General features: G+C 71.9%; 45 protein-coding genes and 3 pseudogenes. 33 read left to right on the forward strand and 15 right to left on the reverse strand.

All coding sequences use genetic code 11. The annotated features are described in order from the left end of the window. Positions 1-266 precede the first annotated feature (266 nt). From QSK52_RS29925 to QSK52_RS29935, 3 genes are all read left to right on the forward strand, one after another. A complete protein-coding gene (locus QSK52_RS29925) occupies positions 267-1784 on the forward strand; it encodes a transcriptional regulator (RefSeq protein ID WP_285739336.1) in 1518 nt (505 codons plus the stop codon). Then, a complete protein-coding gene (locus QSK52_RS29930) occupies positions 1781-2605 on the forward strand; it encodes a DUF721 domain-containing protein (protein WP_285739337.1) in 825 nt (274 codons plus the stop codon). Before QSK52_RS29925 ends, QSK52_RS29930 begins: the two co-directional genes overlap by 4 nt. Positions 2606-2830: 225 nt before the next feature. Further along, the gene (locus QSK52_RS29935) at positions 2831-4306 is read left to right on the forward strand and encodes an RNA-guided endonuclease InsQ/TnpB family protein (protein ID WP_285739338.1); all 1476 of its coding nucleotides are present in this window, start codon (positions 2831-2833) and stop codon (positions 4304-4306) included. Between the two features lie 1345 nt (positions 4307-5651). Here the strand turns inward: QSK52_RS29935 and QSK52_RS29940 are convergent. After that, on the reverse strand, positions 5652-5963 hold the full coding sequence (locus tag QSK52_RS29940) for a hypothetical protein (protein ID WP_285739339.1): 312 nt from the start codon (positions 5961-5963) through the stop codon (positions 5652-5654). 434 nt (positions 5964-6397) lie between these two features. Here QSK52_RS29940 and QSK52_RS29945 point away from each other — a divergent pair, with 434 nt between their 5' ends. Then, entirely contained in the window at positions 6398-7450 is a 1053-nt protein-coding gene (locus QSK52_RS29945) for a hypothetical protein (protein WP_285739340.1), read from the forward strand. Positions 7451-7528: 78 nt separating this feature from the next. Further along, a protein-coding gene (locus QSK52_RS29950; RefSeq protein ID WP_435053404.1) for an IS5 family transposase occupies positions 7529-8330 on the forward strand; the annotation gives its coding sequence in 2 pieces (ribosomal slippage) (positions 7529-7864 and positions 7866-8330; 801 coding nt in all). Positions 8331-8422: 92 nt separating this feature from the next. Here QSK52_RS29950 and QSK52_RS29955 read toward each other — a convergent pair. Then, positions 8423-8653, reverse strand: coding sequence for a prevent-host-death family protein (locus QSK52_RS29955; protein WP_285739342.1), 231 nt, complete (start codon positions 8651-8653; stop codon positions 8423-8425). A gap of 84 nt (positions 8654-8737) precedes the next feature. On the opposite strand from QSK52_RS29955, the gene QSK52_RS29960 reads away from it, so the two are divergent. The 10 genes from QSK52_RS29960 (at position 8738) to QSK52_RS30005 (ending at position 14526) form a co-directional block, all read left to right on the forward strand. Further along, on the forward strand, positions 8738-9217 hold the full coding sequence (locus tag QSK52_RS29960) for a hypothetical protein (protein ID WP_285739343.1): 480 nt from the start codon (positions 8738-8740) through the stop codon (positions 9215-9217). A 9-nt stretch (positions 9218-9226) separates the two neighbouring features. Then, a complete protein-coding gene (locus QSK52_RS29965; RefSeq protein WP_285739344.1) occupies positions 9227-9580 on the forward strand; it encodes a hypothetical protein in 354 nt (117 codons plus the stop codon). Between the two features lie 164 nt (positions 9581-9744). Then, positions 9745-9978, forward strand: a complete 234-nt coding sequence (locus QSK52_RS29970; protein ID WP_285739345.1) for a hypothetical protein — start codon at positions 9745-9747, stop codon at positions 9976-9978. A gap of 108 nt (positions 9979-10086) precedes the next feature. Beyond that, the gene (locus tag QSK52_RS29975; protein ID WP_285739346.1) at positions 10087-10770 is read left to right on the forward strand and encodes a hypothetical protein; all 684 of its coding nucleotides are present in this window, start codon (positions 10087-10089) and stop codon (positions 10768-10770) included. A gap of 263 nt (positions 10771-11033) precedes the next feature. Then, positions 11034-11417 (forward strand): hypothetical protein, encoded by a 384-nt coding sequence (locus tag QSK52_RS29980; protein WP_285739347.1) that lies wholly within the window; start codon positions 11034-11036, stop codon positions 11415-11417. Between the two features lie 31 nt (positions 11418-11448). Beyond that, complete coding sequence (locus tag QSK52_RS29985; RefSeq protein WP_285739348.1) at positions 11449-11697, forward strand: DUF6213 family protein; 249 nt, start codon at positions 11449-11451, stop codon at positions 11695-11697. Positions 11698-12040: 343 nt separating this feature from the next. After that, on the forward strand, positions 12041-12583 hold the full coding sequence (tpg, locus tag QSK52_RS29990; protein ID WP_285739349.1) for a telomere-protecting terminal protein Tpg: 543 nt from the start codon (positions 12041-12043) through the stop codon (positions 12581-12583). A 237-nt stretch (positions 12584-12820) separates the two neighbouring features. Then, positions 12821-13690 (forward strand): hypothetical protein, encoded by an 870-nt coding sequence (locus QSK52_RS29995; protein ID WP_285739350.1) that lies wholly within the window; start codon positions 12821-12823, stop codon positions 13688-13690. A 14-nt stretch (positions 13691-13704) separates the two neighbouring features. Next, complete coding sequence (locus tag QSK52_RS30000) at positions 13705-13863, forward strand: hypothetical protein (protein WP_285739351.1); 159 nt, start codon at positions 13705-13707, stop codon at positions 13861-13863. Positions 13864-14031: 168 nt separating this feature from the next. Next, a complete protein-coding gene (locus tag QSK52_RS30005) occupies positions 14032-14526 on the forward strand; it encodes a hypothetical protein (RefSeq protein WP_285739352.1) in 495 nt (164 codons plus the stop codon). Here the strand turns inward: QSK52_RS30005 and QSK52_RS30010 are convergent. The 6 genes from QSK52_RS30010 to QSK52_RS30035 all read right to left on the reverse strand — a co-directional run bounded on the left by QSK52_RS30010 (position 14492) and on the right by QSK52_RS30035 (position 21976). Then, complete coding sequence (locus tag QSK52_RS30010) at positions 14492-15274, reverse strand: IS5 family transposase (RefSeq protein ID WP_285739353.1); 783 nt, start codon at positions 15272-15274, stop codon at positions 14492-14494. The genes QSK52_RS30005 and QSK52_RS30010 overlap by 35 nt on opposite strands. Positions 15275-15566: 292 nt before the next feature. Then, positions 15567-16862 (reverse strand): IS256 family transposase, encoded by a 1296-nt coding sequence (locus QSK52_RS30015; RefSeq protein ID WP_285739354.1) that lies wholly within the window; start codon positions 16860-16862, stop codon positions 15567-15569. 339 nt (positions 16863-17201) lie between these two features. Continuing rightward, on the reverse strand, positions 17202-18179 hold the full coding sequence (locus QSK52_RS30020; RefSeq protein ID WP_285739355.1) for a hypothetical protein: 978 nt from the start codon (positions 18177-18179) through the stop codon (positions 17202-17204). A 582-nt stretch (positions 18180-18761) separates the two neighbouring features. Further along, positions 18762-20153: a tetratricopeptide repeat protein gene (locus QSK52_RS30025; protein WP_285739356.1), complete on the reverse strand. Its 1392-nt coding sequence runs from the start codon at positions 20151-20153 to the stop codon at positions 18762-18764. A gap of 258 nt (positions 20154-20411) precedes the next feature. Further along, on the reverse strand, positions 20412-21314 hold the full coding sequence (locus tag QSK52_RS30030; protein WP_285739357.1) for a hypothetical protein: 903 nt from the start codon (positions 21312-21314) through the stop codon (positions 20412-20414). 269 nt (positions 21315-21583) lie between these two features. Continuing rightward, positions 21584-21976 carry an SsgA family sporulation/cell division regulator gene (locus tag QSK52_RS30035; protein WP_285739358.1) on the reverse strand — a complete coding sequence of 131 codons (393 nt, stop codon included), beginning with the start codon at positions 21974-21976 and terminating at the stop codon, positions 21584-21586. 1641 nt (positions 21977-23617) lie between these two features. Between QSK52_RS30035 and QSK52_RS30040 the strand changes: the two genes are divergently transcribed. The 4 genes and pseudogenes from QSK52_RS30040 (at position 23618) to QSK52_RS30050 (ending at position 30861) form a co-directional block, all read left to right on the forward strand. Next, entirely contained in the window at positions 23618-28903 is a 5286-nt protein-coding gene (locus tag QSK52_RS30040; RefSeq protein ID WP_285739379.1) for a type I polyketide synthase, read from the forward strand. A gap of 29 nt (positions 28904-28932) precedes the next feature. After that, entirely contained in the window at positions 28933-29736 is an 804-nt protein-coding gene (locus QSK52_RS30045) for a class I SAM-dependent methyltransferase (protein ID WP_285739359.1), read from the forward strand. Between the two features lie 140 nt (positions 29737-29876). Further along, a pseudogene (locus QSK52_RS39730) lies at positions 29877-30068 on the forward strand (methyltransferase family protein); the annotation flags it as partial. Positions 30069-30129: 61 nt separating this feature from the next. Next, positions 30130-30861, forward strand: a complete 732-nt coding sequence (locus QSK52_RS30050) for a methyltransferase (protein ID WP_285739360.1) — start codon at positions 30130-30132, stop codon at positions 30859-30861. Positions 30862-31046: 185 nt separating this feature from the next. Here the strand turns inward: QSK52_RS30050 and QSK52_RS30055 are convergent. Beyond that, positions 31047-31406, reverse strand: a pseudogene (locus QSK52_RS30055) (NUDIX domain-containing protein); the annotation flags it as partial. Positions 31407-31571: 165 nt separating this feature from the next. Here QSK52_RS30055 and QSK52_RS30060 point away from each other — a divergent pair. Continuing rightward, the gene (locus QSK52_RS30060) at positions 31572-32066 is read left to right on the forward strand and encodes a hypothetical protein (protein ID WP_285739361.1); all 495 of its coding nucleotides are present in this window, start codon (positions 31572-31574) and stop codon (positions 32064-32066) included. Here QSK52_RS30060 and QSK52_RS30065 read toward each other — a convergent pair. After that, the gene (locus tag QSK52_RS30065) at positions 32032-32814 is read right to left on the reverse strand and encodes an IS5 family transposase (RefSeq protein ID WP_285739362.1); all 783 of its coding nucleotides are present in this window, start codon (positions 32812-32814) and stop codon (positions 32032-32034) included. The genes QSK52_RS30060 and QSK52_RS30065 overlap by 35 nt on opposite strands. A 902-nt stretch (positions 32815-33716) precedes the next feature. Between QSK52_RS30065 and QSK52_RS30070 the strand changes: the two genes are divergently transcribed. From QSK52_RS30070 to QSK52_RS30085, 4 genes are all read left to right on the forward strand, one after another. Continuing rightward, positions 33717-34310: a hypothetical protein gene (locus QSK52_RS30070; protein ID WP_285739363.1), complete on the forward strand. Its 594-nt coding sequence runs from the start codon at positions 33717-33719 to the stop codon at positions 34308-34310. Next, positions 34310-34747, forward strand: coding sequence for a replication/maintenance protein RepL (locus QSK52_RS30075; RefSeq protein ID WP_285739364.1), 438 nt, complete (start codon positions 34310-34312; stop codon positions 34745-34747). Before QSK52_RS30070 ends, QSK52_RS30075 begins: the two co-directional genes overlap by 1 nt. A gap of 386 nt (positions 34748-35133) precedes the next feature. Next, positions 35134-36480 carry a hypothetical protein gene (locus tag QSK52_RS30080; RefSeq protein ID WP_285739365.1) on the forward strand — a complete coding sequence of 449 codons (1347 nt, stop codon included), beginning with the start codon at positions 35134-35136 and terminating at the stop codon, positions 36478-36480. 609 nt (positions 36481-37089) lie between these two features. Beyond that, a protein-coding gene (locus QSK52_RS30085; RefSeq protein WP_435053405.1) for an IS5 family transposase occupies positions 37090-37897 on the forward strand; the annotation gives its coding sequence in 2 pieces (ribosomal slippage) (positions 37090-37442 and positions 37441-37897; 810 coding nt in all). Positions 37898-37937: 40 nt separating this feature from the next. On the opposite strand, the gene QSK52_RS30090 is transcribed toward QSK52_RS30085, so the two are convergent. Further along, positions 37938-38342 (reverse strand): hypothetical protein, encoded by a 405-nt coding sequence (locus QSK52_RS30090; protein WP_285739366.1) that lies wholly within the window; start codon positions 38340-38342, stop codon positions 37938-37940. A 905-nt stretch (positions 38343-39247) separates the two neighbouring features. Between QSK52_RS30090 and QSK52_RS30095 the strand changes: the two genes are divergently transcribed. Beyond that, on the forward strand, positions 39248-39967 hold the full coding sequence (locus QSK52_RS30095) for a tectonin domain-containing protein (protein ID WP_285681233.1): 720 nt from the start codon (positions 39248-39250) through the stop codon (positions 39965-39967). 425 nt (positions 39968-40392) lie between these two features. After that, positions 40393-40932, forward strand: a complete 540-nt coding sequence (locus tag QSK52_RS30100) for an EF-hand domain-containing protein (protein WP_285739367.1) — start codon at positions 40393-40395, stop codon at positions 40930-40932. Here the strand turns inward: QSK52_RS30100 and QSK52_RS30105 are convergent. Together QSK52_RS30105 and QSK52_RS30115 are read right to left on the reverse strand one after the other, a co-directional pair. Continuing rightward, entirely contained in the window at positions 40924-41169 is a 246-nt protein-coding gene (locus QSK52_RS30105; RefSeq protein WP_158715385.1) for a hypothetical protein, read from the reverse strand. The genes QSK52_RS30100 and QSK52_RS30105 overlap by 9 nt on opposite strands. Before the next feature lie 662 nt (positions 41170-41831). Next, on the reverse strand, positions 41832-42617 hold the full coding sequence (locus QSK52_RS30115; protein ID WP_285739368.1) for a maleylpyruvate isomerase family mycothiol-dependent enzyme: 786 nt from the start codon (positions 42615-42617) through the stop codon (positions 41832-41834). 1109 nt (positions 42618-43726) lie between these two features. On the opposite strand from QSK52_RS30115, the gene QSK52_RS30120 reads away from it, so the two are divergent. Next, positions 43727-44041, forward strand: a complete 315-nt coding sequence (locus QSK52_RS30120) for a hypothetical protein (RefSeq protein ID WP_285739369.1) — start codon at positions 43727-43729, stop codon at positions 44039-44041. A 68-nt stretch (positions 44042-44109) separates the two neighbouring features. Then, positions 44110-45299, forward strand: a protein-coding gene (locus QSK52_RS30125) for an IS3 family transposase (RefSeq protein WP_285739370.1) whose coding sequence is annotated in 2 segments (ribosomal slippage) — positions 44110-44374 and positions 44374-45299 — 1191 coding nt in all. Because the reading frame shifts where the segments join, the coding sequence is not laid out codon by codon here. Positions 45300-45402: 103 nt separating this feature from the next. Here the strand turns inward: QSK52_RS30125 and QSK52_RS39525 are convergent. Next, a pseudogene (locus tag QSK52_RS39525) lies at positions 45403-46968 on the reverse strand (tetratricopeptide repeat protein); the annotation flags it as partial. 243 nt (positions 46969-47211) lie between these two features. Between QSK52_RS39525 and QSK52_RS30135 the strand changes: the two are divergent. The 5 genes from QSK52_RS30135 to QSK52_RS30155 all read left to right on the forward strand — a co-directional run bounded on the left by QSK52_RS30135 (position 47212) and on the right by QSK52_RS30155 (position 50966). Further along, complete coding sequence (locus QSK52_RS30135) at positions 47212-47373, forward strand: hypothetical protein (protein ID WP_285739371.1); 162 nt, start codon at positions 47212-47214, stop codon at positions 47371-47373. A 563-nt stretch (positions 47374-47936) separates the two neighbouring features. Next, entirely contained in the window at positions 47937-48455 is a 519-nt protein-coding gene (locus tag QSK52_RS30140; RefSeq protein ID WP_285739372.1) for a hypothetical protein, read from the forward strand. Positions 48456-48553: 98 nt separating this feature from the next. Then, the gene (locus QSK52_RS30145) at positions 48554-49177 is read left to right on the forward strand and encodes a hypothetical protein (RefSeq protein WP_285739373.1); all 624 of its coding nucleotides are present in this window, start codon (positions 48554-48556) and stop codon (positions 49175-49177) included. A gap of 620 nt (positions 49178-49797) precedes the next feature. Next, entirely contained in the window at positions 49798-50139 is a 342-nt protein-coding gene (locus QSK52_RS30150; protein WP_285739374.1) for a hypothetical protein, read from the forward strand. 11 nt (positions 50140-50150) lie between these two features. After that, entirely contained in the window at positions 50151-50966 is an 816-nt protein-coding gene (locus QSK52_RS30155) for a helix-turn-helix domain-containing protein (RefSeq protein WP_285739375.1), read from the forward strand. Positions 50967-51037: 71 nt separating this feature from the next. On the opposite strand, the gene QSK52_RS30160 is transcribed toward QSK52_RS30155, so the two are convergent. Next, on the reverse strand, positions 51038-51322 hold the full coding sequence (locus QSK52_RS30160; protein WP_285739376.1) for a hypothetical protein: 285 nt from the start codon (positions 51320-51322) through the stop codon (positions 51038-51040). Positions 51323-51504 lie beyond the last annotated feature (182 nt).

Genomic DNA, 51504 nt, shown 5'->3' on the forward strand with positions numbered 1-51504 from the left:
GCCCTCCTTGCCGGGAGGGTGTTGCGGATGGCGCCGCCCGGGAGCGAGACCGGTTGCCGACGGTCGTGCTCCCAGATGTGTTCCTCGTGAGGGACCGCCCTGCCAGGGGCCTGTCGCCTCGCCTTTCTGATGAAGGAGAGCAACGTCATCATGCAGCACGCTGCTGCCGTTTTCCACTCCGGCATGCCCGCATGCCGGGGAAACCGCTTGTTTCCGGCCTCCGGGACGGGCTTTGCCGTGCCCGACACCGCCCTTCGGGGTGGCTGGTGAGTACGCTGGCGGGATCGATCGACCAGCCGGTCAACGACGCGGCTTCCCCTGGCCGCGCCTCGCGGTTCGCACCGTGCGTGCCGGTTCTGCCGCGGCTGCTGGTGCCCGCGGCGGAGCAGTGGGTGGCGACGACGCGGGGGCGGGTCGTCCTGGATCCGTACTCGTGGATGCAGGCGGTGCACTGGGTGGTGGCGTCGGGCTGCTACCGGCCGTCGCGGTCGCACGGGCCGCGGGAGATGGGTCGCACCGCGATCCGTACCGCGCAGCTGCTGATGGAGTTGTCGCCGTGCCGTCCGGGGGTGGACTACCTGGCCCGGCGGCTGGGTGTGACGGAGCGGACCGCGCAGTATCAGCTGGACATGCTGCGGGAGTCCGGTCTGCTCGTCTACGTGGCGAAGGGAACCCGGGTCCGCGGGGAGCGGGCGAAGGCGTCCGAGTTCGCCTGGGTGATCCCGGTCGAGTTCGACGTCGCCTTGGGGGTGCGGGTCGCGGGTGCGGGGAGCGGCCGGCGGGTGGTGGGGATCGCGGAGGCTGGTCGGGCGGCGATGGCGCTGCTGGGTAAGCGGGCTTCGCGCAAGGTCCGCGCTGCCCGCACGAAGGTGGCCTCGAAGGTCCCGGTGACGGCGGGTCAGGCCGCGCCTGATGACCGCGAACTCGAGGTGGTGCAGGGCGTTGACAGTGCCTCAGTAGCAGTCTGCCGTTGCACCCCAATGGGGGGTGGTTGCTGTACTTCTGCTGCTGACGGTTTGACTCGTCTTCCCTCTGAGACGGACGTCGCGAGCGGGAAGCCGATGTCCACCGCCGCGAAGAAGTCCACGAACGCTGGGCGTGGCGCCCGCACGCTCAACAAGGTCGGACGCCGGTTCCAGCTGGCCGCGGAGCTGGTGCGTCAGGTGCCGTGGCTGCGCCGCGCCGTGGTGGCGCGGGTCGCGTGGATGGTCCGGGAGGTGGCCGACGCGGGCTGGAGCGCGGAGGAGGTCGTGGCCTGGCTGGCCATGGTCGAGGCGCCCAAGCGGGGCACCTGGCAGCCGACCGGTCTGCTCGGCCACCGGCTGCGCGGCATGACGCAGATGCCCGGCTGGCGCACCCCGGCCGAGCGCGCCGTCCAGGTCGAGCAGTGGCGCGACTCCAAGGTCGCTGCCCGGGCCCGGCACGACCGCACCAGCTCGGAGTGGACCCTGACCGACTGGCAGTCCCCGGCGGCCGGCGCAGTGGGCCGTCTCGTCGATGCCGCGTTCGCCCAGGTCCGGCAGACCGGCGTCCAGGAGGTCCAGGAGCTGGAGCTCTTCACCCAAGACCAGGACGGCCTGGTCGACCTACAGCAGCTCACCCGCGAAGACGTCCGTGAGCTGCGCGCCCTCGGCCAGCAGGACCCGGAAGTGGTCCTGCTGGCGATCCGGGAGTTCGGCGAGGACTACGCCCGTCGGCTCTACACCCACGGCCTGGTCGACCAGGTCCTGCGCTTGCAGCACACCGGCCGCATGGTCATCCACCAGCCCTGGAGGTCCGCATGACCGAGCCGTCCACCGGCGGCGTCGACCTGGCCCGCGTCGCCCTCAAGGCCGCACGCGCCGCCGCCCGTACCCGAGGCGCCGGCGCCCTCGGCGGCGCCACCGCCGGGCCCGCCCGCCGCCGCACCGTGCGCACCGGCGGCCGCGACCCGATCGGCCTCGGTGCCGCCCTCGCAGGCCTCGTTGCCGACCGGGCCTGGGAGACCCCCGCCGCGGGTGGCGGCGTCATCGACCAGTGGGCCGACATCGCCCCCGAACTCGTCGGCAAAGTCCAGCCCGTGCACTACGACCCGCGCACCGGCCGCCTCGACCTCCAGCCCGTCAGCGCCGCCTACGCGACCCAGCTGCGTCTGCTGGGCCGCCAGCTCGTCGCCCGGATCAACGGCAAGGCTGGCCGGACCGTTGTGCGGGACCTGCGGGTGCTGCCGCCCCGCGCCCCCTCCGTCGGCCCGGGCCGGTCGGCTGAGCAGCAGCGCGCGGCCGTCCAGCCCGAGGTGCCGGTCCGTACCCGTGACGACGTCACCAGCGCCGGCTACCACCAGGCCCTCGCTGCGATCCGGTCCAGGAGCGCCAGCGTCGACCCGGTCGTGGCTGCCGCGATCGCCCGCCAGACCGAAGCCGTGCTGAGCAAGCGCGAACCCGAGGAGGTGTTCACCGAAGCCGCCGCCGTTCGGGACCACCAGGAGCAGACGGCCGCCCGCTCCGCCGCGGCCGCCCGCTCCCAGGCGATCGCCGAGCGCCGGGCCCGGGAGGAACGGGCAGCCCGCAGCACCACCCCGGTGCACTCGGCCCGAGCGCCGCGCACCCTCAGTGGCGCCGCCTGAGCCCGGCCGGGAGATCTTGCTGCGCACCGCCCGTCGAGCCGAGCCGAGAACCGCAGCGGCATGAACCGCGCGCGATCGTCGTCCTCCGGCTGGGCGGTCGTAGTGCCTGGTTGATGCCGGTCCGGCCGCGGACGTTCTCCCTTTTCTGACGCTCTGTCAGTGGCTCCCTCTAGAGTCGGCTCCCGTCGACGCCGGTCGGGTTCGCGGGAAGGGGTGAGGTCTGTCGTGGCACAGGTGGAGACGCTGCGCGCGTACCGGTTCGCCCTGGACCCGACCTCCGCGCAGCTCGCCGACCTCAACCGGCACGCGGGCGCGGCCCGGTGGGCGTTCAACTACGCCCTCGGGGTGAAGGTCGCCGCGCACCGGCGCTGGCGCGCCCAGGTCGACGCGCTGGTGGCCGCCGGGGTGCCGGAGGCGCAGGCTCGCAAGTCGGTGAAGGTGCCGGTGCCGGGCAGCCAGGCGATCAAGAAGGAGCTCAACGCTCTCAAGGGCGACTCCCGCATCGATCCTGAGCTGCCGGACGGGTTCCACGGTCCGCACCGGCCGTGCCCGTGGTGGCATGAGGTGTCGACCTACGCCTTCCAGTCCGCGTTCATCGACGCCGACCGGGCGTGGGGCAACTGGCTGGACTCCCTGACCGGCCGCCGCGCCGGCGGGCCGGTCGGCTACCCCCGCTTCAAGCGCAAGGGCCGCGCCCGCGACTCCTTCCGTCTGCACCACGACGTCAAGAGGCCGACGATCCGCCTCGACGGCTACCGGCGCCTGCTGCTGCCGCGGCTCGGGTCGATCCGCATCCACGACTCCGGCAAGCGCCTGGCCCGCCTGATCGCCAAGGGCCACGCCGTCATCCAGTCCGTCACCATCTCCCGCGGCGGCAACCGCTGGTACGCCAGCGTCCTGGCCAAGGTGACCCAGGAGATCCCCGACAAGCCAACCCGCGCCCAAGCCGAGCGCGGCACCGTCGGCGTCGACTGGGGCATCTCCCACCTCGCCACCCTCTCCCAGCCCCTCGACCCCGCCGACCCCGGCAGCATCCACGTCGCCAACCCCCGCCACCTCGACCAGTGGACCCGTCAACTCGCCAAGGCGCAGCGGGCGCTGTCGCGCACCGAGCGCGGCTCCAAGCGGCGGGTGAAGGCCGCGCGGAAGGTCGGTGCGATCCAGCACCGGATCGCGCAGCGCCGGGCGAGCACCGTGCACCTGCTCACCAAGAAGCTGGCCACCCGGTTCGCCGCCGTCGCAGTCGAGGACCTGAACGTGCGCGGGATGAGCACCTCCGCGCGCGGTACCGTCGAGCAGCCCGGCCGGCGCGTGCGGCAGAAGGCCGGCCTCAACCGCGCCATCCTCGACGCCGCCCCCGGCGAACTCCGGCGCCAGCTCACCTACAAGACTTCCTGGTACGGCTCCAACCTCGCGGTCCTCGACCGCTGGCACCCGTCCAGCAAGACCTGCTCCTCATGCGGATCAGCGAAACCCAAGCTGACCCTGAGCGAGCGGGTGTTCCACTGCCCCACCTGCGGCCTGGCCATCGACCGCGACCACAACGCGGCCATCAACATCGCCCGGCACGCCGTCCCCCTGGTAGAGGGGGACGTAAACGCCCGTAGAAGTCCAACCCCGACCGCAAGCGGTCAGGCCGGACGCGCCGCAAGGCAGAAACGGGAAGGCCCACCACCCGGTGGGTCACCTCGGCGGGAGTAATCCCCCGACAGCCCCCAACCCCGAACAACTCCACAGAGAGTCAAGAAAGCGCAAAGCCCGGACAACAACCCAGCTCGCGAAGGGTCCGACCCGGGCGCGCAGGGGCTGACCGCCCTGATTCGCCCGGTCGGCAGGGGGTTTGAGGTCCGACCCGGGCGTGCAGGGGCTGACCGCTCGGCCTTACGCCCGAGGAGGCCCTCGACATGTCCGACCCGGGCGCGCAGGGGCTGACCGTACGTCGGTCCGGTGGTCATGAGCTGCGCCAAGTCCGACCCGGGCGCGCAGGGGCTGACCGCGAGATCCGTCGGAGCAGGCAGAGCTTGGATGGTCCGACCCGGGCGCGCAGGGGCTGACCGGTGCGGTCAATCGTGGTCACTCTGTGTTCCTCGTCCGACCCGGGCGCGCAGGGGCTGACCGACAGGGCCGAGCTGCAGGCCCGGCTGACGGAGGTCCGACCCGGGCGCGCAGGGGCTGACCGCCGCCGCCCTGTACTGCGGCGCGCTGCTCGACGGTCTGACCCGGGCGCGCAGGGGCTGACCGCCCGTTCCGCACGTCGAGATCACCGGCGACGTGTCCGACCCGGGCGCGCGGGGGCTGACCGTGGCGACCACTGAGGCCCCGCCAGCGTGCTGCGTCCGACCCGGGCGCACAGGGGCTGACCGCTCGGCTTCCACGACCTGTCCTCCCTCGCCCTGTCCGATCCGGGCGCGCAGGGGCTGACCGCCAGCTTCCAGTCCCCGCCCACCCAGCTGAGCGTCCGGTCTGGGCGCGCAGGGGCTGACCAATGCCTCGGGTGGTGCTGGTGACCGCGGTGTGGTCCGAGCCGGGCGCGCAGAGGCTGACCGCTCGCGATGGTGACCTGCTTCGCGATCGGGTTGTCCGACCCGGGCGCGCAGGGGCTGACCGAGGTGGCAGCAGCAGATGCAGGCCCGCGGCTGGTCCGAGCCGGGCGCGCAGGGGCTGACCGCTCGGCTTCCACGACCTGTCCTCCCTCGCCCTGTCCGATCCGGGCGCGCAGGGGCTGACCGCAACGGTCTCCGAGGGAGCAGGCGCTGCGACCCTCCGACCCGGGTGCGTAGGGGCTGACCGGACGTCGTTCGCCACCTGCGCGACCTTGCCTCGTCCGACCCGGGCGCGCAGGGGCTGACCGATCAGACGAGTCATCGACGAAGGCCTGGAACGCGCTGAAGGCACGCGCCCTATCCTCCAGTCCGCACCACGTCGGCCAGCGCCGGCCTCTTGCTGGCCATCGGCCGGGAGTGAGGGACAGTGCTGCGGAGGTCAGAAATTCCTGACCTCCGCAGTTGGTCGTCAGCGCGAGGCCTGAACCGCCGCTGACGTACTGCTACAGATCCACCCCGGCAGCCTGGGCGGCAGTGTTCAGCTGCTCCAGCACCGCGGCCGCGGCCTGGCGGGTGCCTGGGGCCTCGTCGTCCAGCAGCAGGCCGACGAGCTCGGTGGTGGCCGCGGCCGCCGGCACCGGCACCGGCACCTCGACGGTACGCAACTGCAGCAGCCGGGCGGCGGCCCGGCCGCCGGCCGTGCTGAGGACTGGACTGTCCGGGCTGCTGCTGCAGTCCGGATGGGGGATCAGGGCGGTCAGGCCCGCGCCGAGGCCAGGCGGCCGTGCAGTGGAAGAGGAGCTCCCCCTGGTCAACCCCGGTCTGGGTGCAAAGGTCACGGCCGGACAGGTACCCCGAGCGGCCGCCCCGTCGTGGGCTGTGGTGAGCACCGACCATCGCGCCCGGGTTCGAGCGGGCGACTGCCGCGGCCGCGGCGGTGAGCGAGCTGCTGGATGCCGTGCTGGCCGCCGACACCAGCGCCGTCCTGGAAGTACTTGGTGTTCTCTCCGCCACCCTCCAGCTGCACGGCCCCGTGCCGTAGCCAGGGCACTGCGTAACTGATCGTTTCAGAATGACTTTCGAAGGTGCCGGGGGCAGATGAGGCTGCGGGCGAGGTCGCCGATCCGCTGCTGCACCTGGTGTCGCAGGTCATCGCTAGGTTGGTGCTCTTTGCAGGCCGATTGGGCCGGTGACCGGACGCAGTATGGGGGTTGGGATGGGTGTTGGAGTCGGAGATCGGGCGAGCTGGGTGCTGGAGCCGCTGGTGGGGGTGGGGCCGCTGCGGTTCGGGATGTCTCCTGAGCAGGTGAACACGGCGATGGGCGAGGATGCTCCGGACGGCGTCTTCAGCGGCGGTCAGCGGCGGTGGAGCCGGTACCACCAGCACGGAGTGAGTGCGATCTTCGGATCGCGGGAGCAATTGGTGGCGGTGGGGGTCAACGCGATTTACGGGCCGCTGGTGCGGTGGGAGGGTGTGGTGCTGGTTGACCGGGCGCCTTCGGAGGTGCGTGCGGACATCGGCCGCCTGGCGCTGCGGCACGGGGTGGAGGCGGTGCCGAACGTTGAAGGGGAGCGGGACGTGCCGGCGTGGGGTGTCTCGGTGGGTGCGGTTCAGCAGTGGCTGCTGGACGCCGAGGGTTTCCTGCAGCGGGGAAACGGCATGGTCACCGACCTGCTGGTGACCGGGTCCGACCTGGCCGAGGACCCGCACGGTGAGCAGAATGTGGCCAGTTGGCGCAGCAACTCCCGGCGCCGCACCCCGGAGCCGGGGCCGTGGCCGGTGCGGCCCGAGCGGGAGCGGCCGCGGTGGGAGTGCGTGCCGCTGGTGGGGGTGGGGCCGCTGCGGTTCGGGATGACACCGGAGCAGGTGTCGGCTGCCCTGGGCGGGGAGACGCCGTCATCGCGCCACACCTACCACCCCTACCCGGCAGGGTCCCTCTGGGAGGACCAGGGCGACCCCGCGGAGGAGCGGCTGATCGAGGAGCGGTTCGAGGCCGCCGGCGTGCGCGTGCACTACCCGTGGTGGGAGCAGGACCGCGGGCCGTTCCTCGGCGCGGTCACCGCCCTCGGGCGGTCCGGCCCCCAGGTTCTCCTCGATGGCATCCCGCTCGTCGGCCGGCCGGTCACCGCCGTCGAGGCCGACATCCTCGGGTACCTCAAGGACAACGACCTCGGCCTGCGGTTGCAATGCAGCGGGGACCAGGAGATCTACGGCCTCGGCGTGACGGTGCGCGCTGCCCGTGTCGGTGACAGCGTGATCAGCGAGGCCCGGCTCGGGGCAGAGCAGTGGTACGAGGAGTGATCTGCCCTTGCCGATCGCTTCAGAATGAGTTGAGCCGCGCTCTTGCACGCGGCGGTCTTGGTCGGCAGGGTGTCCGGCGTGCGTGTTGATCTTGTCCCGGACGATCTGTGGGAGCGGGTGGCTCCACTGCTGCCGCCCGCTCTCGAACGACGCCACCGGTACCCCGGGCGACTACGAGTCCCGGACCGGGCGGCCCTGGCCGGCATCATCTACGTGTTGCGGACCGGTGTCGCGTGGCGCGATGTCCCTGCGCAGAGCGTGGGTTGCTCCGGGGTCACGGCCTGGCGTCGGCTGCGGGACTGGACCGAGGCCGGCGTCTGTCCCCGTCTGCACGCCGCGCTGCTGACCGAACTGCGCCGCGCGGACCTGCTGGACCTGGACGACTGCGCTGTGGACGGCTCGCACGTCCGGGCTCTCAAAGGGGGGACCTTGTCGGCCCGTCGACCGCGCCCGGCCCGGCTCCAAGCACCATGTGATCGTGGATCGTTGCGGTACCCCGCTCGCCGTGACGCTCACTGGTGGTAATCGCCACGACGTCACCCAACTGCTGCCCCTGCTGGACGCGATACCGCCGATCCGAGGACTACGAGGACGACCACGTCGCAGACCCCGGCGACTGTTCGCCGACCGGGGCTACGACTTCGACAAGTACCGCCGCCTGCTGTGGAAGCGCGGCATCAAACCGGTGATCGCCCGACGCGGCGTCGCCCACGGCTCCGGACTCGGCAAGGTCCGCTGGATCGTAGAACGTACCTTTGCCTGGCTCCACCAGTTCAAGCGACTGCGCACCCGCTACGAGCTCCGCGCCGATCTCCACCAAGGACTACTTGACCTCGCCTGCAGCATCATCTGCCTCCGACGCCTTCGAAAGTCATTTTGAAACGATCAGTAAGTCGGCTGTTGTGCGCGCCGCCTCATACGGGCAGCACCAGGAGCCGTTGGGCGTCGGGCGGCGGATGCAGGGCGGTGTGATCAGGGGGTGGGCGTGGCTTCCGTCAGGTGCCCGCGGAGGAGTTGTGCGGCCTTGTCGGGACCGCCGACCTGTTCGACGAGTTCGCCGAGGTCGACGGGCACAAGAGCGGCTTGGCGCTTGCCGCGGCTGGCGAGGAAGTAGGTGCGCTTCAGGAGCCTGACGGCGCTGAGCAGCTCGCTGAGGTTGGCGCGGGCTTCGGCGATGGGGTGGTCGGTCTGGTTGGTGTCCATGGAACCGAATCTAGCAAAAAGCCTTGATGTACATAAAGACGGGATGTACATTTCTAGGGTCGAGAACCACCGAAGGAGCCCCCGATGCCCCCCATCCAGCGCGCGATCGTCGCCGGTATCGCGATCCTCGCCTCCGACCTGACGCCCGCGCAGATCGCTGCCGCCCGCCACAACCTCACCCCCGGCGCCCCGTACGAGCAGGACCCCGACGTCACCACCGACCTCGCCACCATCCAGCGCATCCGCGCGCTCCTGCCCACCTGGAAGCTCCGCGGCGCCGCCGACCTGGAGTGGCGCCTGCGCCAGCTCGACGCGGCCGAGGACCGCCTCCTCGCCGCCCACGGCTACCCCGTCCCCACCGACGAGCAGCGCTACGAGGCCCGTCAGGCGATGCGCACCGCCGCCGACGTCGTCCAGGCCGCCGCCGACCGCGCCCACCCGCCCGCCGACTGCCCCCGCTGCCGCGCCTGGGAAGACTGCCCGGACGCCGACCGCGCCCACCGCGACGCGCTCCACGCCGACTGGGTGAACCGCTGGACCGCCCCGCTGTACACCGCCGCCTAGGAGGCCGCCGTGACCAGCAACCTCGGCAACAGGTGCCCCATCTGCCACGCGGCGTCCGGCAACTTCTGCACGAACCCCCACGGGGTCGCTCGGCTGGCACACGCCGAGCGGACACAGCCCGCCGCGCCCCAGGCCCAGGCTGTCGACGAGAAGCACACCGTGGTCATCACCCGCGCGAAGCTCTACCCGGAAGTTGCCCGTCCCGGCCCGGCATGGCGGTGGACCTACAACTACACCGTCGACAACGGCCCGGTCTGCCAGTACGGCACCGGTCTCGCCTCCCTGCGACGCATGCTGCGCGAGAAGTTCGGCGCACGGAACCTGAAGATCATCGAGAGCTGGAAGCAGCCCACCGGCGCCTGAAGCCCATCCGGCTCCGCCGGGGCCCGCTGCCGGGCCCTCCGCGAGGCAGGAGACCTGGCGGGCGCCATCGCCTACGCCGAGGCCAGCGAGGCGACCCGCCCCCGCTGCTGACTTCCAGGGCGGTTCAGCCTCCGACCCCCGCCACCGAACGACAGGAGCTCCTGATGCGCGTCCGAGTCACCCTCACAACCCACGCCAACACCACCGTCGAGATCGACGTTCCCGAAAACGCCACCACCGAGGAGATCGCCGAACTTGCCGTCGCGCAGAACGAGGAGGCCGCCCCGACGCTCTGCTGCCAGTGCGCCAGCGGCCAGTTCGGCAGCCAGCATCTCGACCTCGGTGACGACTGGACCGTTGCCGCCCCGGGCGGCCAGCCCGCCATTGCCCGAATCTGACCCGCCGCCCGCCAGGAGCCCCGCACGCACAGCGCGGGGCGGCCCTCGTCGCCAAACTCCGGCCGCCCCGCCACCTACCGACCCGATTCGAGACCGGAGGCACCGCCCATGATCCCGCACTACCCCGAGCCCGCCACCACCCCGGCCTCCCTGACCGCCGCCCACGGCCCCGGCCTGGCCCGCCTGCTGGGCGCCCAGGCGGCTGACGTCACCCCCGCGCTGTTCGGCGCGTACGTCTTCGAGGCCATCGAGGCGCTGCATCGGGCGGACCGCCACGGCGAGGCCGAGGCCCTGGAGGACGTCCTCGCGCTCCTCACCGACGCCGCCCTGGACCCTGGCACCGCCCGCGCCCGCGTCTTCCTGGAGGCTGCCGACCACGCCCTGCACCGGGACCTACCCGCCATCCTCACCACCACCGACCGCGCCGCGAAGGAGCCCGCCACCGTGTTCGAGACCACCGACGAGTCCGCGGCCGCCGACTACCCGACCCCCGACCAGGCCAAGTCCGATCTGCACGTCCACGTGCAGCGCTTGGCCGAGATCGAGGCCGGCGGCTGCCTGAGCGACGGTCCGATGGCCCGCTTCGGCTACCTGTCCGTGCGCAGGGCCGTCCTGGACGACCTCTCCGACGCCGCCCACGCCCTGGTCCACGCCCACGACGAGCACGGCGACCCGGCCGCCGCCACCGCCGCCGAGGAACTGGCCGAGCACTACCGGGCCCTCTACGACCAGGCCGACCGCGCCCTTGAGGCCGCCCGGGCCCAGTTCACTGCCGCCCGCACCGACGGCTGACCGACCCTCACCCCGCGGCCCCGGGCCGGGCACCCGCTCGCCCCGGGGCCGCACCCGCCGCTGCGAACCTGTCGCCGCCCTCCCCGCTCTGTCCGCGGACGGTATGCGGCAGCCCGCAGATGACTACCAGACCCCCGATAGCCGCTGACTGGCGCATCACCTACTGCGGCTGCCGTCGGGACCTCGCCACCCAGGCTGCGGAGGCGGACCGACGACTGCGGCTGGACCACCTCCTAGCCCAATCGACCTGCAAGGATTCCGACATGGACAGCACGCCGAGCAGTACACCCGACCTTGAGGACCGCGAGACGCAGCTCGACTTCCAACAGCCTTTTCCTTTCGTGCTCTACCGGCACGGAGACGGAGAGCTGATGCTCCCCGCGACGCTGATCGGAGCGCTGCTGCGCCACAGCGCAGAGACCTTCCGTTCCTGGCGCACCACCGGCCGGGTGCCGCTGGATCTCGAAACCACCGCCCGCCTCTACGAGGGCCTGCTCAGGTACGCGGCCGACATCGACACCGCCGTCGCCGAAGCCGACCGCAACCGCCTGTCCGACACGGACACCACCAGTCGTGCCCGCGCCGACCTCCTCGCCCGCGAACTCGCAGAGCTCGCGGACACCTACCTCGCCGCCGACGGCACCTGACCCAGCAGCAGCCACCGAGAGGACCACCGACATGGACGGCACACCCGAGCCCGGCGAACTGCGCCTGCCCCTGGCGCTCTACCGGGACAGCGAGACCGGTGAGATGGTCATCCCCGCCGACGACGTCTGCAGCCTCCTGCGGGCCTCCGCCCAGCAGTGGCTGGCCTGGGAGCGCGAAGGCCAGGCGGAACTCGACCCGCAGACCGTCGCCCTCCTCAGCGGCGCCCTGGTCGGCCTCACCGACCAGATCGACATCGCCTGCATCTCCGCCGCCAGCTGACCGAACGCCAGCCCCTGCGCAGCGAGGCCATCCCAGCTCCCCGATCGAGTGCCACCACTACAACCGCGTCCGCGAGCCGGAGACCACCGACTGGCTGCCGGTCGAAGAGGATCCCCAGCTGGCAGCCGCGACTACCCACGCCCGCGAGCAGCGCCAGCGACACCGCGCCGCACTCATGCGGGCCCGCGCCGAACGCGCCGGAGCCCCCTGTTGCCCACCGCCCGCCGCACGACCCCGGTGCCGCCCGCCGTCGCCCGCGGCGCCGCGTGAGCTGGACCGCCAACTGGCAGGCGCTGCTGATTACCTGACATATCCGCTTGCTCAGAACCTGATGGAGGCCCCTGTGGGAGAAATCGACGAAGGCCTGGAACGTGCTGAGCGCACCCGCCCCATCCCTCAGTCCGTACCAGCGCGCCTGCGACACCTGGTCCGCACCGCGAAGGGCTCCACCCGGGCTGTCGCGGCCGAGCTCGGCGTCTCCCAACGCACCGTGCAGCGCTGGCTCAAGGGCACTTCGACACCGAAGCCGGACGCCGCCCGCCGGATCGAGGAGCGCGTCCGCGCCACCTGGCAGCCTGGCGTTCGCCGCCGGGTCCGCCGCCGCGCCGAGGAACAGGGCTTCATGCTGCACATCCAGGCCCGCTTCGGCTACACCGCCGCCGGGGGCTCCACCGACGACCCGCGCGAGCGCCTGATCACCCAGCACCTGCCCGGCACCGTCGCCCGCGAGCTCTACGCCGCCCGCGACGCCGGGGCCGGCGAGGCCGAACAGCAGCGCATCCTGGCCGACGCTCTCCAGGAGCACTACTTCAAGGACCGCGGCCGCCGCGCCGAGGGCCTCACCACCGAGATCAACGACCTCGGCTGGCTCGACCTGGAGGTCTGACGCTGCGCCCCCGCACCCGTGGTTGTCGCCCAGTGTGACTGAGCGCTTCACTTGGCGAGTTGAGCATCGGCCGGACCAGCTATCGCGGGAGTCGGGCGAGGACGTGTGGCGACTGGATCGCAGGCGCTTCGATGGTGTGACGGAAGTCACGGTGAGCGTTTCAAGATTCTTTGCCGAAGGCGCTTCGCGCCAGGACCGACTAGAGAACCCTCCTGGTACGACGCGCAAGGAATCCACATGTTTCATCTCAAACCCATCGCAACCGCTCCCGCGGCGGCCTCCGTGCAGCAGGTGTTCGTCTTCGCCGGAACGGAAAACCTGCCCGTGATCACAGACCAGGTCACGAGGCCCGGCGTCGCCTACTATGTCGGTCACGACGGAACTGTCCGCCGGCCCACCATCGAGGAGGTGAGCTCGGACGACCCGGTTCCGGGCGCGTTCCTCGGCAACTACTGGGCACCGAAAGTCAGCGGCGACATCCCTATCGCCGTGCAGGCACTCACGGCGCGCGAAGCGGCACTACACGGCGCTGACTCGACGGTGGACCGCTTCGCCTCCGAAGTGTTGGGCCTGTGGCGGGGCGGTCGATGGCGCGAGCCCGTTTCGACAGCCCTGCTGGGCCACTGGGCCGATCCGCTGGCGCAGGACGGTGGCCGCATCGCCCCGGCCTTCTTGAGCGAACTCATGGCCGAAGTGAAGACGCTCCACCGCGCGCTCACGCCCCTGTGGCGCCGGCGCATCGGCAGCCACCGACTGTGGAGTCTGGATTACGCCTTCGGTGACGGACTGACCCTGCACGACCTGGCCTCCAGCGGTCCGGACCCCTATGACGTGCTCGCTGGCGCGCTGCCGGACGACCCACGAATCGTTCGGGTCCTCGATCAACTCACCCCCATCGAGCGGGCCATCACGCTGGCTTGGGCCAATCAGGACGTGACCAGTTGGACCAAAGCCGCCGCCGAGATCATCGCCCTTGCCCCGGACCGATTCGCGGGGTGCTGTCCGAAGGCTCTGGGTGATTCCGTCAGGCGTCGGCTTAAGCGAATCGGACAGCGGCACCAAGTCCGCGCCGCCGAAGCGACCGCCCGGGACGCAGAATGCTTCTGACCACCCTTCTCCTGATGCTGCTGCTGGTCCTGGTCACCCTGCTCGTCGGCGCCGGCGTCGCAGCTGTGCTCCACCACAGCCCAGCCTGGGCCGTCCCGGTCGCCGGGGCTATCGCCACGATGACGCTCGTAGCCACCATCATCGGGCTGCTCATCGCAGTCGCCCACAGTTGAACGCATCTCAGTCGCCAAATGAAGTGCTCACTCCCCAACTGAAGCGCCTCAGTCAGAAGCCGTTGTCTTTCCGAGAGTGACGGGTGCGTTTCCGCTGGTCAGGCATAGTGGCGGTGTTTCGGTGGCAGGGACGGGGTGTCGTGTCGTCTCTTCGGTGGAGGTGCCGGGATGCCGTCGGTGATGGGGTTGCTGGAGGAGCGTGAACGCGCTGCCCGGCGGCGGGTGGAGGCCCTTCAGGCCGAGCTGCGGGAGGCCGAGGCCGTGTGGGAGCGGTTCGTGATCGCCCGTGAGACGGTGGCCGAGGTCCTGGCGGAACCTCTCGCAGGCGGGGAGGTGCCCCCGGTCGTGGCGGCCGGCAAGCGGCAGGCGCGGGCCGTGGCGGCGGTGCCCGGTTCGGTGGTGCCGCACTGGCGGGAAGGGCTCGCCTCGACGGTGCTGGCGCCGGACTACCGGCGGATCATGGACATCCTGGCCGGTGGCGGCGGGTCGGGCGGGGAGACGATGGACTGTCGGCAACTCGCCGTAGCACTCGGCCTGGAGCCGGTTCCGGCGAAGGTGGAGGGAGTGCGGTCGAAGGCGAAACGCCTGGCCGCGCGGGGCTGGCTGGTCGAGACGAGCCCGGGACTGTTCAGCGTGCCCGCCGGGCGAGGCGGCGGCTCATGACCATGCTCATCGACCAGCGGATTACCGCCTCCGAGCTGTCGGTGCGCGTCTCGTAGTCGCGGGCCAGGCGGCGTGAGCGCATCAGCCACGCGAACGACCGCTCGACCAGCCACCTCTTGGGCAGCACAGTGAACCCGGTGACGTCGTCGTTGCGTTTGACCACGCTCAGCATGATCCGCAGGACGTCGCGGGTGAAGTCGACCAGGCGTCCGGTGTAGCCGCCGTCGGCCCACACCAGCGTGATGCGCCAGTGTCGCTGACGCAGCCGGGCCAGCAGGGCCTGCCCCGCGTCCCGGTCGGTGACAGAGGCCGCGGTGACCAGCACCGCCAGCAGCAGCCCGAGGGTGTCGACCACGATGTGGCGCTTGCGGCCGTTGACCTTCTTCCCGCCGTCGAATCCCCGCGTGGCGGCCGGCACGGACGCGGCGCCCTTCACCGACTGGGCGTCGATGATGCCCGCGGTCGGCTCCGGATCCCGGCCTGCCGCCTCGCGGACCCGGTCCCGCAGCCGGTCGTGGAACTCGCCGACCAGACCCTTGTCCCGCCAGCGCCGGAAGAACGCGTAGACGCGGTCCCAGGCGGGAAAGTCCGCGGGCATCGCCCGCCAGGTGATGCCGCCCGCGACCAGGTAGCGCACCGCGTCGACCATCTGCCGGTGGCAGTAGCCCTCCGGCTGCCCGCCCCTGCCCTCCAACCACCGCGGAACGGGCATCGCGTCACGCACCACCGCCCACTCCGCGTCGCTCATGTCGGACGGATATCTCGGCCGCCTGTACGGCCGGTTGCCGGCGTTCCCGAACCGGTGAGCGAGGCAATCACACTCACGAGCCGCCGAGTTGGAGCCGACCGGCGCAAGGGCGTACAACTGCGACAACAGGGCCTCCTGGCGCGCTCAAGGTCTCGACAACCCCGAGCTGCACCAGAGGCCCTGTCTTCATGCTCGGCACGCGGCAAGATCACCCGACCGAGCTGTTCCAGTCGAACCTACGTCCACCAAGATCGGGTCTGTCCATTGAACGGTGTAACTCGGTTGGGTTGGGTTAGCGGCGGTCGGCGGAGAGTCGGCCGTCGAAGGCGATTTCGAAGGCGTTGAGCGCGGCCTTCCAACGGGTCGTCCAGCGTTTGCGTCCGGCTCCGGTCGGGTCGAGGGACACGATCGCCATGTAGACGCACTTCAGTGCCGCCTGCTCGTTCGGGAAGTGCCCGCGCGAGCGGACGGCCTTGCGGATTCGCGCGTTCACGGACTCGATCGCGTTCGTGGTGCAGATGACCCGCCGGACCTCGGCGTCGAAGCTCAGGAACGGCACGAACTCGGCCCAGGCGTTCTCCCAGAGCCGCACGATCGCCGGATACTTCCGGCCCCAGGCCTCGGTGAACGCCACGAACCGCTCCAGTGCGGCGTCCTCGGTCGGAGCGGTGTAGACGGGTTTGAGGGCCTTGGAGATCTTGTCCCAGTCCTGCCGGGCCGCGTAGCGGAACGAGGCCCGGATCAGGTGGACGATGCAGGTCTGGGTGACGGCCTGCGGCCAGACCGCGGCGATGGCATCCGGAAGGCCCTTGAGCCCGTCGCAGACGACCATGCAGACATCCGCGACGCCGCGGTTCTTGATCTCGGTCAGCACGTGCAGCCAGTACTTGGCGCCTTCCCCGCCGTCGCCGGCCCACAGTCCGAGGATCTCCCGGGTGCCCTCGACGGTGACCGCGAGCGCCACGTAGATCGGCCGGTTGGCGACCTGGCCGTCGCGGAGCTTCACGTGCACGCAGTCGATGAACACCACCGGATAGACCGGGTCGAGCGGCCGGTTCTGCCACTCGAACATGCCCTCGATCACCTGGTCGGTGATGGTGGAGATGGTCTGCTTGGACACCTCCGCGCCGTAGACGTCGGCCAGGTGCGCGGAGATCTCACCGTGCGTCAGACCACGCGCGGACAGCGACAGCACCATCTCATCGACCCCGGACAGGCGCCGCTGGCGCTTGCGGACCAGCTGCGGCTCGAAAGAGCCCTCGCGGTCGCGGGGGACGTCGATCTGAACCGGACCGACCTCGGTCAGTACGGTCTTCGAGCGGATGCCGTTGCGGGAGTTGCCGCTGCCGGACCCGGCCGGGTCGTGCTTCTCGTAGCCGAGGTGGTCCGTCATCTCGCCCTCGAGGGCGGACTCCAGGAGCTTCTTCGTGAGCTGCTGGAGCAGACCTCCGGTGCCGGTGAGCTGCAGCCCGCTCGCGCGGGCCCGGTCGACGAGCTGCCCGATCAACTGGTCGTCCAGGGCGTCCGACTGCAACTCCACCGGCCGCACGGCCTCCACGGCCTCGGCCGAGACGGTCACGTCTGTCATCAGGTGCTACTTCCTTGATCGGGAGTTACACCGTTCTTTTTACAGACCCCCTGACAGTTGACAGCGTGGGCCGCAGCCACGGCCCAGCCCACGGTGCCGCCCTGGTCGAGGGGCGGGGCTGCAGGGCGCCGTAGGGTCGAGGGCGAGCGGTAGCAGCGCGGTGTCGAGGGAGGAGATGCGCAGCCTGACAGGTTCGGCTCTGAGCATTCCCGGCGCGGTGACAGCAGCCCCGGCGGCCGATGGGGGTGGTGGTCATCGGTGGTGCCGGAGATGGCGAGCGTGGTGGCGGTGTCGGCGAGCGCGGCGGCCGCCATGATAGCGGTAAGCCCGAGGGGTGGCTCACGCCCGGTGGTCGGTGCGTTCCAGGAGGGCGTGGACGGCGGGTTGTGCGGCGTTCGGGCGCAGACGGGCGCGCATGGCGGTGACGGCCCGGTCGACGCGGGCGCTGGAGAGGTGAGGGCTGAGGTCGAGGACGTCGTGCCAAGTGGCGGTGGCCTCGGTGAGGTGTCCGGTGCGTTCCAGCAGGACGGCGAGGTCGGTGAGGACGATGGCATACGAACGGACCTCCTCGGGCGGCCGGTGGGGAAGCGAGTGCTGAAGAGCGGTGACCGCGCCGGCCAGGTCGCCGAGCAGTTCGCGGACGGCGGCTTCCTGCCGCAGGAGCGCGGCCTGGTGGAAGACGCCGACCGCGGCGTCGGCAGGACCGGTGGCCCGGTCCAGGAAGCGTTCGGCCGAGGTGAGCGCCCGCAGGGCTTGGTGGCGGGCGCCGTTCCGGGCCAGCGCGACGGCCAACTGGCCTAATAGGAAAGACCGTTGACCGGCTGGGGCGGCGCAGCGGGTGGCGGCCCAGGCCAGGTCGAGGGCGCCCGGGCCGTCGCCGAGCGCGAGGGCCCTGACGGACATGCCGCGCAGCACCACGGCGCGGTCGGTGGGCACCCCGCCGAGGGTGGCCAGGCGCAGCGCGGTCGCGTAGTACCGCCGGGCCTGCTCGTGGCGGTGGTCGTCGATGTGCATGAAGCCGCACAGGTAAGCGAGTTGTCCGGCGACCTGGTACATCCGCAGCCGCACGGCAGTCGGGCCGGGCCGTCGGAGACGGGGCAGGACTTCGCGAGCCAGGTACGCGGCCAGCTGGCGGCGGTCCCGGCCGCCGCCGTGGGCGAGGTCGGAGCGGTGGAAGGCGAGGAGGGCCGCCTCGGCCCGTTCCACGTCGGCGGTGCCGAGCGGACCGGTGGAGAGCAGGGGGACGGCGAGGGGCGGGGCGTCGACTGGGCGCCCGGGGCGGTGGGACCCCGGCGTGCGACGGTTCTCTGCGGTCATGCGATTACACCAGCCAAGGAGAAACGTTTCATCAACTGCCTTCCCTTCCGAGGGCTTTCGCTTGCGGCGCACTGTATGCCAGGTCCTCGGACTGGTGTATCGGATCGATGGAGGGGTAGTGGGTCACTTCCGGGGGTACGGAGTCGTGGAGGGCGCGGCGGGGTACACCTCGTGCGCCGTCTGTTCTCCGGCGAGTGGTCCGGGCGCCCTGGGTGGTGGAGGGCTGCGTCGTTGTACGGGGGTGCCCTTCCCAGCGTCGGTCCTGTTTCACCATTGCGATTGGTGGCGGGCCTCATCCTTGGCGCACTGAGCAGAAAGCTTCGGGCCGGGAGTCCCGCCTACTACACCCCGGACGACGACTTGCCCGCCCGCCTCGTCGGCTGCCTGACCTGCCCACCTGCCTGCCCCGCACACTCGCCCCTGGTCGCGGCCGGTTTCCGCTACTTCATCGAGGCAGGTCCGGGCAGCGTCCTGGCCTGCAGCACTGCCGCATGCCTCCACGGCACCGGTTCGGAGATCGGCACCGTCCTGGCCGCCCTGTTCGCCACGAACACCCGGCGGCCCGCTGACACAGCGGGTCTGTCAGGGCTGGTGCTGCAGGGGGACGCGTGGGCCGGCCAGGCGGTGCAGCAGGCCCCGTACCCGGGCGTCGTCGGCGTACGGGCGCAGCTGTCCGCGCACGGCGGTCAGCGCGCGGTCCACTCGTCGGCTGTGCAGGGGCGGGTACTCGTCGAGCAGGCGGTGCCAGCTGTCGACCGCCTCGGTGAGGTGTCCGGCCTGAAGGTGCAGGCGGCCCAGGTCGGCCAGCACGACGGCGCGCGAGCGGTGCTCCTCCTGCGGGCGGAAGCGCAGCGATCTCCCCAGGGCCGTCAGCGCGCCGGCTGGGTCGCCGAGTGCCTCCAGCACCGTGGCGCGCTGCCGCAGCAGCGCACCGCGGTGGTAGCGTCCGACCACTTCGTCCGCTGCGTTGTTGCGCCCGTCCAACAGGTCGTCGGCCGCGTCGAGGGATCTCAAGGCCTCGGTCCTGGCGTGCCGATGGGCCTGCGCGACGGCGAGCTGCCCGTGGACGAAGGCCTGCCGCAGCGGGTCGTGTCGCAGGGTTTCCAGGGCCCGTTCGGCGAGCGTGGTGGCCTCGGCGCTGTGCCCGAGCGCGTCCGCCTGCACCGACAGGCCGCGCAGCGCGATCGCGTAGTCGAGCGGTGAGTTGTTCTCCGCGGCCAGTCCCAGCGCCACCAGGTAGTAGCGCTGGGCGAGGACCTGGAGGTTGTCGTCGAAGTGCATGAACGCGCACAGGTAGGCGAGTCGGCAGGCGGCGGTGAGCAGGCGGCGGCGCAGCGCGGGCGGGGCCGGGCGGCGCAGCTTGGGTCCGAGGTCGGCGGACAGGTAGCCGGCCAGGGCGGTGCGGCTGTGGCCGCCGCCGAAGGTGATGTCGCAGGAGTGGAAGAGCTGGGCCAGCGTCTCGACCGCCTCGACCTCGTGCCGCTCGACGGGCCGGTGCGACGGGGGAGTGGCGGGGGGCGCAGGCCGTGGGCCGGGGACGTGGGCAGCGTCCGTACCGTCGGCGGGTGCCAGGCTCGGGAGGTCGAGCAGCGCGACGGAGTAGGCGGCCGGTTCCTCCGTCTGCCGACTCGCCCGCCGACTCGACTGGGCGAGTTGGCGCAGGGTCAGTTCGACCGGGCGGGCCGGGGCGGCAGGCAGGGCGGGCACGGCGGGCGCGGTGCGGTCCAGGCCCGCCTCCGCCAAGGTGACGACCCGGCCCAGGCGGCGGGAGAGCGCCTCAGTGATCAGCTGCGGGGTAGTTCCGCGGGGGCGGGTTCCGGAGAGCCAGTGGGCGACGGTCGAGCGGTCGAAACCGAGGGGCCTACCGCTCTCCCAGCCGGCCCGGTTGACTTCGGTGGCCAGGTCGGCCGCGCTCCAACGGGCCTCGGCCAGCAGGGCCCGTAGCGAATCGTTCGGGCGGCGCGGCGATGTCATGCACACCCCTTACGTCCGGGTACGCGTGCGGGACTCCGGTCGGGTTCCAGTCCGCATGGTGACACGTCCCGCTGCCGCACCACCAGAAAGGCGGTGGCCCGCGGTGGAGGCTGCCGCGGGCCACCGCGGTGACCAGGGAGGACGGCCGGAGGGCGGTTTCAGCGGACCGTGATTTTCAACGCCACGGGCCGCACCAGGCGGCGCACCCTCCCTCCGCCTTCGCCTTCGCCTGCGTGCCGGTGCCCGAAGGGCGCGCGATCAGTCCCGGTGCCGGGGCGCGCGGTCGGCGCAGACGGGCGCGGACGGCGCTGTGGGAAGGGGGACCACCTCGGTCCACACCCGGTGCTCGACGATGCCGAGCGGACCCAGCCCGGTGAGTACCTGTAGGACCGCGTCCAGCAGCGCGGTGTCCATGTCGTCCCCGTTCGCCGTGCCGACGGCAGGAGCGGCCGGGATCAGGCCGACGGTTGCGGCGGCGGCGAGTTCCGCCGGCAGCAGGTCGCCGAGCCCGCGGACCCGGCGCACCCGCGCGCCCGTCGGCAGGGTGGCGGCATCCACCCGGGCCTCTCCGAGCAGCAGGGTCAGGTCGCTCGCCGCGGCGACCGCCCGGTGCGCCCAGCGGGTCGCGGAAGCCCGGTGGCACCACTGGTCGGGGTGCTGGCCGCGCAGTTCGGGGAACCTGGCCCGCAGCGCGGTCAGCAGAGGGGTGACGTCGTCGACGACGGCGCAGGGCCGGACCACGAACGCGGGCCGGACGCCGACGGGCAGCACGAGCCGTTCGACGTCCTCGACCCGGGCCAGTTCGAGCACACGGCCGTCCGGGGCCCAGGGCCGGGAGCGGCCCGGGCCGACCAGCAGGACGGCGTCGCCCTCGTCGAGGTAGCGGCGGACCGCGGCCCCGGCGAGGGCGGGCGCGGGGCAGGGCGTCGCTGCGCCGGGGTGGGCGGGCGGTGCGGAGCCGTCGCGCGGGACGGGTAGCTCGACGACTGCGTAAGGGCTGTCGGGGCAGGGCCGGGGCGGGCGGGCCACCATCGCGCGCCGGGTCCTGAGCGCTGCGGACCAGGACCGGACCAGGGCCTGCGCCGCCCCGGTCCGGCAGGAGCCGCCGACGACCGCGATCCCGGTCGCGTCGCCGTCGCCGTCCAGGTACGTCGTGCTCACCAGCACCCCGGACCGGCCCGGGCCGGCCGACCCGACGGGAACCGGGCCGAGGTCCCGAACCGCCAGGGGGAGTCCGTCCTCCGTCGGCACCGCGGCGACCAGCGGGGCGGCCGGGCAGCGCACTGGGCCGCGGACGGGATGGACGAAGCCGCTGACCGCGTAGAGGTCCTCGTCCCCGAGCCCTGGCAGCGCGAAGACTTCCGAAAGCCGTGTCCTGTTCATGGGTTCCTGCTTCTTGCCGATTCTTCGATGTGTCAGTTCCGCTGCGCTCAGGCGTCTTTGCGCCGTGGCGGGGCGAGGAGGCGGACGAGGACGGTGTCCAGGTCGAGGTGCAGGTGCTCGGCGCCGACGGGGACCAGTGCGTAGGCGTCGGCGAGGAAGGCGCCGAGGTCGTCTGTGGGGACGACGACGGAAGTGGAGCCGTGGGCGCCGTGCAGGCGAACGATCACGGTGCCGCTCTTGCCGGGGGCGATGGTGACGTCGCCGAGGCCGGCCTCCTGGTGGCGGCCGATCTCCAGCAAGCCCCGGCAGAAGTACCGCTCCACGAAACCGTCGTCGAAGGGGAAGGTCAGGCACACCGCGAACGGGTCCTGGCTGGCGTAGCGCAGCAGCGCGTCCACCTCCAGGTCCGGGGAAGGGCTCTCCGGGAACCTGACCCGCACCGCTCTCACCGTCCAACCGCCCACCACGCCACCCCTTCCGAGCCGATCCGCGCACCAGCCGGCCGCACAGCACTCGCACGGCCGGTGGGAGCCGACCACGCTACGCCCGCCCCGGCCACGTCCGGCCGAGGGCGGGCCGCGGGTGCGCGCTGGTCGGCGAGATGTTGACGCGCAGGTCGGCTTCGGCCCGTAGGGGACGGCGCCGCTGCCGGCTCCACTGGCAGGGCGTACACGATCGGGTGGCGTCGGGTTCGAAGGTGACCGCGCTTGGAGGGGACCTCGCGGCCGAGCAGGTCGCAGCCCGGCCCGACCGGAGCCGACCAGGGCCCGCCCTTCTCCGGTCCGCGGTTGTTCCCGGGCGCGGTGGGGCGACCTCGCTGCAAGCGCGTCCCTCTTCCGCCCGGACCGGGGCTCGGCCGGGTGCGCACGGCGCCACGTGCGGGCAGGCCGGGCGCGAGGCTGCGGCACGTCGGGATCGGTCGCCCCTCGTTCCGGCGGCGGCAGGGGCGCGGGGGAGAGCAGGTGCGCCCGTACGGGCGTGCGCATGGCGTGCGGCGTGCGGCACCGGGATCGCAGGGGGAGGGAGGCGGGCCCTCCCACTGGCCCTCCCGAGCAACCCCAGCCCCAGCAGTCGCACCATGGGCCCTGTCGGTCTCATGGGTCACACGGGTGGCCCGCTCCTGGGCCCGCGGTTTCAGCGCGTGCCGGGTTTCACCGCAGACATCTTTCCGGAGGTATGAAAAAAGATCCCTCCGAGGCTTTAATCGGATCAGGTGGGGAACGCGCGGAGCGGTCTCGCCCCATGGGGAGCGAAACAGGACGAGTTGCCGCCGATCCGAAGTTCCGGCGGGCCGACACCTCGAATGCCCCCGGCTGAATTCACCGGATTGATCACCCATCGCGGATCGACCGGCGTATTCGGGCCCCGTGTCGGTGGTGGCTGTTTTCCGTGGCCCCCGGACATGGAGATCCATCCTCGGAAAGCAAGGAGAGTGATCAACCGTTGTACGGATTCCACCACCGCGCCGTGATCGGCGTACGGAGCGGACCGGGGGCGGCCCCGCCCTGACCGGGCACCTCGCCGTCCTGCGGGTCCGGCGGCCCGGCGGAGCATCGCCGGGCCAGGGTGCGAAACGGGCCTCACCGGCACCCCTGCTCGTAGTGGCAGACGTGCCGGGTGCCCACTCCGGAGCCAGTGCCTGAGCGCTTTTCGGGACAGCAGTCTCGACGAAGAGCGGTAGTGCCCTCTGCCCCTGCGCGAGGCGGGCCTGCCGCTGGGCGCGGCAGTCGGTGTGGACGGCGACGCTCGACGGCCTTCGACCAGCCGCCGCCGGATCGCCACGGGCCCGCGGGTCGTCGGTGAATGAATGGCATCAGTTCGCCTGCATCTTTCCCGTGGTGCGTCCCGTGCGTCGGCGACAGACACCCGACCGATCTGATCGGCTGGCTGGTCCGGCATTCCTTCCCGAGCCGTGCTCGTACGGTAAGGCGCCGCAGGGCGGGAAACCGGCGTATTTGATTGACCGGCCGATCGTGGCGAAGCGTGGTCGGCGGTATTTCCGGCTCATGGCGTGCGCGGTCGAAAAATCTCCCCGCCCTTCGCTGAAATGAAAAGCTGAACGAGAACGTCTGGAGTTGACCATGGAAGCAAAGGTGACGGGCCGCGAGGTGGAAGCCATCGCCGTCGTCGGGGCCGCCTGCCGGTTCCCGGGCCGGGCGGCAACGCTCGACGGGTACTGGAAGCTGCTGCTGGAGGGCGGCGAGAGCGTGGGCCCGGTTCCGGAGGAGCGGTGGGCCGACTACGCGGGCCGCGGCCCGGCGCAGGACCGGGTGCTGGCCTCGGCCACGCGGTCGGGATCGTTCCTCGCCGGGGACATCTACGGCTTCGACGCGCCGTTCTTCGGGATCGCCCCGCGTGAGGCGAGGTTGATGGACCCCCAGCAGCGGATGGCCCTGGAGGTGGCGTGGCAGGCGCTGGAGCACGCCGGGATCGATCCGCAAGCGCTGGCGGGCGGGGACGCCGGGGTGTTCATGGGGGTCGGGTCGGACGACTACGGGCGGCCCCTGCTGGAGGACCTGGCCGGGATCGAGGCGTGGACCGGGATCGGTGCGTCGCTGTGCGGGGTGGCGAACCGGATCTCGCACACCCTGGACCTCCGCGGTCCGAGCATGGCCGTCGACACTGCCTGCTCCTCGTCGCTGGTCGCGCTCCACCAGGCGTGCCTGAGCCTGCGGGCAGGCGAGTGCCCCCTGGCGCTGGCCGGCGGCGTGATGCTGATGACGGGACCGGGGTTGACCGTGGTGCTGGACCGGGCCGGCGCGCTGGCCCCCGACGGTCGTTCCAAGCCCTTCGACGCCGCCGCGGACGGCTACGGGCGCGGCGAGGGGTGCGGGGTCGTGGTCCTGAAGAGGCTGTCCGACGCGGTGCGGGACCGCGACGAGGTCCTCGCGCTGATCAGGGGTAGCGCCGTCCACCAGGACGGCCGCACCGAGGGCATCATGGCGCCCAGCGGGTCCGCGCAGGAGCACCTGCTGCGCCGCGCCTACGCCGCGGCCGGGGTGGACCCGGCGGAGGTGGACTACGTCGAGGCGCACGGAACGGGCACCCGCGCGGGAGACCCGCTCGAAGCAAGGGCGCTCGCAGCGGTGCTGGGGCCGGGTCGGGCCGGGAGCGGGCCCTGCCTGGTCGGTGCGGTGAAGGGCAACATCGGACACCTGGAGGCCGCGGCCGGGATAGCCGGGCTGATCAAGGCCGTGCTGGTCCTGCGGAACCGGACGGTCCCGCCCAACCAGGTGTTCTCCGGCCCGACGGACGCCATCGACTGGGAGGCATCGGGCCTGCGGCTGGTCACGGGGCGCACGGCGCTGGCGCCGCGCGACGGACGGCCGCTGCGGGCCGGCGTGGCGTCGTACGGCTACGGCGGCACCATCGCCCACGTAGTGCTGGAGGAAGCGCCCCACCGGCGGGCCGCCGCACCGGACGGCCCGGCCGCACCGGCGGCGCAGGAGCCGCGCGTGTACCCGCTGTCAGCGGGCAGCCCCGCCGCGCTGCAGGTCCACGCGCGTGAACTCGCCGAGGCGCTGTCACGGCCCACGGCGGAACTCGCGGACATCGGCCACACCATGGCGCTGCGCCGCGCCCACCTCCCCTGTCGCGCGGCCGTCGTGGCCGACGACCGGGCCACCCTGGTCGCCGGTCTGCGCGCAGTCGCCGATCCGGACGGCCCCGGCACACCGGGCGCGGTCATCGCGGACGCGCCCGCCGCGCAGGCGCAGGACGCGGTCTGGGTGTTCTCCGGGCACGGCTCGCAGTGGGTCGGGATGGGCCGGGAACTCCTCGTCCAGGAGCCCGTGTTCGCCCGTACCATCGACCGGCTCGGCCCCTGGTACCAGGAGGAGATCGGCTTCACCCCCCGCCAGGTCATCGAGGACGGATCCCTGGACGGCGTGGACCGGATCCAGGCCACCCTGGTCGCGGTGCAGCTGGGACTCGCGGAGCTGTGGCGCTGGTACGGGCTGCGGCCGGGGGCGGTGATCGGCCACTCCGTGGGGGAGATCTCCGCCGCGGTAGTCGCCGGCGTGCTGACCGAGGAGGAGGGGGCCCGCCTCGTCTGCCGCCGCTCAGCCCTGCTGCGGGCCTTCGACGGCCTGGGTGCCATGGCGATGGTCACCCTGCCGTCCGAGGAGGTCGCGCGCGACCTGAAGGGGTGCGAGGACATCTCCTGCGCGGTCGAGGCGTCTCCCACCACGACCGTGGTGTCCGGAACGGCCGAGGCCGTAGAACGCTGGTGCGGGCAGTGGGAGCGGGCCGGACACGGAGTACGGCCGGTCAAGTCGACCGTGGCCTTCCACAGCCCGCAGATGGAGGTGCCCGCCCGGCGGCTCGAACAGGCCCTGACCGACCTGAGCCCGCGCGCACCGCGCCTGCCGCTGTACGCGACGGCCTGCGACGACCCCCGCTCGGCCCCGCCCCGGGACAGCGCCTACTGGGCGCGGAACCTGCGCGAGCCGGTGCGCTTCGCCGGGGCGGTCCGGGCAGCGGCGGAGGACGGTCACCGCACCTTCCTGGAGGTCTCGCCGCACCCGGTGGTGGCCGGATCCATCACGGAGACCGCCCCCGTCGACGGCACCGTCGTCCTGCCCACGCTACGCCGCGGGCGCGGCGAACGCGCCGTCCTCCTCTCCTCGCTGGCCGCCCTGTACTGCCAGGGCGCGCGGGTGGACTGGGAACGCCTGCACCCGCACAGCCGACTCACCCGGCTCCCGGGCACGGTCTGGGAGCGCGCACACCACCGCGCCGGACCTTCCGCCGCACCGGAGCGGTCCTGCGCGCGGTACCACGACCCGCAGGCGCACACGCTGCTGGGCGAGGTGACGGCCGTTCACCACCCGCCGCTACGGCTGTGGCGCACCGTACTGGAGCGGGACAGCCGCCCCTATCCCGGGGCGCACCCCGTGGCGGGCACCGAGATCGTCCCGGCGGCCGTGCTGCTGCACACCTTCGCCCACGCGGCCCGGGAACTGGGCGACGGCGATGCGTTCCCCGACCTGATCGACGTCGACCTGCGCATCCCCGTCGCCGTGCCCCACGAGGGTGCCCGCGAACTGCAGGTGCTGGGGCAGGCCGGAAGGCTGACCCTCTCCTCGCGCCTGCTCGACGACTCCGGCCAGGCCGATACGGAGGCCTGGCAGCACCACTGCTCCGCCACAGTGGCCACCACGTCCGCCAACGCGTCCACGGCGGCGTCCGGCACGCGGGACTGCGCGGCCCCGGCCCTGCCCGCGGTCCCGGCAAACCAGGCCCTGCCCCGTGACTGGGTGGTACGGCAACTGTCCGACCTCGGCGTCGCCGCCATGGGTTTCCCTTGGCACATCATCTCCCTGCACCGAGGCGAAGGGGTGCTGCTGGCCCGCGCCCGGGCCGTGCCGGAGGGGGACGAGTTCCCGGCGAGCTGGGCCAGCCTGCTCGACGCGGCCCTGTCGCTGGCGTCCCTGGTCTTCGGCGGCGCGCCGCTGCTGCGGATGCCCGCGCACCTGGACCGGCTGTCCCTGACCGCCCCCGCCCCGACGGAGGCACGGATCGAAGTCCACCGGCGGCCGGACAGCCCCGACACCGCCGACGTCCGGCTGACCGGCACCGACGGACCGGCCTCGGCCGAACTGCACGGCCTGCGCTACGCCCCGCTGGAGGACCCCGAGCAGGACGCCGCCACCTTGGTGGCCGCCGACGTCGGCTGGCTCCCCGTGAACGTGCCGGCCGCCCCCGTCCCGCCCCGCGTTTCCCGTGTCCTGCTCGTCGGTGACCGGCAGCTGGAGGACGAACTGCGGCACCACTGGTCGCCGACCGAGGCCCTCCTGGAAACGAGCACGGACCTCCGGCCGGAGCAGTCGGCCCGCGCCGACCACGTCCTCGTCGCCTGCACCGTGGACGGCCTGCCGACGGCCCAGGCGGCCCATGAAGCCGCGGCAGCCTTCTCCCGGCACCTGCGCGCCCTCCTGGGTCCCGGCCAGCCGCCCGGCGGGCCCCGGATCTGGTGCCTGACCCGCGGGGTCCGCGAGGCCGAGGGATCGGCCGCGCTGGCCCGGTCGCCGCTGTGGGGGATGAGCCGGGTCGCGGCAGGTGAGCACCCCGACAGGTGGGGCGGCACCATCGACCTGCCCGCCAGCGCCCTCACCGATGCCGACGCGTCCACGGTGCTGCGCCTCCTGACGGCGCGGCCCACCGAGGACATCCTCTGCCTCCGGGAGGGCGGCGTGCAGGCGCGGCGCCTGCTCCCCAGCGGCAGGTCCGCCCGACCCCGCCCGGCAGCCTGCCAGTCCGACGCCACCTACGCCGTCACCGGCGGGCTCGGAGCCCTGGGCCTGCTGACCGCCGCGACCCTGACAGCCCAGGGCGCCCGCCGTCTGCTCCTGCTGTCCCGCTCCGGCCTGCCGCCCCGCGACACCTGGGACCGCGCCGAACCGGGCTCGCCGCTCCAGCGGCGGATCCGCGCCGTGCGGGCCCTGGAGGCCGAGGGGGCGACCGTCCTGGCCCCGGCCGTCGACGTCGCCGACGAGACAGCCCTGCAGCGACTGCTGCGGAGACTGGAGCTCCCCCCGGTCCGGGGCGTGGTGCACGCCGCCGGAACCGTCGAGAGCGCCATGCTGCAGCACCTCGACGAAGCTGCGCTCGGTCGCGTCATGCGGCCCAAGGTGGACGGGGCCCTCGCCCTGCACCGCCTCTTCCCGCCCGGGGAGCTGGACTTCATGGTCTTCTACTCCTCCCTGGGACCGCTGCTCGGCCTGCCCGGGCAGGGCTCCTACGCCGCAGCCAACTCCTTCCTGGACGCCCTGGCCCGGCACCGCAACACCGGCGGCCACCACGAGACGGTCAGCGTCGCGTGGACCAGCTGGCGCGGCCAGGGCATGTCCACCTCCGCGGCGGCCACCGACGCCGAACTCGCCGCCCGCGGCACCGCCGACATCACCGCCGCCCAGGCCCTGCGCCACCTGCCGCACCTGCTCAGCGCGCCCACCGTCCCCGCCGCCGCGGACTTCGCGGTGCTGGCGCTGAAGCCCCAGGCCGCCGACCTCCGCCCGCCCCTGCTCGGCGCCCTCCCCCTGCCCACCGACGACCTGCAGGCCCCCGCGCCGCAGGCCGATCCCCTCGCCGGACTCGACGGCGCGGAACTGGAGCACGCGATCACGGCCGAAGTCCGGCGGGCGGCCGCCCGCGTCCTCGGCGGCGAACCGGACGCCCTCCCGGACAACCGCCCCCTGTCCCAGCTGGGAATGGACTCCCTCCTCACCGTCCGCTTCCGTGTCCAGCTTGAACAGCGCCTGCACACGCCGATGCCGGCCACCTTGGTCTGGAACCACCCCACCGTCGCCGCCATCGCCCGCTACGCCGCCGGGCAACTCGCCCGCAGCGACTCGAACGCGCCCTGAAGCGCGGCACCCTACCCAGGAGATCGACCATGACCGCACAACCCCCCCAGCAGCGGTACGGCGAGTCCCTCTACGCCAGCGCCAACGCCGACGAGGGCGAACGCCTGGGCTACCTGGCCACCGTCTTCGACCCGGCCAGCCGCGCCGTCCTCACCGGACTGGACATCCCCCCGCACGCGACCTGCCTCGACGTCGGCGCGGGCACCGGCACCATCAGCACCTGGCTGGCCGCAATGCCGGGCGGCCCGTACCAGGTCACCGCTCTCGACCGCGACACCCACTTCCTGCTCCGATCCGCGCCGCCGAACGTACGCGTCCTGCAGGGCGACGTCACCGACCCCGGCCTCGACCCGGGCCGGTTCGACCTGGTCCACTGCCGCTTCACCCTCATGCACCTGCGCGAACGCGACACCGTCCTGCGGCGCCTGGTCTCCTGGCTCAGACCCGGCGGTCTGCTCGTCGTCTCCGACGCCGAGGCCACGGGCGGCGAACACTCCCACCACGACGCCTATCGCACCAGCGTCCAGGCACTGTGGCGGAACCTGGCCGAGACCATCGGCACCGATCCGCACTGCGCCTCTCGATGGCCGGGCGCCTTCCACGACCTCGGACTGCGGGACATCAGGACAGCCGCCCACTTCCCCACCGTCCACACGGAACCCGACTGCAGCCGCTTCACCGCCCTCACCCTCCGCGAGGGCGGACCCGCCATGCTGGCCGACGGCTTCGCCCCGGAGACGCTCCGGGACGCCCTGCGCCACCTCTCCCGGCCCGGCACCCACGAACCGTTCATCACCATGCTCACCACCTGGGGACGCCGCCCCGAGCGCTGACCCCCCGGTTGCCGGAGCCTGCGCCGCAAGCCCCGGCAACCGGAACCGAGTGCCTCCGACCCAACCGCCAGCACACCCTGAAGAGAACTCCCCCATGAACAGGACGCCCCCACCGAGGCAGAACACGCCGCCGCAACCACATGCTCTCGCTGCTCGGCGGCATCCACATCTCCCGCGCCCTGCACGTCGTGGCCGAACTGGGGATCGCCGACCTGCTCGCCGACGGCCCGGTGACCACCCGGGAACTGGCCCGGGCCACCGCCACCCACGAACCCACGCTCCACCGTGTCCTGCGGCTGCCGACCGCCCTGGGGGTGTTCGAGGAGACCGGCTCCCGCGCCTTCGGCACGACCCGTCCTGGGAGAGCGGCTGCGCACCGGGGTGCCGGCCAGCATGCGCTCCTGGGCCACCCTCCCCGAGGTGCTCGGCGGCGTGGCCCCGTTCGCGCCCATCCTGGACACCGTCAAGACCGGCGAACCCGGCTTCGACGCCGCCCTGGGTACGGACCTCTTCTCCTACCTGCGCGACCACCCGGACCACGGGGCCGCCTTCGACGCCGCGATGGCGGAACGCACCGCCGCCTTCGCCCCCTCCGTGGCCGAGGCCGGAGACTTCTCCCGGGCCCGCACCGTCGTCGACGTGGGCGGCGGCAACGGGATGCTGCTGGCACAGATCCTGCGGCAGCACCCCCACCTCGACGGCGTGCTGTTCGACTCCCCCGCCGTCACCTCCCGCCCCAACACGCTGCTCACCGCCCCCGACCTCGCCGGCCGCTGCCGGATCGAGCCGGGCGACTTCTTCGACCGCGTCCCCACGGGGGGCGACGTCTACGTCATGGCCAACATCGTCCACGACTGGGACGACACCCGCGCCGCCACGATCCTGCACGACTGCGCCCGGGCGATGAACGAGGACGGCCGGATCCTGCTCGTGGAACGGATGATCCCCGACAGCCCCGCAGAGGCCGTTCCCGCCCTGGTCAGCGACATCAGCATGCTCGTCCTCACCGGCGGCCGGGAGCGGACCGTCACCGAATACGCAGCCCTCCTGGACGCCGCCGGCCTCACCCTGCGCAGCGTCCGCCCCGTCTCCTTCCCGTACGGCGTCCTCGAAGGCACCCGGTGAAACGCTCCTTCCGCCGGTGGCCGTAGGCATTGTCGGCGTGCAACTTGCCGGGCCTGCGGCGCCAACTCGTCGGCGTCCGCCGCGGCCGCGCGGCGCACCGAGGCGGCAGTGGGCTGGGTTCGGGGTGCGGGCGGGCGGACGGTGGCGTGGGTGGCGGCATGCTCCTGGAGGAGGTGGCGAGTGGAGTCGCGCAGGTGGAGGCGGTGCAGGTCCTCGGGGCTCACCCAGTGGAGCAGGACGCCTTCGCGTAGGTCCGCGTCGTCGGGGTGGCCCTCCCGGCGGGTGGTGAAGATCTGGATGGGGACGGCCAGGCCGTGCCGGTCTGTGGTCCATTCGACGGTCAGCGGCTCGACCGCGCCGAGGCGCAGCCCGGGGGCCTCCTCGGCGAGTTCGCGCCGCAGCGTCGCCTCGATCGTGGCGTCGCCCGCTTCCCGGCCACCGCCCAGCAGACTCCACTCACCAGGCGCCCAGATATGTGCGAAATTGTCCCGCAGGTGCAGCAGGTACTCGCCGCGGCCGTTGTGGATGACGGCGGAGGCGTTCACAGGCTCCGGCCGGCCGGTCAGGCCCGCCGCCGGGAGCTTGGCGCGCAGCTCAGAAGCCGTTGTCTTTCCGAGAGTGATGGCTGCATATCTGCAGTTCAGGCATAGTTTTGGCGTTTCGGCGGCAGGGACGAGGTGTCGTGTCGTCTCTTCGGTGGAGGTGCCGGGATGCCGTCGGTGATGGGGTTGCTGGAGGAGCGCGAACGCGCGGCTCGGCAGCGGGTGGAGGCCCTTCAGGCCGAGCTGCGGGAGGCGGAGTCCGTGTGGGAGCGGCTCGTGATCGCCCGCGAGACGGTGGCCGAGGTCCTGACGGGACCCCGCGGGGGTGACGAAAAGGTGCCGGTCGTGACGGCCACTGAGCGGCCGGCGCGAGTCCCGGCAGCGGCGCCGGGTTCGATGGTGCCGCACTGGCGGGAGGGTCTCGTCCCCGCGGTGCTGGCGCCGGACTATCAGCGGATCATGGATGCTCTCGCCGGCCGCAACGGGTCGTGCGGGGAAGTGATGGACTGTCGGCAACTCGCGGCAGCACTCGGGCTGGAGCCGGTTCAGGCGAAGGTGGAAGGGGTGCGGTCGAAGGCGAAGCGGCTGGCCGCGCGGGGCTGGCTGGCCGAGGAACAGCCCGGGATGTTCAGCGTGCTCGCCGGGCGAGGCGTCGGCTCATGACCATGCTCATCGACCAGCGGATCACCGCCTCCGAGGTGTCGGTGCGGCCCTCGTAGTCGCGGGCGAGTCGGCGTGAGCGCATCAGCCACGCGAACGTCCGCTCGACCAGCCACCTCTTCGGCAGCACGACGAAGCCCGTGGTGTCGTCGCCGCGTTTGACCACGCTCAGCGCGAGGCTCAGGACGTCGCGGGCGAGGTCGACCAGACGTCCGGTGTAGCCGCCGTCGGCCCACACAAGCGTGATGCGCCAGTGCCGTTCGCGTAGCCGGGCCAGCAGCGTCTGGCCGGCCTCGCGGTCGGTGACCGAGGCCGCGGTGACCATCACCGTCAGCAGCAGCCCGAGAGTGTCCACCACGATGTGACGCTTGCGGCCGTTCACCTTCTTCCCTCCGTCGAATCCTCGGGTGGCGGCCGGCACCGACGCGGCGCCCTTCACCGACTGGGCGTCGACGATCCCCGCGGTCGGCTCCGGATCGCGGCCCGCCTCCTCGCGGACCCGGTCCCGCAGCCGGTCGTGGAACTCGGCGACCAGCCCCTTGTCCCGCCAGCGCCCGAAGAAGGCGTAGACGCGGTCCCATGCGGGGAAGTCCGCGGGCATCGCCCGCCAGGTGATGCCACCCGCGACCAGGTAGCGCACAGCATCGACCATCTGCCGGTGGCAGTACCCCTCCGGCTGCCCGCCCCGGCCCTCCAACCATCCCGGAACGGGCATGACGTCGCGCACCACGGCCCACTCCGCGTCGCTCATGTCGGACGGATACCTCGGTCGCCTGTGCGGACGGTCCCCGGCGTTCCCGAACCGATGAGCGAGGCAATCACACCTCAGGGCACCGGAGTTGGACGACACCGGCACGGGCACGAAAGACTGCAGCACCAGGGGCCTCCTGTTGCTCGGTTGGATTCGACACCCACGAGCTGCACGGGAGGCCCCACTCTCATGCGCAGTCGGCCAGAAGATCACCCGACCGAGTCGACGACCTCGAACTCACGCTCACCAAGATCGATAGAGCAACGGCCACTCATACCCAGGCGGCTTGGACCCGCCAAGCTGCCGCCTGTCCTGCGGTGCCAGCCCGCGGTTCGGGCCGTGCCCAGCCCTGCCGTCGGCGCGTCGCCGCAACATACCGCGACCTGCCCACCTACCGAGCGGTTGCCGACGCCACCACCTACCTGACGAACTTGCTGTCCACCTTCACAACCTGGGAGCGCGGGCCCGGACCCCCGATGGCCTGGACCAGTCCACCGGGCCGCAGCGCCAGCAGCGGGAGGGCACGGGCGCCCCCGCTGTAATTCGTAGGCATGGAAAGGGCCGCTAAGGCCCGGGTCCGGCGGCAGCCGGACTTCCATGACTGGCGCAGTGACCCTAACCAGCCCTCGACCAGCAGGCCGACCTCAGTGACCGACCCGGGTGGCGGCAGCGGCATGGACAGCCAGCCCGCCGGAGGCCTGACGGCTGTAGCGAGTGCCGCGGCTGGTTCTTGGATTTAAAGAGCGGCAATGCTCTGACCTGCGGGAATGCGGAGCGAATGTGGGGCTATAACCCCCGTTACTAGCCGGTAACTGGGGGTTGTAACCCCGCACTCGCCGGACCGACGCGCCGATCGCGGGTTGTAGCCCCACAAAAGTTATGCCCTGAGATAACCTTTGGTGGTGATCAGTGCATCGAAGGGCGGCCGCGTGGTCCGCCTCCCCGCCTCGCGGCCCGGCCAGCCTGCCGCGCCGCCCCCCGCTGAGCCAGCGGGCGCGCACAACGTGGTTGCGATCCGGCTCCAGCCGGGTGAGACGGTCGCGGTCAATCCGGCTCCGGAGCCAGAACCGGCTAGCCCCAAGCGGGAGGACTTCGACTTCCTCGGCCACACCTTCTACATGGCCTCGAAGGAGCTCTCCGCCAAGCTGCCGTTCATCGGGTTGACCGCCACGGAGTACGACGTCTGGCACACCATGCTCGGCGCTCAACTCAAGGGCGGTATCGTGCCGATCACCGTCATCAAGCTCGGTGAGCGACTCGGTATCGGCCGCAAGGAAGCAGGCGAGGCCCTGGCCCGTTTCCTTGACATGGGTTTCATGTGGCTGGAGCGGCGAGGCCGCTACCGGATCAACCCGCGCATCGCCTTCTGGGGGTCCAGCGCCGAGCAGCAGCGCGCCCTGGCGCTGATGCCGGACTCGATCCCCGAGATTCGCTTGCCCGAGGGCGAGGTCCGTCCGCCCCGCCGCACCCGCCGACCGAAGCTGGAGTCGTTGTGATGACCGCCGCCGACCATGACCCGGGCACGGAAACCTTCCTGACCGCCGAAGGCAGCGTCTTCACCGCGCAGGATCTCTCCCGGGCCCTGCCGCTGTACCGGCTCACCACCCTGCAGTACGACGTCTGGCACACGGTGCTGGGGGAGATGACCGACGGCGGCTTCGTCACCCTCACGCTCGACGACATCGCCGAGCGGCTGGCCACGAGCAAGAGCAACATCTCACCCGCTCTCAACCGCCTGGCCGAACTCGGCCTGCTGTGGCGGATCTCCAACGGGCTGTACAGGATCAACCCGCGGATCGCCTTCAAGGGCTCGCGGGAGGAGTGGATCGAGGCGCTGGAAGAGGTGCCGGCTGACGTCCCCGAGGTCGTCCTTCCCAGTTACCGGCGGCGCCCACCCCGAACCAACAGGTCCGGGCTGGCTGCTGCTGGCTGAGTGCGGGTTGTATCCCCCTGAAAGTTATCCCCATGCAGAACTTTCAGGCATCTGCGGCCTGCCAGGCCCAGGCCTCTGCCCGGCCTTTTACTGGGCCCTGCGGACCGGGCCCGATGCACCAGCGCCGGAGGTTTGGCGGGGCGACGGATCGCAGGCGTTGGGGGCCTGACGCACTGCCCGCGCCCTGCCGGCATCGCGCCGACCGGACGCTGCAGCCGGGCGCCGGTCGTGCTCCGCACCGCCGCGGTCTCCGCAAGCGCGGACGGGCGGCACAGGCCCCGCATAATCGCCCCGAGGCGGAAGTCCGGCCATGCCGCCCGCTGACGGAACTTCAAGAGTTCCGCCCCGAGGCGGAATCTGTCGTGGCGGGGGTCTACTCTGCCGGTGTGAATAACGCCCCGAGTCGAAATGAAGCCGACCCTGCCGAGACGTTGTTCGACGTCGAGGAGCAGCCGAAGGCCATGCCGTTGTGCGCCCGGGAGGGCTGTGGCAAGCCGGTGCCGGTCGCACCCTCGGGGCGGGGCCGGCCAGCCCGGCACTGCTCCAAGGCGTGCAAGTCCAAGGCTGAGCGGGCCCGCTACAAGGCCCGCGGCGCCGTCCTGGCTGGTCCCGGTGACGCCGAGCCGCGGGGCGGGGGCGAGCTGCCTCCCGTGCCGGTGCTGGAGGGCGCGCGGGCGGCGGTGGCCGACTATGCCGTGCAGGTGTCCTTGGCGGTCAAGGAGTTCCTGGCGCAGGTCGACGAGGACCCGGCCGGTGCCTTCGACCGGTTCTTCGAGCGGCGGGCCGTGCTGTCCGCGCAGGCGGGCGAGGCGGCCGCGGAGGTGCGCGACCAGGCCCGCTGGCCGCACCTTGATGCTGGCGCCCGGGCGCTGCTGCGTGCCCAGGAGGAGCTGGCGGCGCCGGGCGTGCTGGCCCGGGTGGAGAACAGCCTGCTCCGCGAATCCACCCGGGAAGATCTGGCAGGCGAAGCGCCTCGGGGCGAAAACCCGACGACAGGGCCGGGCCTGGTCGGGGGCGCACTCCCGACCCGGGGCGGAAGTCCGACGGGAGGGGAGCCGGTCGATCCCGCCGAGGCGGGGAAAACGCCTCGGGGCGGAAACCCTGCCCTCGTTTCCTTCTCGGTGGGCGACGCGGTTGCGCCTCGGGCTGGAGCCCTTGCCCTCGTCCCCTCGGCGCCAGGCGACGAGATAGCGCCTCGGGGCGGAAACGCGGGTGCTCCCGTTGCCGTCTCGGACATGAAGAAAACGCCTCGGGGCGTTATTGCTGGGCCCGGCTCTGCCGACCGCGGGGGGCCTGTTACGCCTCGGGGTGAAATCCGGTCCGGGAGGCAGGCCAGCCCCGCCGCGGCCCCTGAGAGGCTGACCGCTCCAGTGCCCCAGGTGCCCTACGACCTTGCGCTGGGCCAGCGGGTCGACCAGCTCCCGCCCACCGAGCGCGCGTTCGGCGTTCCGCACCGCTCCTACGAGCTCGGCGGCGGCCTGGTTCATCTGAGCTGGCCCGGCGCGCCCGGCGTCCAGGCCATCGAGCAGTACGGCGTCGTGGTCGGCTGGGTCGAGGTCTGGGACATCGACACCGTCGCTGCGCCAGCCCCCTGGGCCGCGCTTGTCGAGGGCCGCCCTGTGGTCGATGCCGCCGACGGCGAAGTCCTCCTGGCCCCCGCTCCCGAAGCCGCGCTCGACCTCCTGCGCGCGGCCCTCGGGCAGCGGACGGCGCCGCGGCCGGACGCCTCCTGACCCGGCCCGATCAGCGTCGGCAGGAACGCGGCCGTCCGGCCGCCTTCATCGTCGTCAGCGAAGCCGGCGGGCCGCAGGGGGAGCCGGAAGGCGGCGGGCGCGGATCCCGCAGGGGCGCGGCGGAGGCCCGGCACCTTCGAGGTGCCGGGCCTCCGGGCTGATCGGCGGGTTGCTTCCCCGCTGGCCCCGCCGCCCAACGGGCCGCCCTGCCCGATGCATCCGGGGGCGCCGCCCGCATCCTCCGCCAGGTGTGCTCGCGCCAGCGGAAGTGTCCCGCGCGGGACACTTCCGCGCGTTCCGCCGGGAGGAACCAGGGGGTTCGCGGGGCCGTTTCGGCGGAGGCGAGGCGGGCGTTCTACGTACTTTCTGGCGGTCCGGAACGCCTGGAAGCGTGCGTTCTTGAGGCCGCGTCCACGAGGGTGTGCGGGAGCTTTGAGGCGGCCCGGACGCCCCGGAGCGTCTGGGAGAGCTGCATTCTGCAGCCGGGAAACGGCGAGCACCGCGGGGATCCCCGAGACATAAAAGGCCAGGTCGGGGCTAACTGGTCATTTCAAAATGAGTTCGACCGGGGGCTTGGCAGTTGAGGGGCGAGGCGGCAGAGTGCTGCATATGCCGGATGATCTTGTGCCAGATGACCTGTGGGAGCGGGTCGCTCCGCTGCTGCCGCCACGCCCGCCGAGGCGCCCCCGCTACCCGGGCCGCCTGCCGACGGATGACCGTGCTGCGCTCCGCGGCATCATGTATGTGCTGTGCAAGGGCGTGAGCTGGCGCGACGTGCCCGCGGAGCGGACCGGGTGCAGTGGTGTCACCGCCTGGCGGCGGTTGCGGGACTGGAGCCAGGCCGGCGTGTGGCCTCGTCTGCACGAGCTGCTTCTTGCCGAACTGCGGTCGGCGGGCCTGCTGGAGATGGACGACGCGGCGGTCGACGGCTCGCACGTCAGGGCCCTCAAGGGGGGCTCACACCGGACCTTCGCCGGTGGACCGGGGCCGGCCGGGCAGCAAGCACCATCTGATCGTCGACCGGAACGGCACCCCACTCGCTGTCACGCTGACCGGTGGAAACCGCCACGACGTCACCCAGCTGCTGCCGCTGCTGGACGCGATCCCGCGCATCCGGGGCCTGCGCGGACGGCCACGTCACCGGCCGCGCAGGCTCTTCGCTGACCGGGGCTACGACTACGACAAGTACCGGCGCATCCTGCGGCACCGCGGCATCACCCCCAGGATCGCCCGGCGCGGCGTCGCCCACGGCTCAGGACTCGGGAAGACCCGTTGGGTTGTCGAGCGGACCTTCGCCTGGCTGCACCAGTTCAAGCGCCTGCGGATCCGCTACGAGAGACACGCGGACCTCCACCTGGGCCTGCTTCAACTCGCCTGCAGCATCATCTGCCTGCGCAGGCTCCGGTCCTCTTCCTAGAATGATCAGTGATGGCTGGCCGCAGGCGGGCCGCCTTGATTCACGCCCTCAGGCTGACGGGGAAGCAGTCGGGGGTGACGCAGCCGATGATCTGGTGCTGGTCGATGGGCAGCAGGCGGCTGCTGACCGGCTTGGGTGCCGTGGCTGGGCGGGCGGCGTATTCGGCGAGGACGTTGCCCGAGCCGTCGACGACGGTGACGACGGAGGGGACGACGCTGCCGCCTGTGACGACGAGCTGGGGCACCCGGCCTACGTACCGGACGCTGAAGGTGCCCACGTCCTGCGGCGTGAGGTCGGCCTGCGCGACCTGGACCAGAGTGGCTTCGCCCTCGGGCTTGATCTCCGTCACCGGGATGCTGCTCACGTCGGGGGAGGCGGGGCCGCCCTCGGTTGCCTCAAGCGTCCCGAGGTCGGTGATTTCGGACTGGGGCGTGGTCTCGGACATGTTCTCTCCTTGCGGGCCGGCGCGGTGCCGACCTGGTCAGAGCGTCGCAGGGCACGGTGTTGTGCTCAGCGACTTCTGGAGGAAAGGCCGAAAATCGGTGACCCGGCGTGAAACCACGCTGTCCCCGGTCTGTCAGCGGCGAGGCCGGGAGCCGCGGGTCGCCCTACGGTCAGGCAGTATGTGCTCACGCCAGTTGTCCCCCGGAGTGCGCTCCCCCTCAGCGGGGGAGTTCGGCGGTGCGCCCGGGGAGAGCCGTGGTGATGTAGCGCATGGCGGTGTCGTCGGTGATGCCGAACGGGCGCATGAGGTGGAGCGGGTCGCCGGTGGCGGTGGCTGCGTCGAGGAACTGGGCCCGGCCGAGGCGGTAGAGGGCGGTTTCGTCGGCGAGGACCAGTTGCAGGGCGGATTGGGCAATGGCTTACGAGCGGGTTCGTGATAGCGGGTGAGGACGGGATCGCCTGTCGGAGGCCGTGGTTCGCACCTTGGCGGTACGGTCGGAGCGAGGTCGGCAATGGCGCGGTAGGTGTCGGGCAGGTGGTTCCGGCAGTGGGTTCAGCGCCCGAGGCCCTTCCACCGCTTGTGGTCGGCGAGGGTGCGATTCACCCGCTCCCTTCCCTGGCTGCCATACCGGGGTCCGTAGGGTTCCCTGCCTGTCACACCGCAGTCGCACCAGCACGCCTGCACAGGTCGGATCTGGTGTCGATCCCCCGTGGGCGCGACGTGGGTTCCGGCCGAACGCTCCCAGCGGCGAACTCCCGCCTCCCCTTGATCCTCAAGGCAGGCAGGGTCAAAAACGGCGATTTCCGGACTACTTAAGCATTGGTGGACGTAGTCGCCCGTTTGCCGCGGTCGTCTGCATGCCAAGGATTCAGTCAGGTATCGGTACGACGGAAGGCGGGTTGAGCATGGCGGACTGGGTGAAGGTCACGGGCGGTCTCAGCGCGATCTCGGCGGGGTCCCGGACGACGGTGTGGGGGCTGAACCCCGCCAACGCCATCTGGCGGTACACCAACTACGACGGCTCCCCGTGGATCAACATCCCCGGCGGGCTGAGCGACATCGGGGCGGGCGCGGACGGCACGGTCTGGGGCGTCAACGGCGCCAACCAGATCTTCCGGTACGTCGGGGACCAGGACGGCGACAATCCGTGGAAGAACATCTCCGGCAGCCTCGTCCGCATCGACGCCGGCTCCCGGACGAACGTGTGGGGGGTGGACTCCGCCGGCGCCATCTACCGGTACACGAACTACGACACCAGCCCCTGGATCAAGATCCCCGGCGGGCTGAGCGACATCGGGGCGGGCGCGGACGGCACGGTCTGGGGCGTCAACGGCGCCAACCAGATCTTCCGGTACGTCGGGGACCAGGACAGCGCGAACCCGTGGAAGAACGTCGCCGGCAGCCTGAAGCGCATCGCAGTGGGCTCCCGGACGAACGTGTGGGGCATCGACCCCGCCGGCACCATCTACCGGTACACCAACAACGACGCCAGCGGCACCAACCCGTGGATCAAGATCCCCGCCCCCGGCCCCGCCACCGACATCGCCGCCGGCGCCGACGGCACCGTGTGGCACGTCAACGGCGCCAGCGAGGTCTACCGGTACACCGGCGACCAGCCGAGCTGATCCCCCACCTGCCGTTTCGTGCGGGCCCGGCGGCCCAGAGGGCCCGGGCCCGCACGAATGCACTGGTCACTCCTGCGCCGCGTTCAGCCCGCTTTGGCCAGGTCAGGTGCAGGCACACACGCCAAGCCGCCCCCGCAGGAGATCGCCGAGGCGACCAGCCGACCCGCGCCTGGCAGCAGCAGGCGAAGAGCATCCCGCGAGGCAGCCACCGGCGAAAGGCCCCGGCCCCCGGGTTCGGCACCGGACCCTCCAGCTTCCGCAGACGCGAAATAGGCCGCCCGTACTGACGGTACCCCGTTGGGATGATCTTGCGCCCGTTCCGTACCCGCCGACCAGCAGGCGGTTTTACGGTCGTGCGACCGCCGCCCGCGTTGTGCGAGCGGCACGAAGCGAGAGGACGCCCTGTGATGCCGGATGCGGCTGCGATGAGCGAAAAGTTCGATTCCCTGTTCGCCTGGTTCGACCAGGACGGCGACGGGCAGCTGTCGGGGGCCGATTTCCAGGCCACGGCCGCGGTGTTCTCCCGGACGGCGCGGCCGGGCGACGATGCCAACGTGAAGGCCATCCACGATGCGTTCGGCCAGTGGTGGGACCTGCTGGTCGAGCACGCGGACACCGACGGCGACGGAATGGTCTCCCGCGAGGAGTTCCGCGTCGTCATGCAGGACAACGTGACCGCCCCCGCGCACTTCGAGAGCGCCGTGATGCGGATCGCCGACGCGGTGATGGACGCCTTCGACACCAACGGGGACGGCGTGCTGTCCCTGGAGGAGTACGTGCGCCTCTACGACACCCTGGGCGTTCCCCGCGAGGTGTCCGCGCCGGCGTTCGCCCGGATCGACCTCAACGGCGACGGCGTCGTCGGCCACGCCGAGTACCGCAAGGCGATCGTGGAGTTCTACCTCAGCACCGATCCCGCCGCACCGGGCAACTACCTGTTGGGCCCGGCAGGTCTTTCACTCTGACCCTGCCCCGACTACCGCCCGGCGCCGGCCGTGCTCACTGCTTCCCGGCCCGGCCCGGGTCCCGCAGTGGCCGCAGGCGGCCGGGCATCCCAGGCAGCAGGACGCCTTGCCGGCCGAGCAGGTTGACGCGGTGCCGCTCGAACAGGAGAAGCGGGCGATGTCCTGATCACGGAGGTCGAAGCCGTCGGCGCGCAGCCGCTCCAGGGCAGCGTCCACGTCCAGGGTGTCGACCAGCACCAGAGCATGTTCGAGGCCTGCGGGGCAGCCCCTGCCAGCGACCGGCCGCACAGGCTGTTCGCGGACCGCGGCTACAACCACACCTCCGCGTCCTTCGTCGTAGCGGCATCACGCCGAGGATCACCGCCGCGGCCTCACCCATGGTTCCGGACCGGGCAGGGGACGCTAGCTGGTCGAGCGAACCTTCGTCTGGCTCCACCAGTTCAAACGGCTCCGCACCGGCTACAAGCGACGCACCGACCTCGATTGGGCCTGCTCCAACCAGCCTGCAGCCATCATCTGCCTGCGGAAGCTCCGAACCTCATTCTGAAACGATCAGTTAGTCCGTTTTGCTGGGACAGTCCCAGGCCATTTCCCCTGGTGACGACGTTATGGCTCGGCCTGGGACAAGGCTGGGACATCCGGCTGCAGCAGGTTGACCTTTGACAGGGGACCCTGACCGTTTGCCACCTGACCTTGACCACCACCAGGTTCCTGCCACCTGACCTTGACCGGCGGATGCATGTACCGGTGCGAGCAGACTCCGGTGGACAGGCATCGTGGGACGGGCCGCCGCGATCGTCATCGGGTGCGAGCCGTTGGCGGTTGCACCCTGCACCAGGCCTTCTCCCTACGGTTCGAGACCGTCCCGGCGAACGGGTGACAGCCTCCCCGGCCACGCCTTACGCGTTCGGGTCCCAGGCGAAGAGTCGCTCGAAGATGACCCGGTCGCCGTCGATCTTCACCGAGTCCAGCGGTGTGCGTCCGTAGAACCACAGGACCAGCTCGCTGGCCGTGCCCCGGGCTGAGGCGTCGGCCGGGGCCTGGGCCTCGCCGACAGCCGGGAGGCGGACGGCGCGGGCGCCGTTCGCCTCGACCGTGAAGCGCCAGGAGCGGCCTTCGGTGGCGTGGTAGTCGACGACGGCCGGCTCGTGCGGCCAGGTGCCCGACCACGCGCAGCAAGTGAACAGGAAGTCCTCGACGCCGTCCAGCGCCACCTCCGCCGGCAGCGGCTGCGCGGTGCCCGCGGTGAGTTGGGCGTCGTAGGTGTGCATCGCGATCTCCTGGAGCTGGTGCCGGGCGACGGCGCCGCTGGTCCGCGGCGACTGCGAGGCGCCCCACCACGTCCAGCACTCGGCGTCCGGACCTGCCTCCCGCAGGGTGTCCAGCAGCTGCTGGGTCGACGCGGCAAGCCAGGCCGCCAACGCCTCACGCTCCCGGGGCGCCCGCGTCTCGGCACGCGCCGCCACGGCCTCAGGCGGCGGGGCGTCGGCCGGACCGGCCCCGACGACGGCGGCCCAGAACGGGCGGCCCGAGCCCAGGTGCCGCGCCAGGTCGAACAGCGTCCATTCGGGACAGGTCGGCACCTGCACGTCCAGGTCGGGCGCGGCGGAGATCGCGGCCCGGAAGGCCGTCGCCCGCTCGTCGATCAGCCGCAGCAGGTCGGGAAGCTCAAGATTCTTCTGCACCACGGCTGTCTATCACCGCACGTCGGAGACCGAAAGCGAGTTTCCCTGCCGCCGCCTGCCGCCGCCTGCCGCCGCCGCCGTCGAACCGCACGTCGACAGCAACGTCCTCGCCGCTCGGATCGCCGAAGAAGAACGCCGGCGCGCCCGACTGCGGGCGTTCACCGACCAGGCGCTCCGTTCCTTCGGCCCCGGAGCCTGAACCGGCGGTCAAACTCGCCTGTCAATCGGTCAAGATCGCCTGGCAAAGGTCAGATCGGGTCCGCGTGCAGCACCTTAGCCGACTGCGGGTGCAGCAAGGGCGTCCTTGCTGCACCCGGCTTCGCCGATCCGGCGCGCTGCACCCGGCTGTCCGGCGCTGCTGCAGCGGGAGTCGGCCAGCACCGGCCTGCGTTGCGCAACGGCGGCAACCCGCGCTGCGCGGTGCAGCACGGCGCCCCGTGCTGCACCGCCGGCGCTGCGACTGCGACGGGCTGCGCAGCGGGTGGCTGCGACTGCGAGGGCCTGCGCAACCGCTGACTGCGCAGTGTCCGTGGCCGGGTGCGTGGGTGCGATCCGGTGCGCAACCGCTTGGAGCAGGGTGCGCAAGGACGGGTGCGGGCGCTGTGTGCGGGGTGCGACGTCGCAGGTGGAGCGGGTGCGATGGGGATCGCAGTCGTGGCTGCCGCAGGCCTCGGCCGGGCGGCCGGCCGGGTCGGTTGCGCACCGGCCCGGCCTCGGGCGGTTGCGCATGCGCACCGTGCTGCGCGGCCTCTTGCGCATGCGCAAGGACAACCTGCGGACCCGGCTGCGCATGCGCAGCCGGGGGGCGGGCGGTTGCGCATGCGCGGGGACAACCAGCGCGGAGTGCGGGACAACCAGGACACGCTGCGCCTGGTGACGGGACAACGATGCAGCGCTGCTGCACCGGGAAGCGGGACAACATGCAGCACCTGGTGCAGCAACCCGTCCGGCTGCTGCTGCACTGCTGCCCGCCGCTGCACCAGCAGCGGCGGGGATTTTCGGACCGGTCCGCAATCAGGGCTCCTTGATGGCCGACCCGGCGGCGGTGAGTTTCGGATCGGTCCGTAATGGGCTGGGGCTTGGGCGACCGCCAGAGCTACGATCCGGGCATGCAAAACGGATCGGTCCGAAATTCCGGCGCCTTGGACGTGCTGTTCGAGGTGGCGTCGGGCGAGGTGTGCCTGCGGGTGGGGTGCGGGAAGACGGTGCCGGCGGCGGAGCCCGGCAAGCGCGGGCGCCGGTCGAGGTACTGCTCGACGGCGTGCAAGTCCAAGGCTGCCCGGGACAAGGCGAAGGCCGATGCCGCCCGCTCCGCGCTGGAAGGCCCGCGGGCCGAGCTGCTGCGCGGCGCGGAGGCCGCCGTGGACGTCGCCCTGGCGTTCCTGGACGCCGTGGACGCCGATCCGGTGGCCGCGTACGAGTGAGCTGCACTGATCTTCGTGGAGTCCTTGAAGCCTGGGTTACGATCCAGGCGTAAGGAGAACCACGAGCAGTGCCAGCACCACGTAAGTACCCCGATGAACTCCGCGAGCGCGCCGTCCGCGAGGTCCGCTCGACCGGCCGCCCGGTGGCGCATGTCGCCCGTGACCTCGGCATCCACAAGGAGGCCCTGCGGTCCTGGGTCCGCCAGGCCGAGGCCGACGCCGGTGAGCGCGACGACCGCCCGACCAGCTCCGAACTGGAGGAGCTGAAGCAACTCCGCAAAGAGAATGCCGAGTTGAGACGAGCCAATGAGATCCTCAAAGCGGCCAGCGTGTTTTTTGCCCAGGAGATCGACCGTCCCCGGACGAGGCCGAGCAGGTGATCGACCACCTGCGAGAGGGCTTCGGGGTCGATCCTGTGTGCCGGGTGCTGGAGCTGTCTCCGTCGACGTACTTCGCGCGGAAAACGCGGCCGAAGTCCGCCCGCCGGGCGCGCGACGAGGAGCTGATTTCGCTGGTGACGGCCGCGTGGGAGGACTCGGGCCGAACCTACGGCGCCCGCCGGATCACCCGCGCGCTGGTCCGGTCCGGCCACGCGGTGGCACGCTGCACGGTCGAGCGGCTGATGCGCGACATCGGGATCGAGGGCGTCATCCGCGGCCGGCGCCGCCGCACCACGATCCCGGAGCCGACCGCTCCGCGCCCGCCCGATCTTGTCAACCGGCGGTTCACCGCCGAGCGGCCGAACCAGCTGTGGCTGGCGGACCTGACCTACATCCGCACCTGGTCGGGCTGGGTCTACGTGGCGTTCGTCCTGGACGCGTACTCCCGTCGGATCGTGGGCTGGCAGGCCGCCACCCACATGCGCACGGACCTGCCGCTGGACGCGTTGGAGATGGCGCTGTGGCGGCAGCGGATCAAGAATGACGCCGGCCTCATCCATCACAGCGACCGCGGGTCGCAATACGTGTCCATTCGCTACACAGAGCGATTGTCCGAGGTCGGAGCCTCGGCGTCCGTGGGCTCCGTCGCCGACTCGTACGACAACGCGATGGCCGAGGCCCTGAACGGCACGTTCAAGGCCGAACTGATCGAGCATCAGGGGCCCTGGCGGGACTTCGACGAGGTCGAGCGGGCCGTCTTCCAGTGGGTCGCCTGGTACAACGGTGAACGACTCCACTCCGCCCTCGGCTACATCCCGCCCGACGAATACGAGCAGGCGTACTGGGCCAGCCTGGAGGAGAGCCCGCAGACCGCCTGATCACACGATCACGGACTCCACGAAACTCGGGGCAGCTCAGTTGTCCGGCTTTGCCGAGGTAGTGGGCGTGGTTGTGGCGGCTGGTTAGGGTGTTGGGGTGGTCGGGGCCCAGGACGCGGGTTCGGTCGACGATTAGGTCGGCGAGGAGGTGGGCGGCTTCGGCGTGCTGGCCGGCCTCGCCGACGTGGTGGGCGTGGTTGTTGCGGGTGCTGAGGGTGTTGGGGTGGTCGGGGCCTTGGGTGCGGGTTCGGTCGTCGATCAGGTCGGCGAGGAGGTGGGCGGCTTCGGCGTGCTGGCCGGCCTCGCCGACGTGGTGGGCGTGGTTGTTGCGGGCGTTGAGGGTGTTGGGGTGGTCGGGGCCCAGGACGCGGGCCAGGTCGTCGATCAGGTCGGCGAGGAGGTGGGCGGCTTCGGCGTGCTGGCCGGCCTCGCCGACGTGGTGGGCGTGGTTGTTGCGGGCGTTGAGGGTGTTGGGGTGGTCGGGGCCCAGGACGCGGGTTCGGTCGACGATCAGGTCGGCGAGGAGGCGGGCGGCTTCGGCGTGCTGGCCTGCTTCCGAGAGGTTGAAGCTACGGCGTCGGCGGGAGGCGATGCCATCGGCCTTCTTGGCAGGGCTGGTGCCTGTCGCCTTGGTGGACACCGGGGCGCTCGCGGTGCGATGGGGTGCAGCGGTGCCGGTCTCTGGGTTGTCCAGGTTGTCCGGGACAACGCCGGACGACCCCGTGGCGGTATGCCGGCCGGTGTCGGCGTGCGAGTTCATCCCGGTGTCGTGGAGTTCGTCGGTGATGCGTTGCAGGGTGTGGTCGTCGGCGTCGTTGACGGCGCTGGCGTGGGCCAGGGCGTGGTCGATGTCGTCGGCGATCGGGTCGGTCACAGGTCCGCCGGTGGTGTCGGTCAGGTGAGGCTCGCGGTCGGTGCCGTATGCGCCGGCTGCTGGGTCGGCTTGTGCGGTGCGCAGGCGGTCGAGTTCGTCGGTGAGTTCGTCGACCTGTCGCTGGACGCGGGCTGCGAGGTCTTCGGCTTGGCGCTGTTTGTCGCGGGCGCGGGCGAGTTCGTCCCGGGCTCGTTGTTCCTGGTCGAGGGCGCGGGCGAGGCGGCGGCGGGTGTCGTCGAGGACCTGCGGGTCGGCGGCGCGTTGCTGGAGGGTGTCCTGTTTGGCGGTGAGTTCGCGGACCCGCTCGGTGAGGGTGTTGATCATGCCGAGCAGGACCATCACGAGCTGGGTGGAGTTCTGGGCGGCCTGCTGGAGGTCGGCGCGCTGCTCGAGGGCGCGGGTGAGGCGGTCGTAGGTCTCCACCTGCTGGCGGCGCGCCTGTTCGAGCTCGGCCGCGAGGCCGGAGGCGCGGCCCTCCTCGGGAGCATGCTGCGTGGGCTTTGGGTTGAGGGCGGCGTGCAGGAGGCGTTCGGCCTCGGCCAGGCGCACCGCGCACTGGCGGGGCTCGGGCACGGTCGCTTTGACCAGCGCGGCCACGAACCGCTGCTCGGGAACCCGGCCGGCGAGGTACAGCCCGACCTGGGTCTTGGAGTAGCTGATCCGCTGGGCGACGGCAGTCATGGTCAGCCCGCTCGCATCGACCCGCTCCCGCAGGAACACCGCGAGCGCCTCGGCCTCGCGGCTCTCGGTGTGCAGCGGCCCCCAGGGCCGCCCTCCCCTGCCCCGCCCCGTCATGCCCTCTCCTGTCCTTCGGCCGCCGTCGTCGTCCCGGTCCGTCCTGGGACAACCCCCTGTAGTCCGGAACCTACCTGCGGTGATGCCCTCTTGGCTTCGGGACTACCGGAACGTGACCCACGCTTCTTCCAAGCCCCGGCGGCGACTGCCGACTGCGGGCGTCGGACAGGGCCCGCTCACTGCGGCCCCGAAGCCTCTTGGAGGAAGAGCATGCCCACCCCGCCCCCTGGCTCCGGCCCTCTGGTGAGCGCGCATGCCGCGCTCGTCCTCGTTGGCGCCGTGGTCGTCGGCATCGTCGTCGGCGTGCTGACGTTCTTCGGCGGTGGCCCGGCCGCGGCCGCGGTGCTGGCCGGGCTGACGGCCTTCGGCGCGGCCACCGTCGCCCTGCACAAGCTCATCGCCTGATACCTGCAAGCCGCCGCGGGGCCGGTGGGACGGATGCCGTCCCACCGGCCCCGGCGCGTTCCCCGGACGGATGGTCAGGAGCCGTGTCCGGCCCGTACGGCGCCGCCCGCGCTCCGGCGCCTGAGGTCCCGGATCTGTGTGCTCCGAGCCCGGGCAGAACGCCGCAGAGGCCTAACAACACAGGAACAAGGTCGACTGCTTCCGTCCGGGAGCAGGCCCTGTCCGGTGAAGGAGCCCTCCGTGCTGACGCCCACCCGCCCTACCCGCCCCGCCCGCCGACCCTTCCGCCCCGCCCGTGCCTGGGGGTAGCTGCGCCGTAACGCCTCCGCCGTCAGCGCGCTGGCCACCGTGGCGGGCGTGCTCCTGCCTGTCGTCGGGCACTTCCTGCGCTGATCTGCAGTCCGGCAGCACACCAAAGCTGAAGCAGGCACCTGCTCCAGCAATCTCTACAAAACCATGTGCATGCGTGTGAATGCGTGAGATGCTCCATGCATGCGCCGCACTGGCGTGTGTATGCGAGTGTGCCGTGTGTACGGCGCCCGACCGAAGAAGAGGAGACGGCAGTGAGGCTGCTGCAGGGCACCCCGGAAGAGATCGCCGCGTTCCTGAAGCTGATGGGGGAGGAGACGGAGCCCTTCGAGGAGGCGGTCGCCGGGGCGGCGGCCGACGCGGCTGCGGAGCCCACCACCTGGGCCGGGATCGAGGCGCTGGTCCGCGGCCGGGCGCGCACCGAGGAGATCGCCGAGCGGGTGCTGGCCTACCTGAAGGGCGTGCTCGAGATCGGCGGCGTCGAGATCGAGGCGGGCACCTCGGAGCGGACCCGCGACGGCCTGTCCAACTACGTGATGGTCCGCGACGCCGGCAAGCGCCGCTACGGCGCCGTCGCGTACGTCAACGCAATCAACGCTGGACTCACCCTCCGGCTCACCCCGCACGACGTCGCCGACACCGACGACCCCCGCATCGAGCTGCGCGACGTCAAGGACGGCCACAAGTACGCCGTCAACTGCCCCCTGCGGGACGAGGAGACCATCGACCTGGCCCTCCAGCTCACCCGCCGGGCGCTGGCGAAGGTGCGCTGACCGCGCCCCAGCATGCACAACGCGGGGCGGCCGTCTCGTCGCCAAACTCGCCGGCCGCCCCGCCGACCACCGACTCGAATCGAACCGGAGGTACCACCATGATCTCGCACACCGCCGAGGCGCAGGAGCGCCGCTGGCACCGCACCGTCGTCATCCGCGGCGATTCCTACCCCACCCGCTCCTACGCGCCCACCGTCTACGGCTCCGCGCCCGAGCACTACGGCCTGCCGCTGGAGCAAGTCGACCTGCTCTCCGCCGTGCACGAGGCCGCGCACGCCGTCGCCGTACTTGCCGGACGCGGCCGCCTGAACTGGGTCCAGCTCCCCGCGCCCGCCGCCGGCACCGGCGCCGACAGCCCCGGCGGCGTGACCGACTGGCGCTCCCCGATGCCCACCATCGAGGCCTTCGCGGCGGTGCTCGGGGCGGGCGAGCGGGCCACGGACCGCTGGCTGCGCGAGGCAGGGCTGTGGAGCCCCGAGCGGGCCGTGGCGGTGGAGATCGGCGCCTGGGGCGACCGCGAACTGCTTCTCGACGCGGGCAACCGCGGCACCGTCGGCTTCGGCGAGGGCACCGCCACCGACTACTTCGTCGTCCACGACCTGGCCGACGCGCTCCTCGACGAGCACTGGCCCGCCGTTACTGCCCTCGCCGAGCACCTCGTCGAGCGCCGCTACCTGACCGGCGACCAGGTGGCCGACTTCACCGGCCTGCCAGGTTGCTGACCGCCCGTCGGTGGCGGCCGCTTACCGGCGGAACCCTCGCATGTTCCGACCCGGCGGCCGGTCAAGATCCCGTGCGCGGCCCGCAGCGCGGCTGGTCGGCGGTCCCCTGGCGGTCGGTGCGCAAAGCAGATAGGGCGGACCAGGCTTTAGACCTGGTCCGCCCACGCGGGCCGGTGCGGCAACACCTGTGAGGCCCGTATATCCGGTGCACTAGCTGGAGCTCCGACCCCGGATGTCTTCAGATTCCTGCTGGCAGGGTGCAGGGCGCAACTCAAGATGGGGCGGCCGCGCCGAAACCCGCTTCACGTAGCGAGGCGCACCCTATGAAGAATCTTCGAATCGAAGGCACCTCCCAGATCAGCGCTTGCTGAACTGGGGTTCTATCTACACCTGTGTCCGACGGTGCTGTCTAAGTTCTTGGGGCGGCGATGCCGGAACCTGCAATCAGGCGTGGCCCATTCGAGTGTCCCTTGAGAGAGTTGTTACTGCACGCGGTGTCCGTCGGCAAACGGCCCGCTAGCTGGAGCTCAACCCGGCTGCCGCTTCCAGCGGCAGCCGGTTTCAGAGCACCCGCCCGGGCAACCGCCCGGACGGGATCTGCGACCCCGAAGGGGACCGGCATGAAGCCGAGCATCAAGAAGGCGATGGCCGCCGCGGCGGCCCGCCTCGTCAGCGAGTCCACCAACTCGATCACCACCCCGGCGCACACCGCCAGCTACACTGCCGCCGCGCTGGCCGTTCCGGCGCTGCCGGGTCCGGACGGCGGCACCGGCCGCGGCCACCGCCCGCTGACCGGGACCGAGGCGGTGGTGGTCATCATCATCATCCTGACCGCAGCTGGCCTGGCCCTCGCGGGCCTGCCGATCTTCGGTGTTCTCGAGCTGCTCGGCGGTTCCGGCATCGTCGCGGTGGGTGTGCTCACCCGGCGGGCGCCCCGGCTGCCCGCCCTCCAGAGCGCGTGAGGGGCCGCAGCATGGGCCGTCCCCGCAACCCGGTCGACCACTCCAAGCCCGCACGCGGCGAGCTGGCCGTCTTCCTGCGCGAGCTGCAGAACGACGCGGGTATCGACAACACCGCGCTCGCCGAGCTGACGGGCCTGCACCCCGACCGCGTCCGCCGCACGCTCAACGGCCAGACCCTGCCGACCAGCATCACCGTGGTCGAGAAGATCGTCACGGCATGCTGCGCCGACCGTTCGGCGGCGTTCACCGGACGGCTGCGGCGCCGCGGCACCACGCTGTGGCACCGGGCCCGCCTGGAGGCCCAGGGGCTGCGGCCGGTGTCCAAGCCGGAGCCGGAGCTGATCGGCACCTATGCCGCGCTGGTGGACGGGATGGAGCGGTTGCGCATGCACGCGGGCAACCCCTCTACCCGAACCCTGGAGGAAAAGGCCGGGCCCGGCCTGCTGCCCCACACCAGCCTGGACCGCGTCTTCGCCCGCGACCGGCTCCCCACCAAGCTCCAGGTCACCTCGCTGGCCAAGGCGGTGGGTCTGCCCGAGGAGGAGGTCGAGGCTTGGGGCGTGGCCTGGGCCCGGGCCGAGGCCGAGGTGCAGAGGGAAGCGGCGCGGCGCGAGGAGGAAGTACACCGGCGCGCCCGTCAGGCGCGGGGCTTCGATGCCGTCGGCGCCCTCCTCGCTGGCCAAGTGCGGGACGCCGATCCCGTCAGCGCCCTCCTCGCCTACCAGGCAGAGTCCGACGCCCGGAAGGCGGCCCTCTGGAGGCGGCTTACCCGCACGGGGCAACCGGCGTCTTCCGTCACCACCTGGGCGGGTCTGTTGGCCGGCTGACACGACCCGCCCACCTTGAGGGCCCCGCCGAAGTTCCAGCGGGGCCCTCGCGCGTTCGCGGCGACGGGCCGTCAGTTGCTGCGCCCGAGGCGCACCGCGGCCTCCAGGGCGCCGCTGAGGGCCTCCAGCTCTGGCGGGCAGTACCCGAGGACGGTGCCCGGCATCGCGGCCGCCAGCGCGCATACCGCCACCGCCGCCACCTGCTCGGTGCCGGTCAGCTCCGGCAGCGTCTCGGTGCCCCCCGGGCCGTACGCGGGGCAGATCACCGCGTCCGCCAGCAGCCGGGAGCGGTGCAGGCTGTCCAGCGCCGCTCCGTCCCCGCCCGGCACCACCGCCGCGCCGCTGGCCACCTCCACCGCCTCCGCGGCGTCCAGCAGCGCCTGGGTGTGGGCCAGCTCGCCCTGGCCTCCGGCTAGGAGCTGTCCGGGCGATCATTGGTGTGGGCAGTCGGCGGAGGTTGTCTGCGCGGTCTCATAGCCTGCGCCCATGACCACCGAGGAGTACCTCTCGACGATTGCTGCGTTGGCCGTGCAGCCGT

Origin of the sequence: Kitasatospora phosalacinea, from assembly GCF_030268885.1 — a bacterium.
GTDB classification, from domain to species: Bacteria; Actinomycetota; Actinomycetes; order Streptomycetales; family Streptomycetaceae; genus Kitasatospora; species Kitasatospora phosalacinea_C.

What these genes read in the sequence shown, in the direction of transcription:
- QSK52_RS29930 (WP_285739337.1), top strand. Translation starts at nt 1,781, where the DNA reads ATGACCGAGCCGTCCACCGGCGGCGTCGACCTGGCCCGCGTCGCCCTC.
- QSK52_RS29955 (WP_285739342.1), bottom strand. Translation starts at nt 8,653, where the DNA reads ATGGACACCAACCAGACCGACCACCCCATCGCCGAAGCCCGCGCCAAC.
- QSK52_RS29960 (WP_285739343.1), top strand. Translation starts at nt 8,738, where the DNA reads ATGCCCCCCATCCAGCGCGCGATCGTCGCCGGTATCGCGATCCTCGCC.
- QSK52_RS29970 (WP_285739345.1), top strand. Translation starts at nt 9,745, where the DNA reads ATGCGCGTCCGAGTCACCCTCACAACCCACGCCAACACCACCGTCGAG.
- QSK52_RS29975 (WP_285739346.1), top strand. Translation starts at nt 10,087, where the DNA reads ATGATCCCGCACTACCCCGAGCCCGCCACCACCCCGGCCTCCCTGACC.
- QSK52_RS29980 (WP_285739347.1), top strand. Translation starts at nt 11,034, where the DNA reads ATGGACAGCACGCCGAGCAGTACACCCGACCTTGAGGACCGCGAGACG.
- QSK52_RS29985 (WP_285739348.1), top strand. Translation starts at nt 11,449, where the DNA reads ATGGACGGCACACCCGAGCCCGGCGAACTGCGCCTGCCCCTGGCGCTC.
- QSK52_RS29995 (WP_285739350.1), top strand. Translation starts at nt 12,821, where the DNA reads ATGTTTCATCTCAAACCCATCGCAACCGCTCCCGCGGCGGCCTCCGTG.
- QSK52_RS30000 (WP_285739351.1), top strand. Translation starts at nt 13,705, where the DNA reads ATGCTGCTGCTGGTCCTGGTCACCCTGCTCGTCGGCGCCGGCGTCGCA.
- QSK52_RS30005 (WP_285739352.1), top strand. Translation starts at nt 14,032, where the DNA reads ATGCCGTCGGTGATGGGGTTGCTGGAGGAGCGTGAACGCGCTGCCCGG.
- QSK52_RS30010 (WP_285739353.1), bottom strand. Translation starts at nt 15,274, where the DNA reads ATGAGCGACGCGGAGTGGGCGGTGGTGCGTGACGCGATGCCCGTTCCG.
- QSK52_RS30015 (WP_285739354.1), bottom strand. Translation starts at nt 16,862, where the DNA reads ATGACAGACGTGACCGTCTCGGCCGAGGCCGTGGAGGCCGTGCGGCCG.
- QSK52_RS30020 (WP_285739355.1), bottom strand. Translation starts at nt 18,179, where the DNA reads ATGACCGCAGAGAACCGTCGCACGCCGGGGTCCCACCGCCCCGGGCGC.
- QSK52_RS30025 (WP_285739356.1), bottom strand. Translation starts at nt 20,153, where the DNA reads ATGACATCGCCGCGCCGCCCGAACGATTCGCTACGGGCCCTGCTGGCC.
- QSK52_RS30040 (WP_285739379.1), top strand. Translation starts at nt 23,618, where the DNA reads ATGGAAGCAAAGGTGACGGGCCGCGAGGTGGAAGCCATCGCCGTCGTC.
- QSK52_RS30045 (WP_285739359.1), top strand. Translation starts at nt 28,933, where the DNA reads ATGACCGCACAACCCCCCCAGCAGCGGTACGGCGAGTCCCTCTACGCC.
- QSK52_RS30050 (WP_285739360.1), top strand. Translation starts at nt 30,130, where the DNA reads ATGCGCTCCTGGGCCACCCTCCCCGAGGTGCTCGGCGGCGTGGCCCCG.
- QSK52_RS30060 (WP_285739361.1), top strand. Translation starts at nt 31,572, where the DNA reads ATGCCGTCGGTGATGGGGTTGCTGGAGGAGCGCGAACGCGCGGCTCGG.
- QSK52_RS30065 (WP_285739362.1), bottom strand. Translation starts at nt 32,814, where the DNA reads ATGAGCGACGCGGAGTGGGCCGTGGTGCGCGACGTCATGCCCGTTCCG.
- QSK52_RS30075 (WP_285739364.1), top strand. Translation starts at nt 34,310, where the DNA reads ATGACCGCCGCCGACCATGACCCGGGCACGGAAACCTTCCTGACCGCC.
- QSK52_RS30090 (WP_285739366.1), bottom strand. Translation starts at nt 38,342, where the DNA reads ATGTCCGAGACCACGCCCCAGTCCGAAATCACCGACCTCGGGACGCTT.
- QSK52_RS30095 (WP_285681233.1), top strand. Translation starts at nt 39,248, where the DNA reads ATGGCGGACTGGGTGAAGGTCACGGGCGGTCTCAGCGCGATCTCGGCG.
- QSK52_RS30100 (WP_285739367.1), top strand. Translation starts at nt 40,393, where the DNA reads ATGAGCGAAAAGTTCGATTCCCTGTTCGCCTGGTTCGACCAGGACGGC.
- QSK52_RS30120 (WP_285739369.1), top strand. Translation starts at nt 43,727, where the DNA reads ATGCAAAACGGATCGGTCCGAAATTCCGGCGCCTTGGACGTGCTGTTC.
- QSK52_RS30145 (WP_285739373.1), top strand. Translation starts at nt 48,554, where the DNA reads ATGATCTCGCACACCGCCGAGGCGCAGGAGCGCCGCTGGCACCGCACC.
- QSK52_RS30150 (WP_285739374.1), top strand. Translation starts at nt 49,798, where the DNA reads ATGAAGCCGAGCATCAAGAAGGCGATGGCCGCCGCGGCGGCCCGCCTC.
- QSK52_RS30155 (WP_285739375.1), top strand. Translation starts at nt 50,151, where the DNA reads ATGGGCCGTCCCCGCAACCCGGTCGACCACTCCAAGCCCGCACGCGGC.